We start from the raw sequence: 57,671 nt of genomic DNA, 5'->3' as shown, positions 1-57,671 counted from the left end.
GCGCGAACGGGGTGGCGGGCAGGATGCCCCCCGCGCGGGTGAGCGCGTCGATCGCCTGGGCCGGGAGGATGCCCTCCCCCATCGAATTCGCGCCCGCCTGCATCGTCCGCTCCCGTCGCGCGGCGGCCGACCGCGCCCCTCATTGTCCGCCAACGGCCCTAAGGCGGATTTAATGCGTGCAGTGCAGAACGTGGGCGGAACCCAGGCTCGCGCTGCGACGTAATCCGCCGCAATTGACGCCGATTCACGCGCCAACTACCACCAAGAGCGTGATGCGGCGAAAGCCGTCATCGTCGAGTCGCCAGTCTCGAGGGACCATGTAAGGCAATGTACACGGCCGAGACCCGGGGAATTAGCGTGACGGTGCAGCCGCGTTTCGTGGAGGAGGAATCCTCTCCGAACGAGAGCCGCTACTTCTTTGCCTACACGGTCGAGATCGTGAATAACGGCGAAGAACAGGTGCAGCTCCGCTCGCGCCATTGGCGTATCATCGACGGGCGCGGCGCCTGCCAGGAAGTGCGCGGCGTCGGCGTGGTCGGCAAGCAGCCTGTTCTGGAGCCCGGCGAGTCCTTCTGCTACACGAGCGGGTGCCCGCTCACGACTCCCGACGGGCTGATGGCCGGCAGCTACACCATGGCGACCGTGGCCGGCGAGAGCTTCGAGGCCGAGATTCCCGCCTTCTCGCTCGATAGCCCGCACGTCCGCCGCAGCCTCCACTGAAGCCAGCCTCGCCAACCGTCGGGGAGCGCGTGAGACGGGCGGCCCCGGAGGGATCATGGCTTCGAACGGCGAGCGGCTGACACCGCTCGAGATGCTGGCACGGCTCGTCGCCTTCGACACCGAAAGCGACAAATCCAACCTCGCGCTGATCGATGCGGTCTGCGCCTATCTGGACGGATGGGGCGTGCCCGTCCGTCGGTTCCCCGATGCGAGCGGCACCAAGGCCGCGATCCTGGCCACCATCGGCCCCGAGCGCGAGGGCGGCATCGTCCTCTCGGGCCATACCGACGTGGTGCCGGTGGCGGGACAGCCCTGGACGTCCGACCCCTTCACCTTACGCGTCGCGGGCGGCCGGGCCTACGGGCGCGGCGCGGTCGACATGAAGGGCTTCTGCGCGACCGCGCTGGCCCTGGTGCCGGACATGCTCGCCGCCGATCTCGCACGGCCGATCCATCTGCTCCTCTCCTACGACGAAGAGACCACCTGCCTCGGGCCGATGGATGCCATCGCCCGGTTCGGCGAGGACGTGCCCCGCCCCGGCGCCTGCATCGTCGGCGAGCCGACGGGCCTCGACGTGGCGGACGCGCACAAGAGCATCGTCACCTGCCTCACCACGGTCCATGGCCGCGAGGCGCATTCCTCCCGGCCGGAACTCGGCGCCAACGCGGTCTCGGCTGCCTGTGATCTCGTCGCGGCCCTCAACCGCATCGCCGACCGGATGATCGAGCGGGGCGATCCCTCCGGCCGGTTCGACCCGCCCGCCACGACGATCCATGTCGGGACAATTCAGGGCGGCACCGCCCGCAACATCCTGGCGCGGGAATGCCGGTTCCATTGGGAGTATCGCGGCCTTCCGGATCTCGATCCGCGCGAGATACCGGCCCTGTTCGCCAAGGCCGTGGACGAGGTCACCACGCGCCGCCTCAACCGCTACGGCGAATACGGCCGCATCGACACGCTGGAGGAGGTGGATATTCCCGGTCTCGCGCCGGATCCGGGTTCGGAGGCCGAACGCCTCGCCCTGCGGATCGCCGGGCGCAACCGGACGGTGGCCATGCCCTACGCCACGGAAGCGGGACGTTTCCAGGCTGCGGGGATTCCGACCGTCGTGTGCGGTCCCGGCGATATCGCCCAGGCGCACCAACCCGACGAATTCATCACCCTCGACGCCCTGGCAGCGGGCGAAGCCTTCCTGCGAAGGCTGATCGCGGAGTGCGCGGCATGACCATCCGGGCCAACGAGCATGTGAAGCTGAGGCCACTAGAGCGCGAGGATCTGCGCTTCGTGCACCAGCTCAACAACAACGACAGCATCATGCGCTACTGGTTCGAGGAGGCCTATGAATCCTTCGCCGAACTGCAGCAACTCTACGAGCGCAACATCCACAACCAGACCGAGCGTCGCTTCATCGTCGCCGCACCGGATGGCGAGCCGGCGGGGTTGATCGAGCTGGTCGAGATCAACCATCTCCATCGCCGCTGTGAATTCCAGATCGCGATTCACCCGTCCTTCCAGGGACATGGCTATGCGTGGCGCGCGACGCGGATCGTGATGGATTACGCCTTCAGCGTCCTGAACATCCACAAGCTCTACCTCCACGTCGATCGTGAGAACCAACGGGCGGTGCGCATCTACGAGCGCTGCGGCTTCCGCCCCGAGGGCGTGCTGAAGGACGAATTCTTCGTGAACGGGCGCTACCGGGACGCCATAAGGATGTGTCTGTTCCAGCCGGACTACCTGTCGTCGCGCGGCGGCGGCGATCCAAACGAGCCCGTGCTGAAGACGTAAAAAAGGGGCCGGGCTTTCGCCCGACCCCCAGCCTTATTCGTGAATGGCTGGGCTTAGCGGGCCTGACCGCCCGCCGCGCCGCCGGCCTTCATGCCGCCCGCGTTGGCGCCGCCGCCGGCGTTCATGCCAGCGCCCTCGGCGCCGCCACGACCGCCGCGCTGCATCTCGCCACCATTGCCGCGATTGCCGCGCTCCATGCCACCCTGCTGACCGCCGTTGTCGCGGTCGGAGACGTTGCGCATGTTGTTCTGGCGATCACCCTCGCCGCGCATCCCGGCATTGCGGGCGCCGTCGTTCTTCATATCGCTCTTGGCGTCGCGCTTCATGTCACCCCGGTTCTCGCCGCGGTTCTCACCACGAGCCTGGACGTCGCCGCGACGGTTCTGCTCGCTGCGGAAGCTGCTGCGCTCGCGATCGCTGCGGATTCCGGCGCGGGTTTCGGTGCCGAAGCTCGCTCCGACCACACCGCCGGAGAGACGACGGTACTCGGCCGAGCCGTAACGCACGCGCTGGCCGCGGATCACCACCCAACGCTCGCTCGGGCCGGTCTCGCGGATGCTGACGAGGCGACGGTACTCGGGCGACCCGTACAGAACGCGCTGACCGCGGATGGTCACGTAGCGCGTGCGGGTGCCGCCCTCACGGACACTGACGAGACGGCGATATTCCGGCGAGCCGTACACGACCCGCTGGCCACGGATCACCACGTAACGCTCGCGCGGACCGCGATGCTCGACGATCAGGCGACGGTATTCCGGCGAGCCGTAGACGACCCGCTGGCCGCCGATGAACACGAAGCGGCCCTCGCGCCGGAAGCCACCCTCGAAGCGCGCGCTGCGGCTGTCGATCTGGGTGCGGCTGCCACGAAACTCGCTGCGCCCTTCGGCCCGGTCGCCGTCGCGGCGGTCGCGGCCCATGCGCTCGCCACGGTCGTTGCCGTTGCGAGCCGTCCGGTCGTTGTCGCGCTCGCCGTTGCGACCGTTGGCAGCGGAGCGGTCACGGTCGGCGCCCTGGGCATTGCGGTCGGCCGAGCGATCCGCCTTCGCACCCTCGCGGCCCTGACCCATCTGGCCGCCCGACTGACGATCGGCCTGACGGTCGGCGCCGCCCATACCCTGCTGCGACGAGGTGCCGGACATCGCGCCCGTATTGCCGCCCGTCTTGGCACCGCCCTCGGCCTTCATACCGGCCTCGGGGCGGCCACCCTGTCCGCCGGCGGCGCCACCGCGCTCGCCGCCCATGCCTTGCTGGGCATAGACCGACGTGCTGAGCAGAAGCGCGGCAAGGCTCACGGACAGTCGCGTGGTGAATTGAGTCATGGGGTTCCCTCACGTCGAAAATTATGCTTCGCAACGCTGAGGGCGCACAAACGGTTCAAGCTCTCGCATGCAGAAAATGATGCAACACTTGCGAGAACTTGAGCGTTACGCGAGGTAAGCTTGGCCATAACGGCCAGTTCTGCGTAGTCTAGCTCTCTGTTGTCTTCGCGGAGCAAGCAAAGATGCTGAGGTCGAGGGAAGGAGCAAGGCTCCTCCCCGATACGGCTCAGCCTGCGTTGCTCGCGATCTCCGCCTCGACTTCTGTCGGATCGAGGTCGTAGCGGCGCGAGCAGAACTCGCAGGTGATGACGATGCGTCCGTCATCGGCCACCATGTCCCGCCGTTCTTCCGGGCTGAAGGAGCGGATCATGCCCATCACCCGCTCTCGGGAACAGCGGCAGGTCTCGTGCACCGGCTGGCGATCGAAGACGCGCACGCCGCGCTCGTGGAACAGACGGTAGAGCAGCCGCTCGCTCGTCACGTTGGGGTCGACGAGTTCGTGGTCCTCGATGGTCGCGGCCAGCGAGCGTGCCTCCACCCAGGCATCGTCCTCCGGCGCACCCTCGCCGAGATGGACATGGCCCTCCGGGATATCGCCAGGCGGCAGGTCGGCGAGGCGCGCCCGGTCGGTGGACTGGGGCAGAAACTGCACGATCAGGCCGCCCGCCCGCCACGCCCCGCTTGCCTCACCCAGGGATTCGGCGACGGCGAGGCGCACGACGGTGGGGATCTGCTCCGATTGCCGGAAATACTGGTGCGCCGCCTCCTCGAGGCTCTGGCCCTCCATCGGCACCACGCCCTGGTAGCGGCTCGCCGCCGTACCCTGGTCGATGGTCATGGCGAGATGGCCGTTGCCGATCAGGTCCGCATCGCGCACCGGGCCGGTCCCGAGGGCCGAGACCCGCGCCGCGTCGAACCGCGCCGTGGCGCGTAGCCGGTCGGGCGCCTCGAAGTCGACCACGATCATCTCGACCGGGCCATCGGTCTTGGTCTGGAGCTGGAACCGCCCCTCGAACTTCAGGGACGCCCCGAGCAGCACGGTGAGCGCCGCAGCCTCGCCGAGCAGCCGGGCCACCGCATCGGGATAGCCGTGACGGCGCAGGATCGTGTCGATGGACGGCCCCAGCCGCACCACCCGTCCGCGCACATCGAGGGCTTCGACGGCGAAGGGCAGCACCGCGTCATCGACGCTGGGGGTCTCGTTTCCTGCGGTCATGGTCTCTCCGTGGATACCCCCGTCATATGGTGACTCGGCATGGGGTTCCCAAAGGGCTGCGCCCCTCAGGCGGGGTCCAGAGGCGGGGCCCCCGGGATCGCGTCACGCTTCGTGCGCCTGAAGGCACCAGGCCAGGATACCCTTCTGCGCATGCAGCCGGTTCTCGGCCTCGTCGAACACCACCGATTGCGGCCCGTCCATCACCTCGGCGGTCACCTCCTCGCCCCGGTGGGCAGGTAGGCAATGCATGAAGATCGCGTCGGGCTTGGCCGCCGCCATGAGCTTGGAATCGACCCGGTAGGGCGAGAGCAGGTTGTGCCGGTGGCTCTCGTCGTCGTCGCCCATCGAGACCCAGCAATCGGTGACCACCGCATCCGCGCCATCCACCGCTGCGCGGGCATCGGTGGTGACGTTGAGGCGGGCGCCCTCGCGCTTCGCCCAGGCGATGAGAGAGGCGGGCGGCGCCAGTTCCGGGGGGCAGGCGACATTCATGGTGAAGTCGAGCCGGGCGGCAGCGTGGACCCAACTCGCCAGCACGTTGTTGGCGTCTCCGGACCACGCGACGGTGCGGCCCTTGATCGGCCCGCGATGCTCCTCGAAGGTCAACACGTCGGCCATGATCTGGCAGGGATGCGAGTGCTTGGTGAGGGCGTTGATCACCGGCACGGTGGCATGCTCGGCCAGTTCCAGCATCTGCCCGTGGTCGAGGATACGGATCATGATCGCGTCCACGAAGCGGGACAGCACCTGCGCCGTGTCGCCGATGGTCTCACCGCGACCGAGCTGCATCTCGGAGCCCGTGAGCATCAGCGTCTCGCCGCCGAGCTCGCGCATCGCCACGTCGAAGGAGACGCGGGTGCGGGTCGAGGGCCGGTCGAACACCATGGCCAGGGTCTTGCCCACGAGTGGCCGGTCAGCCGAGCGCTCGCCCTTCCGGCGCGCGGCCTTCATGGCGGCGCTGGAATCGAGCATGCGGCGGATCTCGGGCCCGGAGAAATCCGAGAGGTCGAGGAAGTGGCGGGTCTGGGCGGAAACGCCGCCGGGACTGGCCGGGGCCTTGGCCCGGCCGTTGGTCTTCGAGGTCATGGGGTAGGGACTTTCCGGCGGCGCCTTATTCGGCCGCCCCGCGCAGCGCTTCGAAACCGGTCGCGGCGGCATCGAGCCGCCGGACCGCCTCGTCGACATCCGACTCGGTGACGATCAGCGGCGGAATCAGCCGCACGACGTTGTCGCCGGCCGGGATCACGAGGAGGTGAGCCTCCCGTGCCGCCGCGGCGAATTCGGTGTTGGGCACGCCGAGCTTGAGGCCGATCATCAGCCCCTCTCCGCGCACGTCCTCAATGACCTGCGGGTGCTTGTCCCGCAGGGCGGCGAGCTTCTGCTTCAACACGAGCCCGGTATGGGCGACGCGATCGAGGAACCCCTCCGACAGGACCACGTCGAGCACGGCGTTGCCAACCGCCATCGCCAGCGGGTTGCCGCCGAAGGTCGAGCCGTGGCTGCCCGCGACCATGCCGCGCGCCGCCTCCTTGGTGGTGAGGCAGGCGCCGAGCGGGAAGCCGCCGCCGATGCCCTTGGCCGCGCTCAAGATGTCCGGCGTGATGCCCGACCATTCATAGGCGAACAGTTTGCCGGTGCGGCCCATGCCGGTCTGCACCTCGTCCATGATCAAGAGGAGGCCATGCCGGTCGCAGATTTCACGCAGGCGGCGCAGATCGGCGGGGGGATGACGCGCACGCCGCCCTCGCCCTGCACGGGCTCGATCATCAGGGCCGCCGTCTCGGGGCCGATCACAGCCTCGAGCGCCGCGAAATCGCCGGTCGGCACCTGATCGAAGCCATCGACCTTGGGGCCGAAGCCGTCGATGTACTTCTGCTGCCCGCCCGCCGCGAGGGTGGCGAGGGTGCGCCCGTGGAACGCGCCCTCGAAGGTCACGATCCGGTAGCGCTCCGGGTGACCGCCCGCCGCGTGATACTTCCGCGCGATCTTGATCGCTGCCTCGTTGGCCTCGGCCCCCGAGTTGCAGAAGAAGGCGACCTCCGCGAAGGTCGCCTCCACGAGGCGGCGGCCGAGCCGCTCGCCCTCGGGGATCTGGAACAGGTTCGAGACGTGCCAGACCTTGGCCGCCTGCTCGGCGAGGGCCGCCACGAGGTGCGGATGGGCATGGCCGAGGGCGTTGACGGCGACGCCCGCCCCGAAATCGAGGTAGCGCTGCCCGTCCTGCGTGACGAGCCATGGGCCTTCGCCTCGCTCGAACGCGAGCGGAGCCCGGGCGTAGTTCGGCAGAAGGGCGGATGTCACGTTCCGGTCTCCGTCGCGCGAGGGGTCGGCGGCACCAAATGAAAAGGCCGCCTCGGTCACCGGGCGGCACGCGCGCGATTACTATGAATCGGACCGGTGCTGTCAATCGCACAAGGGTCTTGCGGGACCTGTGCCACGTGCGACCCAGCCCTGTTTAACGCCGGAAGGCGCTTGGCCGCGCAGGCCCCCGCCCCTTGCGCGCGCCACCCTCCCCGTGTTCCAGAGCGCGCGGATTCGGTTGGGAGAACATCCGCATGAGCACGGTCAAGGAACGTCTGGCTTCCCTCGGTCTGAGCCTGCCCAAGGCGGCGGCGCCGGTGGCGAATTACGTCCCCTTCGTGCGGACTGGCAGCCTCGTGGTGATCTCCGGTCAGGTCTGCTTCGGCGCCGACGGCAAGATTGCGCCCGAGCATACCGGCAAGGTCGGCAGCAACGTCTCGGCCGAAGCCGGCAAGGAGGCCGCCCGGCTTTGCGCCCTCAACCTGCTCTCGCAGCTCGAGGCGGCGGTGGGCGACCTCGACCGGGCGGTGGTCCAGTGCGTGCGCCTCGGCGGCTTCATCAACAGCGCGCCGGGCTTCTCGGCGGTAGCCGGCGTCATGAACGGCGCCTCGGACTTGATGGTCGAGGTGCTGGGCGATCGCGGACGGCATGCCCGCTCCACCGTCGGCGTGGCCGAGCTGCCCCTCGACGCCGCCGTCGAGGTCGAGGCGATCTTCGAGGTCAAGGGATGACCGGCTTCGGCTGGCTCACCGCCCGGCCGATCGCCCATCGCGGGCTGCACGACCGCGCGTCGGGCCGCCCGGAGAACACCCTCGCCGCCGCCCACGCGGCCGTGGCGGGGGCTTCGCGATCGAGTGCGACGTGCAGATCAGCGCCGATGGCGAGGCGATGGTGTTCCACGACGCCGCCCTCGGACGACTGACCGGGGCGACCGAGCGGGTCAGCGACACCCCGGCGGCGGATCTCGGACGGCTCGCCGTGGCCGGCTCGTCCGAACGCATCCCGACCTTGCAGGAGTTCCTCGCGGCCGTCGCGGGCGCCGTGCCAGTGATCGTGGAGATCAAGTCGGCCTATGACGGCGACCTGCGTCTCGCCCGGCGTACCGCCGAGATCGCCGCCGCCTCTCAGGGACCCGTCGCGCTGAAATCCTTCGATCCCGAGATCGTCGCCGCCCTGCGCGAGGGCCTGCCACCGCGCATCCCGAGGGGGATCGTCGCGGAGACGAACCAGGACGACCCGGTCTACGCCACGATGACCGACAGCAAGCGCCGCAGCCTGCGCGACCTCCTCCATTTCGACGAGACGCGGCCGGATTTTCTCTCCTGGCGGGTGAACGATCTACCCTGCGCCCCGACCCATCTCTGCCGCCTCCTCGCGGGGCTCCCGGTGATGGCCTGGACGGTGCGCACGCCCGAACAGCGGGCGCACGCGCAGGCGCATGCGGATCAGATGGTGTTCGAGGGATTCGTGCCCTGAGGGGCATTCATCGGTGCGGGGACCTCTCATCTAACAGTGGACAGTGATTTTCACTGTGTGGCATTGAATGCCGAGGAGGCGTTCATGCCCACTCCACGCGGACAGATGACCGTCACGCTCACAGAAGAGCTGGAGCAGTTCGTCAGGGACAAGGTGCGCGACGGGGCGTTTGCGACGCCGAGTGAGTACATCCGCGATCTGGTCCGCGCGCGGTATCTGGCAGAGCACGACCGCTCCGCGCGGCTGAAAGCTCTCGATGCCGCCTTGGCCGAAGGCTTGGCGGATGCCGAAGCGGGCAGGCTCGTCCCGGTCGGCGAAGCCTTCGCTCGCGTCCGAGCCGCCCTTGGCATCGTTGACGAGGATAAGACTGCGTGAAGGTCGTCCTCTCCAAGCGGGCGATCGAAGACCTTATCGACATCGGCAGATACATCGGACGGAACAACCCCACCCGTGCCGCAAGTTTCGTGGCCGAGTTGGAGGCCCGTTGCGTGACGCTGGGCGATATGCCCAAGGGCTACCCACCCCTGCCCGGCCATGAAGCCAGCGGTATCCGGCGGCGTCCGTTCGGCGATTACCTGATCTTCTACCGGGTGGAGGAAGCTACCCCTCGAATCGACGTCCTGCGTGTGCTTCGCGGCGCGCGGGACATCGAAGCCATCTTGTTTGCGCCCGACTGAACCCCTGCAACGATCCGCCGCTTGCCCCGTCCCCGGCGGCCGTTAGACTGGCGGGCATGAAGCAAGCCTCCGCGCCGCCGCCGGACGCCGCCCCCCTCACGGTGAGAGCCCTTCCGGGGCTCAAGGAGATCGGTGCGCAAGCCTGGGACGCCTGCGCCCTCTCCCCCGAGACCCTGGCGGCGGGGGACGAGACCCACAATCCCTTCGTCACCCACGCCTTCCTTTCGGCGCTGGAGGAATCGGGCTGCGTCTCGCGCCGCACTGGCTGGCTGCCCGTGCATGTGGTGGTGGAGCGCGAGGGCACGCTCCTGGCCGCCGCGCCCTGCTACCTGAAATCCCACAGCCAGGGCGAATACGTGTTCGACCACGGCTGGGCCGACGCGTTTGAGCGGGCGGGGGGCAGCTACTATCCGAAGCTGCAGGTGAGCGTGCCCTTTACGCCCGTGACGGGGCCGCGCTTCCTCATCGCCCCCGGCGCCGATCCGGACGAGGCGACCGCCGGCCTCGTCGCGGGCCTGCGCGCCCTGCGCGGCGAGGTCGAGGCCTCCTCGATCCACGTCACCTTCATGCGCGAGGCCGAATGGGAGCGCGCCGGGGCGGCGGGCTTCCTCAAGCGCACCGATCAGCAATTCCACTGGGAGAATGACGGCTACGCGAGCTTCGAGGATTTTCTCGCTGCCCTCTCCTCCCGCAAGCGCAAGACGATCAAGCGGGAGCGACGCGACGCTCTGCTCCCCGGCATCACCATCGAGCATCTGACCGGAACCGACCTCACCGAGGCGGTCTGGGATGCCTTCTACGGGTTCTACATGGATACGGGGGCCCGCAAATGGGGCCGCCCCTACTTGAACCGGAAGTTCTTCTCGCTGCTCACCGAGCGGATGGCGGACCGCGTGCTGCTCATCATGGCCAAGCGCGAGGGCCGCTACATCGCGGGCGCCATCAACCTGATCGGCGACACGGCGCTCTACGGACGCAACTGGGGTTGCGTCGAGGACCACCCGTTCCTGCATTTCGAAGTCTGCTACTACCAAGCGATCGATTTCGCGATCGCGCATGGGCTCAAGCGGGTCGAGGCCGGGGCGCAGGGGGAGCACAAGCTCGCCCGCGGCTACCGCCCGGTTCTGATGCACTCAGCCCACGACATCGCCGATCCGTCCCTGCGGAAGGCGGTGGCCGACTACTTGCAGCGCGAGCGCGCCCACGTGGCCGAGGCGGTCGATGTCCTCGACACTCTCACGCCCTTCCGGCGCGGCACATCCGACGAGCAGGCATGATGAATCCGATCGAGCGCATTCAGGGCTATTCCGCGGAGCTCGACGGCCCTGCGCCGGGATCTGCATGCCCATCCCGAGATCGGCTTCGAGGAGGTGCGCACCTCCGGCATCGTGGCGAACCTGCTCGAGACGTTCGGCTGCGAGGTCCATCGCGGAATCGGCGGCACGGGGGTGGTCGGTCTCCTGAAGGGGCGCAGCGACAACGGTCGCCGGATCGGCCTGCGCGCCGACATGGATGCCCTGCCCATCGAGGAGGAGACCAACCTCCCCTACCGCTCGACCGTGCCCGGAAAGATGCACGCCTGCGGCCATGACGGGCACACGACCATGCTGATCGGCGCCGCGCGCTACCTCGCCGAGACTCGCGATTTCGACGGCACGGCGGTGTTCGTCTTCCAGCCCGCCGAGGAGGGGCTGGGCGGCGCCCGCGCCATGCTGAAGGACGGGCTGTTCGAGCGCTTCCCCTGCGACGAGATCTACGGGCTGCACAACCAGCCGGGCGGTCGCCTCGGGCAGATCAAGCTCTGCCCCGGCCCGATCATGGCCGCGGCGGACTTCTTCGACATCCGCATCCGGGGCCGGGGCATCCACGCGGCGCAGCCTCATCGGGGCAACGATCCGATCATCGTCGCCACCGGCCTCGCCCAGGCGTTGCAATCCATCGTTTCGCGCAACGCGGATCCGCTGAAGTCGATCGTGCTGTCGATCACCAAGATCACGGCGGGCTCAGCCTACAACGTCATTCCCGAGACGGCGCAGATGGCGGGCACAGTCCGCACCTTCGATGCGGAGGTGCGCAAGCTCGCGGGCACGCGCATCCGCGAATTGGCGGCGGGCTTCGCGGCCGCCTACGGGGCCGAGATCGAGGTGGATCTGCGGGACGTGTTCTCGGTGCTGGAGAACGCGCCGGAGCAGGCCGCCGCCGCCGCCGAGGTCGCCGCCGAACTGCTCGGGTCCGAGAATGTCGATGCCAACGCCACTCCGCGCATGGGTAGCGAGGACTTCGCCGACATGACCATGCGCGTGCCCGGCGCCTATGTCTGGCTCGGAGCGGGACCGGGCGCGGGCCTGCACAACGCCGCCTATAATTTCGAGGATTCGATCATCCCGATCGGCAGTGCCTTCCTGGCGCGGATGGTGGAGCGCCGTACCGCTGCGTGAGCGGGACGGACTCGACAGGACGCGGGGCGGGTGGGACACTTCCCGGCGGAGAAGAATAAGGGGGAGACGCCATGTCGGCCGACATGCGGGAATCGCGGGCGAGCCTCATCCTGCTCGGAATCTCGGTGGCCGCCGTGCTGATCTTCGGCGCGCTCACCCTCCTGACGCAGATCGGCTGAGCCTCGGTTCACTGTACCAGCACGGCCTGCCCGCAGAGGGTGCCGTCGATGCCGTAATCGGCATAGCCGAGGCGCAGGCCGAGCACTTTCATCACCGAGCCGAGGACGAGATCGAGGGCCGGAGCCGCCGCGAAGAGGGTTGCCGACAGGGCGGGCTGTAACAGGGGGTGACCCCGAGCCCGTTGAGCGACAGGACGAGGCTCCCGAGCAGGCTGCTCGTCAGCGACTGCGCGATGGCGCCGGAGGCGATGCTGCGCACCCGAAAGGCGGCGATGTCGGCCTCGTTGAAGGTCAGGGACTGCGTGTTCGTGCCGAGAACGAGCTGGCTGCGTCCCGTCACCCGAATGAGCGGCAGGGCCAGAAGCGTCGCAGGCTGCGACAGGTCGGGCCCCAGATCCCCCGTGTTGATCGCGCTGCGCGGGATCTCGGCGATGGCCAGCGTTGCGAGACCGGTCTGGCCGTCAATCACCACCTGACGGCCGGATGAGCCGCAGGTGAGGCTGCGCAGGGTGCCTTTGGCCGGAGCGGCCGACACGAAGAGCGGCAGGTTCAATTGGCCGAGCCCAAGGGGCGCGGCGAGCGTCGTCTCGAGCAGGAGACGCGTCTGCGCCGTGCGCACCGTGGCGTTGGCGGTGCCGGGTCGGACCCAGCCGGAACTGCGTTTCCGCTCGCCGATGGCGAGGGTCAGCTTCGTCGAGAGCAGGCCGGGTACCGCAACGCCGAGATCGAGGGCGATCTGGTTCTGGCCGTTGGCGATGGAGGCTGCGGCGCTGAGGAGGCTCATCAATGGCTCCGAGGGCCCGGGCAGGCCCGGCCCCGGTGCCACCGATACCGCGTCGGCCAGGGCGTCGAGTTGGGTGAGGGGCACGAGGTTGCCCGGGTTGGGCATGGCATTGAGGATGGAGGTGAGCGCCGCGACGGCAGTGCTGTTGCCCTGTGCGCCGACCCGCAAAGCCATGATGATCTGGCCGAGGCTGGCGTTGCTCGAAAGGATCCGCGTGTAGCCCGCGGCCTGAAGGCCGAGGCTGGCCCCCAGCGCGTCGAGGACGCGCAAGCCGTCGACCCGGACGCCGGCCAGCGCGTCGTAATCCACGGCCCGCAGGGACAGCTTCACCCCGAGCAGGGAACCGAGAACGGCATTAGCGATGCCGCCATCGATGGCGGCGATGCCCGACCCCACGGTGAAGGCGGCGAACTGCGCCGTCGCGGCCGTAGCCGTGACGGCGACCGGGACGGTTCCCGGCAAACCGATGACGCGGGCGAAGGTCGCGGGCGCGGCGGCGGTGAGCTTCACGCGCACGGCGTTGCCGGACCCGCCGCCATCCGTGTAGCGCGCGCCGATGGCGGCGGTGGAATCGTAGGTGCCGAGGCTCACCGTCGCCGCCGCGCTGCCGAAGCCGTTATCGGCCAGTGAGCGGCGTGCCAGGGGGTCGGCGTGAGCGAGATCGACGGCCGCCAGCATGGCCGCCACATCGGCCGCCCCTTGCGCCTTGCGCTTCATGTGAACCGCGACGCCGAGATCGATGCCTACGGCGGCAGCGCCCATGATCATGGTGGAGCTCAGCGCCACAAGGATGGCGACGTTGCCACCCTTCGCCCGCGCGAAGCCCCATCGCTCCGCGATCCGGCCGAGAAGTCGCGCGCTTTTCACAGGCCGCCCCGTCGGACGGTGACCGTGCTCGACATCACATTCGGCAGGTACGGGAGCAGGCGCGAGAACAGGCCGAGGCCGAGGGTGGTGGCATCGAGGGTCACCGTCACGACCGTGACGTTCGGGTCGGTCGCATCCGTGCCGACCTGCACGGAGACGCTGCCGGGCCGGAACATCGCTCCGTTGGCGAGGCTGCGCGTGACCGTATCCCGCACGATCGTAGCGCGCTCGGCATCGGTGACTCCGGCGATCGACGCGCGGGCAGCTTCCGCCGTTACCAACCGCAGGTTGTGCGCCGCACCGAGCAGGATGCCGAAGGTGAGAATGCCCGCAACCATGGCAAGCAGCATGGGAGCGATCAGCGCGAACTCGACCGCCGATCCGCCTCGCCGGCAACGGCTCCACCCGCGCAAGCGGTTTTGAGCAGATTTCAGGCTTCCGAAAGGTCGGCCGGATACTCGCATCGGTCGGCTCCAGCCGCCGCCACCTGGGCGTTATACAACCCAGAGTGGAATCCGAATCCTAATTTATGGTTGTATCCTCGCCTAAAGGTTGTAGCGGCGGAACCCGAAAACCGCGTCAAATCGCGACGGTCGGGCGGGTCGTGCCGAAACCGGCCGGGTCGAAGGCCGCGCTCTTGACGATGGCCAGGACCTCCCGTCCCGGTGCGAGGGCGAGATCGCGTACAGCGGCCTCCGTGAGTTGGGCGAGTAGGATCGCCCCCCGCAGTCGATCTCGACCAGGACGCCCGCCCCGGCTGGGACGAGTGCGGCAATCCGTCCCGGAAGGGCGTTGCGAGCCGAGAGCCCCCGTGGGACCTGGGTCGCGACGAGCACGTCGCGGGCGGGGATCCGCACGCGGACCGCCGTGCCGACGGAGCGGGCGAGGTCTGGCACAAGCAGGGGCCCCGCCCGGCCCACGAGGCGGGTGAGGCCGCTGGCCTCGTCCGTGCCCTCCACCACCATGTCGAGCAGCGCACCGGGCTCGCCGTGGAGCGGGATCAGGTCCGCCCGGCGCAGGATCGCTTCGGCGGGGCCGGAGGCCGCGACCCGGCCCCCGTCGAGCACGACCAGGGTGGCGGCAAGCCGTGCCACCTCCGCGACGGAATGGCTGACATAGACGATCGGCACCCCCGCCTCGTCGCGCAACCGCTCGATATAGGGAAGGATCTCGGCCTTGCGGGCGTCGTCGAGGGCGGCCAGCGGTTCGTCCATGAGCAGGAGCCGGGGCCGCGCCAGCAGGGCACGGCCGATGGCGACCCGCTGACGCTCGCCTCCCGAGAGTCCGGTGGGCTGGCGGGTGAGGAGCTTTTCGATGCCGAGCATGCCCGTGACGGCCGCGAATTCCGCGCGGTCATGGGGCAGGCGTGCGAAGACCCGGCCATAGGCGAGGTTCTGCGCGACGGTGAGATGCGGGAATAGCCGGGCATCCTGAAACACCACCCCGACCCGGCGGCGATGGGGTGGCAGGAACAGCTGCCTCTGCGTCTCGACGAGGACGTGATCCGCCACCACGATCCGGCCCCTTTCGGGCCGCGCGAGGCCGGCGATCAGATCGATCAGCGTGGTCTTGCCCGAGCCGGAGCGCCCGAACAGGGCCGTGAGCCCGGGCCCGGCGGAAAACGCCGCCTCCAGGCTGAAATCTCCCCGGTGGAAGCGGACATCCACGGTGATGGCGGGCTCAGAGCTCATCCGGCCCCCAGCCGCCGCCCGGCCCTGGCCGCCAGGGCCTCCGAGGCGAGAAGCGCCGCGATCGACAGGGCGACCGAGACGAGGGTGAGGCGGAGCGCCGCCCCCTCCCCGCCCGGCACCTGGGTGAGGGTGTAGATCGCGGACGGAAGGGTCTGCGTCTCGCCGGGGATGTTCGAGACGAAGGTGATCGTCGCCCCGAACTCGCCCATCGCCTTGGCGAAGGCGAGCACGGCCCCCGCGAGGCAGCCCGGCAGGCTGAGCGGCAAGGTCACCGTGAGAAACACCATGAGCGGCGAAGCTCCGAGGGTCCCGGCCGCATGCTCAAGGCGGGCATCTACCGCCTCGATGGAGAGGCGCATCGCCCGCACCATCAGCGGAAAGCCCATCACCGCACAGGCCAAGGCCGCGCCAGTCCAGCGGAAGGCGAAAACGATTCCGAGTTCAGCCAGCGCTGCGCCGAACACGCCGCGACGGCCGAAGGCCAGGAGCAAGAGGTAGCCCGTGACGACGGGGGGCAGGATCAGCGGCAGATGGACGAGCCCGTCGAGCAGCGCCCGGCCGGGAAAGCGGCGACGGGCGAGCAACCACGCGACCCCGAGCCCCAGAGGTAGGGAGACGATCGTGGCGCAGGCCGCCACCTTCAGGCTGAGAAGGACGGCCTGCCACTCCTCCGGGCCGAGGCCGAGCATCATGGGGTCTGTTTCACTGCCACCGCCAACAGGATCCCCTCACCTACCGCATCCTGAGGCGCGGCGAAGCAGCCTCGAAGGATCCGGGCGAGGATGGGATTGAAGGGCCGCCTCTCTCGGCCTCACAGTCCGCCGCCGGGGGCGCCGATCACTGTGAAGCCCTGGCGCTCGAAGGAGGTGCGGGCAGGAGCGCTCTTCAGGAAGGCGAGGAAGGCCCCGGCATCCGGGTTCGCGGAGGTCTTGATGAGGGCCGCCGGGTAGACGATGGGCGGGTGACTGTCGGCAGGGAAGGTGGCGACCACCCTCACCTTCGGATCGGCAGCGGCGTCGGTGGCGTAGACGATGCCCAAGGGTGCCTCGCCTCGCGCGACGAGAAGCAGGGCGGCGCGCACGTTCTCGGCCTGCGCCACCTGCACCTTTACGGCGTCCCAGCCGCCAAGCTTTTCGAGCGCGGCCTTGCCGTACTTCCCCGCCGGAACCGCCTCGGTATTCGCCATGGCGAGCTTGCCCCCCGCCAGCGCCTTGGCGAGGTTCGGGCCGAGACCGGGAACGAGGCTCACCCCGGACGCGGCCGAACCGTCGGCGGGGGCGATCAGCACCAATGTGTTGCGCAGGAAATTGAAGCGGCTGTCCGGCCGGATGGCCCCGGCCTTGTCCGCGTAATCCATCCACGCCTCGTCGGCGGAGACGAAGAGATCGGCCGGTGCGCCCGCCTCGATCTGCTTCGCGAGTGCGTTCGAGCCCGCATAGGAAATCCGTGGCGCCGCCTTGCCCGCATCCTTCGTCCAGAGGGCGGAGGCCTCGTCGAGGGCGTTCTTGAGGCTCGCGGCGGCGAACACCACCACAGGCTCTGCCGCCCGTGCGGGGAGGCTCGATGCCAGCGGCAACGCCGAGAGCGCCGCCGCGAGCCAGATGCGCCGTGTGATCGCCATGGCCGGACCCTTCCGTGCCGACCGTTATATCCAGTCGGCTATGGCGGTCATCTTAAGACCGGTTGGGATTCCGGCAAGGGGTCAAGTCGGCTCAGGCCTCATCCCGCGAGGAACCATTCGCGTGAGGCGGGGCGGTTTCGGCCCGGTGGAGGCGACTGAGGGCGACCAGAAGGCGGCCCGGTAATGGCGAATCGGGCAGCGGCGCCCCAAAGCGCGCATCGCGGCGGCGATTCGGGTTCCGCGCGAGAACGATCGGCCCATGCGGGCCGGTCTGGCCAGGGAGGGGACGACTCGAACGCTTCACTTTTACTCTTCCCTTGAACGATTTCGTGCCGAAGCCCCCGAAAACGTCGACCTCGGGCGGCAGTTCCCGGCTCATTTGATCAACGGGCGACCACGATGCCGCAATCCTGGGCAGCGTTGCGAAAGAATCGCAGCCCTGTCCGTCACATGCCCCACTCTTGGCCCGATTTTGCGCAGGCCCCTGTGACAGATCGAGCAGGCGCGCTAACAGGACGACCATGCTCGAAGGTCTGCCTCCCCACCGACCGACTCACATCCTGCGCCTCGACACCGACGAGAAGTCGGCGCGGGCCATGACCGACCTGCTCGGCGAGATGTTCGATCCGACCGAGACGGCGGTCGCGGCCTTCGAGGACGCAGACGGCAAGACGTGGCGGCTCGAAGCCTATTTCGCCGACGAGCCGGACGAGGCCTTCATCCGCGAACTGATCCGGCCGGTGATCGGCCCGCAGGCCGACGAGGCCGAGTTCCGCACCATCGCCGAGCAGGATTGGGTGCGCGCGTCCCTGGAAGGGCTGAAGCCCGTGCGCGCGGGCCGCTTCCTGATCCATGGCGCCCACGACCGGGAGGTACGGCGGACGAACGATCTCGCCATCGAGATCGAAGCCGCGCTCGCCTTCGGCACCGGCCATCACGGCACCACCCTCGGCTGCCTGCGCGCCCTGGTGGCCGAGCGCAAGCGCCGCCGCCCGCGCCATGTGCTCGATGTCGGCACCGGCACGGGCATCCTCGCCTTCGCCGCCGCCAAGGACCTGCGCCAGCCGGTGGTGGCGGGCGATCTCGATGTCGAGGCGGTGATCACCGCGCGGGAGAATGCCCGGCTGAACGGGCTGGGACCATGGCTGAAGCTCTACCATGCAGCCGGAACCCGGCACCGGATGGCCGACCGCAGCCGCCATTTCGATCTCGTCTTCGCCAACATCCTCGCCAAGCCCCTGCGAATGCTCGCCCCGAGCCTGTCCCGGGTCGTGGCCGAGGGCGGTACGCTCGTCCTGTCGGGCCTGATCGAGCGGGACGTGCCGGGCGTGCTCTCGGCCTATCGCCATCAGGGCTTCGCGCTCTCGAAGCGCGGAGTGATCGAGGGGTGGGTGCATCTCGTCCTGCGCCGGGGCGGCGCGGCGCCGCGGAGACGTTGAACCCCCGGCGAGGCCCCTCATCTCAAGGGACATGACCGACTCTCCCGCCGCCGAGACCCCCGATCCGATCGCCGAGGGCGCCCGTGCCCGCACCCATGGCCGCCCGAAGGATGCCTGCCCCTATCCGGCGGAATCGCGCGAGCGGGTCGAATGGCTCGAAGGCTATGACGGGATACCCGCCGCTCGGGTGCCCGACGCGTCCTGACCTCCGTTGCCCGAGGGTGGCCCCGGGCGATAGGTTCGCGCCATGACCGAGCCCCGCCGCCGCTTCCAGACCTTCGACGATCCTGGCCACCGCAAGGGGCCCGAGCGGATCGCCGCCCTCCGCGCTGCCCTGCGCGAGGCGGGGGTGGACGGCTTCGTCGTCCCCCGCGCCGACGAGCATCAATCGGAATACGTCCCCGACAATGCCGAGCGGCTCGCGTGGCTCACCGGCTTCACGGGCTCGGCCGGCACGGCGGTGATCCTCGCCGACAGCGCCGCGCTGGTCGTCGATGGGCGCTACACCCTCCAGGCGCCCGCGCAGGTCGATACCGGCCTGATCACCGTCGTGCCTCTCGCGGAGAGCAATGCCGAGGCGTGGATCGCCGAGCATCTCGGCCGGGACCGGGTGCTCGGTTACGATCCGTGGCTGCACACGCCGGACGGTGTCGCCCGCCTGGAACGGGCCGCGTCCAAGGCTGGGGGCACCCTGCGCGCCTTGGCCGAGAACCCGGTCGATTCCTGCTGGGCGGGCCGCCCGAAGCCCCCCGCCGGACGAGTCGTGATCCAGCCCGAGGCCCTGGCCGGGGAATCGGCGGCGGACAAGCTCGCGCGGGTGCGAGCGGCGCTCGTCGCCGATTCCTGCGACGCCCTGGTGATCTCGGACCCGCACAACCTCGCTTGGGCCTTCAACCTGCGCGGCGGCGATATCGGCCACACCCCCCTGGCGCTGGGCTACGCGATCCTGCCCCGAGAGGGCCGGGCGCGGCTCTATCTCGTCTCGGGCGAGATCGACCCGGCCTTGCGCGCGGCGCTCGAACCCGTCGCCGAGATCGGCCCCCGCCTCGACCTCGATGAGGGGATCGCCGCCCTTTCAGGGGCTCGCGTGCGCCTCGACGGGGCGACGGGGGCGGTCGCCCTGAAGGAGCGCGTGGAGTCCTCGGGCGGCACGGTCGATGTCGGCAAGGACCCGATCACCGCCATGAAGGCGGTCAAGAACGGGGCCGAGATCGCGGGCACCCGCGCCGCCCACCTGCGCGACGGGGCGAGCGTCGTGCGCTTCCTGGCCTGGCTCGACGGCGCGGCGGCCTCGGGCGACCTCACCGAGATCGCCGCCGTGGAGGCGCTGGAGGATTTCCGCGCGGCGGGCGGCGACCTGCGCGACGTGTCTTTCCCGACCATTTCCGGCTCGGGCCCGAACGGCGCCATCGTCCATTACCGGGTGACGCGGGACACCGACCGCGCGGTGGGCGCAGGCGAGTTGTTCCTCGTCGATTCCGGCGCGCAATATCCCGATGGCACCACCGACATCACCCGGACGCTTGCCATCGGCGAACCGACCCCCGAGATGCGGGACCGCTATACTCGCGTGCTGCAGGGCCATGTCGCCATCTCCCGCGCGATGTTCCCCAAGGGCACGACCGGCGCGCAGATCGATGCGCTGGCCCGTCTCCCCCTGTGGCGGGCCGGGCTCGATTTCGACCACGGCACCGGCCACGGCGTCGGCGCCTTCCTTTCCGTGCACGAGGGGCCGCAGCGCATCGCCAAGACCGGCACCGTGGCGTTGGAGCCGGGCATGATCCTCTCGAACGAGCCCGGCTATTACGCAGCCGGACGCTACGGCATCCGCATCGAGAACCTCGTCCTCGTGGAGCCGCGCGCGGTGGAGGGCGGGGAGCGGCCGGTCTTCGGCTTCGAGACCCTGACCCTCGTTCCCTACGATCGCCGTCTCATCGAACCGGCCCTGCTCGATGCGAGCGAGCGCGCCTGGATCGACGCCTACCACGCGCGGGTGCGCGAGGCGCTGGCGCCGCTCCTCAACGCGCCGACGCGGGACTGGCTGGAGACGGCGACGGCCCCGCTCGACGCATGATGCGGCCCCAATCCGGCGTGAAGAGTCTCGCATGATCGCCCGCCTTCTCCTGCTCCTCGCCTGCCTGGGCTTCGCTCCGGGTCTCGGTCCGTCCCAGGCTCAGGGCCTGCGTCCGCCCGCCGATCTCGTGCGGGCGAGCCTCGCGGCGGAGCCGCAGGCGGTGGCGGGTGGCACGCCCTTCACCCTTGCCGTCACGATGAAGCTGAAGCCCGGCTGGCACGTCTATTGGCGCAATCCGGGTGATTCCGGCCTGCCGCCGGAGATCACGTGGACCTTGCCCGCCGGGTTCGGCACCGGGGGCATCCGCTGGCCCGCGCCGCACCGCATTCCGATCGCGACGCTGATGAACTACGGCTACGAGGGCGAGGTGACGCTCCTCGTGCCGGTCTCGCCGCCGCCGAGCCTCGATCCGGCCGAACCGGTGCGGCTCGCGGGCAAGCTGACCTATCTCGTCTGCGAGACCGAGTGCATTCCGGGCTCGGCCGACCTCAGCCTGACCCTGCCGGTGGGCAAGGCGACGCCCGATCCGGCCAACGCCGCCCTGTTCGCCCGCGCGCGGGCCGCCCTGCCGGTCGCACCGGTCTGGCCACAGCGTCTCTCCCGCGAAGGCGACAGGATCCGCCTGGACTTCGCCGCGAGCGGGCTGAAGCCGGATTCGATCAAATCCGCCGCCTACTTCCCCTATGCCGAGACGGCGATCGACAACGCCGCCGAGCAGACGCTGAGCGTCGATGACCAGGGGCTGCACCTCACCCTGACGCGGGGGGACGACAAGACCTTCCCCGGCTCCCTGCCCGGCGTGCTGACGGTGGGTGAAGAGACCGGCAACGGCGTCGTGCGCCTCGCCTTCGCCTATGGCGACGAGCCTGCGACCACGCTGTCCGCGAACGCTCCCGCATCCTCCGGCGCCCCGTCCTACCCGGCGGACCAGCCGACGCTCTTGGCTTCGATCGGCCTCGCGCTGCTCGGCGGGCTGATCCTTAACCTGATGCCCTGCGTCTTCCCGGTCCTGTCGATCAAGGTGCTCGGCCTCGTCCGCCAGTCGGGCGAGAGCCTCGGGCGCGTGAGGCTCCACGGCCTCGCCTACACGGCGGGCGTGCTCGCGAGCTTCCTCGGCCTCGCCGGGCTGCTGATCGGCCTGAAGGGCGGCGGGGCGAGCCTCGGTTGGGGCTTCCAGTTGCAATCGGCGCCGGTCGTGGCCGGTCTCGCCTACCTCCTTGTCGCGGTGGGTTTGAGCCTGTCGGGGGTGTTCTCCCTCGGCGGCCGATTCGCCGGGATCGGCGACGGCCTGACCCGCCGGGCCGGACTCTCGGGCTCGTTCTTCACCGGGGTGCTCGCGACGCTCGTCGCCACCCCGTGTACTGCGCCCTTCATGGGCGCGGCGGTGGGCTTCGCGCTGACGCAGGGGCCCGCCGTGGCGCTGGCGGTGTTCGCCGCCCTGGGTCTCGGCCTCTCGCTGCCCTTCCTGGCCCTGACCCTGTGGCCCGGCGCCGTGCGGATCCTTCCCCGCCCCGGCGCGTGGATGGAGACGCTGAAGCAGGCGCTCGCCTTCCCGGTCTATGCCACGGCGGCGTGGCTGATCTGGGTGCTGGCGCAGCAGGTCGATGCGCGCGGCCTGTTCGCAGCGCTCATCGGCGTCGTGCTCGTGGGCTTCGCGGCCTGGGCCTGGGAGCGCAGCCGCAACGCGACGCCCGTCGGGGAGCGCATCTTCCAGGGTTTGGCAGGCCTCGCGGTCATCGCCGTGGTGACTTTGGGCTTCGGCCTGTCGCAGCAGCCTGCACTGTCAACGGCGCAAGCCGCGTCCGAGGGCACCGAACCTTTCAGCCGGACGCGGCTCGATGCCTTGCGCGACGCGCGGCACCCGGTCTTCGTGAACCTGACGGCGGCGTGGTGCATCACCTGCGCCGTCAACGAAACCACCTCGCTGTCGCGGCCGTCCGTGCAGGCGGCGATGCGGGCCAAGGGCGTCACCTACCTGAAGGGCGATTGGACCAACCAGAACCCGGAGATCACCCGTTTGCTCGAGGATTACGGCCGCAGCGGCGTGCCGCTCTACCTGCTCTACACGCAGGGCGAGCCGCAGGTGCTGCCGCAGATCCTGACGGAGGGCACGGTGCTGGAAGCCCTGTCCGCCATTCCCGACCGCACGGCCGCGGTCCGGTAGATCACGCTTCGAGGGAGAAGGTCTCGTCGAAGGCGTAGCCCGAGCCGCGCACGGTGCGGATTGGGTCGGTCTGGCGCGGCCCGTTGAGCGCCTTGCGCAGGCGGCCGACATGCACGTCCACGGTGCGCTCGTCGATATAGACGTCGTGGCCCCAGACGCCGTCGAGCAATTGCTCGCGGGAGAAGACCCGGCCGGGGCTGAGCATCAGGAATTCGAGTAGCCGGAACTCGGTCGGCCCGAGATGGAGTTCGGTGCCGCCGCGCCGGACGCGATGACCGCTGCGGTCGAGCTCGATATCGCCCGCCGCCAGCCGGTCTGCGACATGGGCGGGCTTGGCACGGCGAAGAAGGGCGCGCACCCGCGCCAGCAATTCCGGCACCGAGAACGGCTTGACGATGTAATCGTCCGCGCCGGTGCCGAGGCCACGCACCCGGTCGCCCTCCTCGCCCCTGGCGGTGAGCATGATGACCGGCAGCCGCTCGGTCTCGCGCCGCGCCCGGATGCGGCGGCAGAGTTCGATGCCCGACAGGCCCGGCAGCATCCAGTCGAGCAGCACGAGATCGGGGGTGCGCTCGGCGAGCAGCAACTCGGCGTCGTCGCCCCGCGCGGCGGAATCGACGCTGAAGCCCTCCGCCTCCAGGTTGTACCGCAGGAGGGTGGTGAGCGCCTCTTCGTCCTCGACGATCAGGACACGCATGGCCGGTGGTCCATTCCACGCCGGATGCCCCCGGCCGAAGGCGACCGAGGGGTCCAGGCAACGCTGTTACGCCGCGCGGCCTTCCTGAGCGGGGACCGCGCCGTCGATGGGTCGGGTCTCGCCGGGCCTGAGAGCCTCTCACGAAACTCCCGCTAAGCCGTCGAGGCCAGGGGGAGAACTCCCGGTGAACGGGAGTTTTGTGAGGAGCTCTTAGGCGCCCGGCACGACCGTCGTGTAGTTCGAGGCGTCGTTCTTCGGGCGCTCGCCCATGAAGATCTCGCCGGTCTGGAGATAATGGATGGTCTCGGCGATGTTGGTGGTGTGATCGCCGATGCGCTCCACGTTCTTGGCGCAGAACAGAAGATGCGTGCAGAACGAGATGTTGCGCGGATCCTCCATCATGTAGGTCAGGAGCTCGCGAAACAGGGAATTGTACAGGGCGTCGATCTCGCCGTCCCGTTCCCATACGTCGTGGGCGGCCTTGATGTCACGGCTCGCATAGGCGTCCAGCACGTCCTTGAGCTGCCCCTCGGCGAGGTCGCTCATGTGGCGCACGCCGAGCACGATCTTCTGCGCGGGCGACTGGTCGGCGATGGCGGTGACGCGCTTGGCGACGTTCTTGGCGAGGTCGCCGATGCGCTCGAGATCGCCCGAGACGCGGATGGCCGAGATGGTCTCGCGCAGGTCCACCGCCATGGGCTGGCGGCGGGCGATGAGCAGGACCGCCTTTTCCTCGATCTCGCGCTGAAGCGTGTCGAGGCGCTTGTCGGCCAGGATTACCGCCTGGGCGAGGTTCTCGTCCTTGCGGGCGAGGGCGAGGGTCGCCTCGCCGGTCATCTTCTCGGCGACGCCGCCCATCTCCGAGATCGACCGGCGCAGGTCCTCTAGGTCCGTGTCGTAGGACGTGACGATATGGCCGGGCATGGCGAGACCTCCGCGAATCCTGATCTGTGGCTCAGCCGAAGCGGCCGGTGATGTAGTCCTGCGTGCGGCGCTCGGTGGGGTTCATGAAGATCTTGTTGGTCTGGTCGAACTCGACCAGTTCGCCGAGATACATGAAGGCCGTGTACTGCGAGATGCGGGCCGCCTGCTGCATGTTGTGCGTGACGATCACGATGGTGAACTCATCGCGCAGCTGCTCCATCAGCTCCTCGATGCGGCCGGTCGAGATCGGGTCGAGGGCCGAGGTCGGCTCGTCGAACAGGATCACCTCCGGACGCTGCGCCACGGTGCGGGCGATGCAGAGGCGCTGCTGCTGGCCGCCGGAGAGGCCGGTGCCGGGCTGCTTGAGCTTGTCCTTCACCTCGTCCCAGAGGGCGGACTTGCGCAGGGATTCCTCGACGCGGACGTCGAGCTCCGCCTTGGGCAGCTTCTCGTAGAGGCGCAGGCCGAAGGCGACATTGTCGTAGATCGACATCGGGAACGGCGTCGGCTTCTGGAACACCATGCCGATGCGCGAGCGCAGCTCGTTCAGGTCGACGTTCGAATCGAGCACGTTGCGCCCGTCGAGCAGGATCTGCCCCTCGGCGCGCTGCTCTGGATAGAGGCTGTAGATGCGGTTGAAGCACCGCAGCAGGGTCGACTTTCCGCAGCCCGAGGGGCCGATCAGCGCCGTCACCTGCCGGTCGTAGAAGTCGAGATTGACGTTCTTCAGGCCGTGGAACGACCCGTAGTAGAAGTTCAGGTCCTTCACGGCGATGCGGACGGCCCGGCCGGCGGCAGGGGCGTTGTGGCCCATGGCACCTGTCGGCCTTGCGGAGGCGGCGTTCATCGTCATGTCCTCGTGGTGGGGTCGTACGTCACGCGGGGTCAGCGGGAACGCTGGGGCTTGATCACGATGCGGGCGACGATCGACAGGGCCAGGATGGTCCCGGTGATCAGGAGGGCGCCGGCCCAGGCGAGGCCCTGCCAGTTCGGATAGGGCGACAGCGCGAACTGGTAGATCATCACCGGAAGGTTCGCGACGCCGCCCATGAGGTTGGCCGAGAACCAGGAGTTGTTGTTGAGCGCCGTGAACAGGAGCGGCGCGGTCTCGCCCGCGATGCGGGCCAGCGCCAGGATGATGCCCGTCACGATGCCGGCCGAGGCGGCCTTCCACGTCACGCTGGTGATGACGACGGAGGGGGCGCGCCGAGCGCCGCGCCGGCCTCGCGCAGGGTGCCCGGCACGAGCCGCAGCATGTCCTCGGTGGTGCGGACGATCACCGGCACCGCGATGATCGCCAGCGCCACGCCGCCGGCCCAGCCGGAATAGGTCCCCATCGGCCGCACCATCAGGGTGTAGACGAACAGACCGATCAGGATGGACGGCGCCGAGAGCAGGATGTCGTTGAGAAAGCGGATCAGGTCCGCGAGCTTCGAGTTCCGCCCGTATTCCGCAAGATAAGTGCCCGCCATCACGCCGATCGGCGTCGCGACCACGATGCCGATCGTGGTGAGCACGAGGCTGCCCAGGATCGCGTTGGCGATGCCGCCTCCCTCCGAGCCGGGCCCGGGGGTCGGCTGCGTGAACAGGGACGGGCTGAAGCCCTGGACGCCCTGGACGATCAGCATCAGCAGGATCGAGCCGAGGACGATCGCCCCGACCACCGTGGCCACGAGGCAGGAGACCCGCAGGATCCGGTCCGCTACCCGGCGGCCGGGCCGGACGCGGCTGGCGCGCTGTGGCGCCGGAGCCGTCACGAGGGGATTGGTCGCGTCCATGGCGATGGTCTCCTCAGGCGGCCCGAACGCGGCGGGTCAGCAGCCGCGCAATGATCAGCACGATGAAGGTGATGATGAAGAGGATGCAGCCGAGCGCCATCAGCGCGTTGAGCTGAAGCCCGTCCGCCTCGTTGAACTCGTTGGCGATCCGCGAGGCGATGGTGGACGAGGGATCGAAGATCGAGGCCGAGAGCCGGTTGGCGTTGCCGACCACGAAGGTCACCGCCATGGTCTCGCCGAGCGCGCGGCCGAGGCCGAGCATGATGGCTCCGATGATCGAGACCGCGGCCTGCGGCACGAGCACGTGGCGCACGACCTCCCAGGTGGTGCAGCCGATGCCGTAGGCGCTCTCGCGCAGGACCGTGGGGATCTGCTCGAGCATGTCGCGGGCGATCGAGGCGATGAACGGCACGATCATGATCGCCAGGATGATGCCGGCGGTGAAGATGCCGACGCCCGAGGGAACGCGGGCGTAGAGCAGCGTGCCGATGATCGGCATGCCCTCGACGAGGTTCGAGACCGGGATCTGCACGAAGCGCGCGAAGAGCGGCGCGAACACGAACAGGCCCCACATGCCGTAGATGATGCTGGGGACGGCCGCGAGCAGCTCGATCGTCATCGCGACGGGCTTGCGCGCCCAGCCGGGGCAGAGCTGCGTGAGAAAGATCGCGATGCCCAGCGAGACCGGAACGCCGATCAGCAGGGCGAGGATCGCCGAGGCGACCGTGCCGATGACGGCGACGAGGGCGCCGTATTGCTCGGTGCCGATATTCCAGGCGCTCGAGGTGAGGAAGCCGAAGCCGAATTCGCGGAAGGCGGGCCAGCCGCCGTAGATGATCGAGCCAAGGATCCCGGCGAGAACCAGCAGCACCAGCATGGCGGCGCCGTAGGAGGAAGCACGGAACAGCGCGTCGAGCCCCCGGCTCGGCCCCTTGCGCGGGGCGGCGCGCGTCTCGGCGCTGGCAAGGGACTGCGTCAAGGCGGACATCCGCGATTCTCTGAAGGTGATGGACTGTTATCGCGGCGGTGCCCGCGATGCGAGGGAGGAGGCGTGTCGCCCCCTCCCGGCCCGGATCACGTATCCCGGATCACATTCCGAAGACGGGCTTGCCGTCCTTGCCCTTGATGGTCTTCCACTCGTCGTGGATCAGGCCGACGACGTTGTCCGGCAGCGGGACGTAGTCGAGGTCCGAGGCGAGCTTGTCGCCGTTCTTGTAGGCCCAGTCGAAGAACTTCAGCACCTCGGTGGCCTTCGCCGAGTCGGCCGGCTCCTTGTAGACGAGGATAAAGGTCGCGGCCGTGATCGGCCAGGACCCGGCGCCCGCCTGATTGGTGAGCGAGATGCCGAAGCCCGGAGCGGCTTTCCAGTCGGCGCTGGCGGCAGCGGCCTGGAACGCCTTGTCGGTCGGCTCGGGGAACTGGCCGTCCTTGTTCTGGATCAGCGTGTAGGCGAGCTTGTTCTGCTTGGCGTAGGCGGACTCGACGTAGCCGATCGAGTTCGGGACCTGCTTCACGGTGGCGGTGACGCCCTCGTTGCCCTTGCCGCCCTGGCCGACGGGCCAGGAGATGGTGGTGGCGGCGCCGAATTCCTTCTTCCAGGTCTCGGAGGCCTGGGAGAGGTAGGTCGTGAAGATGTTGGTCGTGCCCGAGGCGTCCGAGCGGTAGACCGGGGTCACGTTCGCGTCGGGAAGCTTCACGCCCTCGTTCAGCTTGGCGATGCGCGGGTCGGACCACTTGGCGATCTTGCCGGCGTAGATGTCGGCAATGAGTTCGCCGGTCAGCTTCAGCTTGCCGGGCTCGATGCCGGGGATGTTCACCACGGTGACCACGCCACCCATCACGGTCGGGAACTGGACGAGGCCGTCCTTGGCGAGCTGCTCACCCTTCAGGGGGGCGTCGGTGGCGCCGAAATCGACGGTCTTGGCCTGGATCTGCTTGATGCCGCCGCCGGAGCCGATCGACTGGTAGTTCAGGCCGGTGCCGGTCTCCTTGCGGTAGGCTTCCGCCCACTTCGAATAGACCGGGAAGGGGAAGGTGGCGCCAGCGCCGGTGATGTCGGCCGCCAGGGCCGCGGAGGCGAGCTGGGCCGTCGCGAGGCCGAGGGCGAGCGCGTAAGCGAAGGGTCTCAAGGGTGTCTCCGTCTCGGTCAGTCGCGCCGCTGCCCTGGGGCGATACGGCGCACATCCAAGGGGCGCGGAAAGCTCCGGCCGGGCTCGGGGGCGATACGAAGGTCGTATGACAGGCCTATGACAAGCTGGCCGCGAACATCCTTCCGCGCTGCGGTAAGAATCTGATTTTTCGATTCGATCTGGCCTGGAAACCGCCCGGAAATGCAGTGTCCTCAACGCCCGTCACAGGTCATGGCACGCTATGGCGGACCTCTGCGTTGATGTCGCATCGACTCGTGGATCCGAAGCCGCGGGAGATGGGGCCGAGAAGGACACGGAGCGTGGTGACAGGGACGGCGCAGGAGGGACAGGATCCGGACGCCGCCTGGCGCGAGCTTCACGAGGAGCGCGAGTCGCTGGAACGGGCGTTGGCCCTGGTCCAGACCCGGCAGCGGATCGCGAAGGACGATGCCGAGGCCGACGAGGCGGCGCGCGAAGAGGCCGGGCTTCTCCTGAATCTCGACCGGGTGCTCACGCGGATCCGGGCGGCGGAATACGGCCGCCAGCCCGGCGCGAGGCGCTGGTAGCGCGATCAGACCGCCTGACGGCGATCACGCTCCTTGTGGCGCAGGCGCAGCAGCAGATCGACCTGGGAGTCGGGAATCGGCTGCGTATCGATGCTGCCCTCGTAGACGCGGCGAAGGCTCTGCCCGAGATGGCCGGTATCTACGCCCGTTCCCGACTTGGCGGAGGGGGCTTGCGTCCGTGACTCGGCGACAATCCGGCTCATGGTCTTAATCCCGCACCGAAAACCGTCTCGCTCTCCTTCCGGAATGAGCGACGGACACCGTCGATCAGGTTGGTTAATTCCTCGTTACCGTCAACCTGTCGTTAAGCTTAACGACCTGACTGCGACACTAAGACCTCTTCACGCTCCCTGAAGAAGACGGGCGGCGGCGGCACGGGCCTCGTCGGTGACCGTCGCGCCCGCGAGCATGCGGGCGATCTCCTCGCGGCGATCCTCCACCGGCAGCGTCGAGACGCGGGTAGCCACCCTCCCCGCTCCCTTGACCGGCGCCTTGGCGATCAGCAGATGCGTCGCCGCCCGTGCTGCGACCTGAGGCGCATGGGTGACGGCGATGACCTGCACCGTGTCCGCCAAGCGAGCGAGGCGCAGGCCGATCGCATCCGCGACCGCACCGCCGACGCCGGTATCGATCTCGTCGAAGATCAGGGTCGGGGCCGAGCCCTTGTCGGCCAGCACCACCTTCAGGGCGAGCATGAACCGGGACAGCTCGCCGCCCGAAGCGACGCGCATCATCGGTCCGGGCTTGGTGCCGGGGTTGGTCTGCGCCCAGAACTCCACGCGATCGATTCCCGCCGCATCGCGAGAGGCCGGATCGGTGGCGATCTCGGTGATGAAGCGAGCGCGTTCCAGCTTCAGGGGCGGCAACTCGGCCTGCACCGCCGCGTCGAGCTTGCGTGCGGCCTTCTTGCGCCCCGCGCTCAGGGCCTCGGCAGCGGCGGCATAGGCGGCCTCCGCCTTGTCCTGGGCCGCCGCGAGGACGGCGAGCTCCGCCTCGCCCGCGTCGATCGCCGCCACGTCGGAGGCGAAGCGCCCGGCGAGGTCCGCGAGATCGTCGGCGGCGACGTTGTATTTGCGGGCCGCCGCGCGGAGGGCGAAGAGCCGTTCCTCCACGCGCTCCAGTTCGCGCGGGTCGAACTCGGCCTCCGCGACGGCGGCCTCCAGGGTGGCGCGGGCCTCGTCCAGGGCGACGAGGGCCGCATCCAGCGCACCGACGCAAGGATCGACCAGGGCGGGCAATTGCGCCGCCCGGCGCTCGAGCTTGCGCAGGGCCGCCGAGAGATGCGGCACGGCCGAATGCGGCCCCCGGCAGCGTCCAGCGCCTCGTTGAGTTCGCGGGCGACCTTCTCCGATTGCTGCATCACCGTGCGCCGCTCGGCGAGGCTCGCCTCCTCCCCCGGCAGCGGGTTCAGCTCGCTGAGTTCCTCCACCGCATGGCGCAGGAAGTCGGCCTCCCGCCGGGCAGTCTCCACCTTCTCCTTGTGCTCGGTGAAGGCGGTGCGGGCTGCGCGCAGGGCACGGGCGGCGGTCCCGACCTTGGCCGAATGCGATTGAAGCCCTCCGAACGCATCGAGGATCGCCCGGTGCGAGGCGGGATCCGCGAGTGCCCGGTCGTCGTGCTGGCCGTGGATTTCCACCAGGGCCGCGCCGATCGCCCGGAGCACCTGCACGCCCACCGCCTGATCGTTGACGAAGGCGCGGGTCCGCCCGTCGGCCATCTGCGTGCGGCGGAGGATGAGGTCGCCCTCGGTGTCGATCTCGGCCTCGGCGGCGATCCGGCGGGCCGGATGGTCGAGGGCGACGTCGAACACCGCCGTGACGCCGCCCTGCGATTCGCCCGAGCGGACGAGGCGGCCATCGCCGCGCCCGCCGAGCGCCAGGGCGAAGGCATCGAGCAGGATCGACTTACCCGCGCCGGTCTCTCCCGTGAGGACACTGAGGCCCTCGCGGAAATTCAACTCGAGCTTGTCGATCAGAACGATGTCGCGGATCGCGAGCTGCGCGAGCATGCTGCGGCGGGCATCCCAGAGTCGAGAGGAACCGGAAACGCTTCCGGGAACGGAGTGCGTACATAAGCCGGGCCGAGACGGGTTTCACCCGAAAACTTCGCGGCGTCCGAACGCGGCACCCCGAACGCAAAAGGCCCGGAACCTTCGCTCCGGGCCTTCGCGCACAAGCTGGACGGGCCGTTACTCGGCCGAGGCGGTGCGCCCGGTGATGGAACGGAACGCCTTCGACAGGAAGGAGGACTTCTCCTCGCGCGGCTCGAGGCCGTTATTGGCCAGGAGCGCGTGAGCGTCCTTGTACCAGGGCGAGTCGGGGAAGTTGTGCCCCAGCACGGCGGCGGCGTTCTGCGCCTCCTGCGGGATGCCGAGCGCCCAGTACGCCTCGGTCAGACGCTCCAGCGCCTCCTCGGCGTGACGGGTGGTCTGATACTTGGACACCACGTCGCGGAAGCGGTTGATCGCCGCCGGGAAGTTGCGCCGCTCCAGATAATAGCGGCCGATATCCATCTCCTTGCCGGCGAGCCTGGTCGCGGGTGATCTGGATCTTCGACTTGGCGTCGGATGCGTATTCCGAGGTCGGATACCGCTGGATCAACTCCTGAAGGGCGGCGAGCGCCTTCTCGGACCGGTCCTGATCGCGGGTCACGTCCGGGATCTGCTTATAGTTCGACATGGCGATCAGGTACTGCGCGTAGGCCGCATCCTTGCTGGACGGGTGCCGCTGCAAGTACAGCTTCGAGGCGTTGATCGCGTCGTCGTACTTCTGGCCTTCGTAATTCGCGTAAGCCGTCATCAACAGCGCCTTACGCGACCAGTCGGAATACTGGTACGTCTTATCGAGGCTGTCGAACTTCTTGACGGCGCCTTCGTAGTCGCTGTCCTCCATCTTCGCCAAGCCCTCACTATAGAGCTTGTCGGCGGGGACATCCGGAATGACTTCCGGCTTGTACTTCTCGGCGAAGATCCCGGTGGGATCGAAGTCGCAGCCGCCGAGGCCGAGGCCCAGCACGGCCACGAGCGGAGCCGCCAGGGCCGCGAGGCCGCGATGACGAATGGTGACAGGCATTCTCGCGCTCTTTCCCCCACCCGGAGCGGTTTTCGCCGCCGGGATGCCAACCCGTGGTGGTCTCCGGCTCCAGGGAGCCGAGCCCGCCGTTTACGGGCGGTTAAACCGTGACGCTCGATTTGGGCGTGAAAGGGGCGATGGTGAGGCGGCCCGCATCGGTTGTGCAGTGTGGTCCGCCGGACACAGCCCCGGGCGACCCCGGACGCCGCCTCAGACGTCGGCGGCGAAGGCGGCGAGACCGAGGCTCGCGCCGAGATCGACGAGGGTGCCCTGGCGGGTGCCGGCGGCGGCCTCGACGATGGCGTAGTTGGCGCGGTCCGAGAACAGCGCGGACAGGACGCCGACATTCATGCGATGGCCGCCGCAATAGGAGCGGTACGCCCCCTGGATCGGCAGCCCGGCGAGGGCGAGGTCGCCCACCGCGTCGAGGATCTTGTGGCGAACGAACTCGTCGGGGAACCGCAGCCCCTCGGGGTTCACGACACCGTTTTCGCCGACGGCGACGGTGTTCTCCAGGGAGGCGCCGAGCGCGAAGCCCGCCTTCCAGTACTTCTCCACGTCCTTCATCATGCCGAAGGTGCGGGCATCCGCGACCTCACGACGATAGGTCGCCGGCGACAGGTCCATAGCCTTGCGCGAGCGGCCGATCACCGGGTTGTCGAAATCGATCTCGACATCGAGGCGGAAGCCCCGGTCGATCGGACGGAGTTCGGCGAAGGCGCGGCCGACCTCGATACGGACCGGACGGAGAACCTTGAGCCAGCGCCTGGGGGCGCCACAGGACGCGAGACCGACGCGGTCGATCGCCTCCACGAAGAGCTTGGCCGAACCGTCGAGGATGGGAAGCTCGGGCCCGTCGATCTCGATCAGGGCATTGTCGACGCCCAGACCGAACAGGGCGGACATCAGGTGCTCGATGGTGGCAACGGCCCCGGTCTCGACGTCACCGATGACGGTGCAGAGTTCGGTGGCGGAAACGAGGGCGTGATGAGCCTTGATGAGGCGGTCGTTGCCGAGGGGGGTACCGGTTCGGAGGAAGGCGATGCCGTGGTTGGCGGGAGCGGGACGAATCGTGATCGCGGCGGGGTTTCCGGAGTGGACGCCTACACCTGTGAGGGTGGCCGCCGCCTTAAGGGTGGTCTGATTGTTCGTTCGCATTCCTGAGCCCTCGGCCGCAATCCGGCGTCGCCAACCCGGTGGCGGGTGATGGCGTGCGCTCGATCCGTCCGCTGCTTGATGCCCCTATACCGCTGACAGGTTGTATCCCCGCGGTACGTTCGTTCTTACCGGATTAGCTATAGCCGCGCTCCGCAACCCAGCCAAATCACGGATTCTTACCGCTTGTTACAAGCCTGGCCGGATCGGAATCGGCATAAATCGCAAGCCGTGCAAGGGTTTAAAAAATGGTTAACACGCGGCGGATCCGCGGTCGTTCTGTGGCACGCATGCATCATACACACAGGCCATAGAGCTGACGAAACGACCTCACGCCGTGCACTCCGGGAGGAGCACACAACGTGAGGTTGAATCGACCCGGCCGTGAGACCGGGACGGTATCTGATGGTCGGCTTGCCGTCAGTTGGCTTGGCGGCGGAGGAAGGCCGGGATCTCGAGCTGATCGTCGTCCATCATCCGCGGCTGCTGCGGCATGGCGCGGCCCTGACCGTCGAGGTTGCCCTGGGCCGGGCGGTATTGCGGAGCCGGGGGCACCGGGGCGCGAGGCGCCTGGGGCATCGGCGGCTGGTAGGCGGCCGGAGCCTGATACGGCGCCGGAGCCTGCGGAGCCGTGGGCATCGCGGCGTTGCGCGGGGCCGGGGCGGCCTCGTCGTCACGCCGTCCACCGAAGCCGACGGTGGCGAGACGGCGCAGCAGCGAGGTCCGCTTGGATTCCGGAGCGGCCTCCTCGGCGGCCCGATTCGCCATCGAGCTGGGTCTGGGCGATCGGGGGAAGCTCGTGGATCTGCGGCATGCGCGGGGCGCGGGCCACGGCGGGAGCCGCGACGGGAGCCTCGGCACGCGGCGGCACGAACGGACCGCTATGGATCTGCGGGGCGGCCTCGATGCGCGGCGCGGCCGGGGCCGGCACGAACGGGGTCGCGGCGCGCGGCGGGACCGGGGCGAGAAGCACGTCGTCGCGGGTCGTGACCGGGGCCGGCTCGGGACGCAGCTCGTGGCGCGGCTCCATGACCGGCGCGGCCGGGACGGCGGCGACCGGGGCGGCAGGAGCGTGGACCGGAGCCGGAGCGGGCGCCTGAGTGAAGCTCGATTCCGTGCGGATGCTCGGGACCGGCGAAGACGCACGGGCACGGGCCTCGGCGCGCAGGCGCTCGGCCACCTCGGCGATGCGCTGCTCGGTCTCGGCGACGGCCGGGTTGTTCGGCGAGTTCGCGGAGATCAGGGCCGGCTCGATGCCGGTGGCGACCACCGACACGCGGATGATGCCGTCCAGGCTCTCGTCGAAGGTGGCGCCGAGGATGATGTTGGCGTCCTGATCGACCTCTTCGCGGATGCGGGTGGCGGCCTCGTCGAGTTCGTAGAGGGTGAGGTCCGAGCCGCCGGTGATCGAGATCAGCAGGCCGCGGGCGCCCTTCATCGACACGTCGTCGAGGAGCGGGTTGGCGATGGCTGCCTCGGCGGCACGGTTGGCGCGCTTCTCGCCAGAGGCCTCGCCGGTGCCCATCATCGCCTTGCCCATGCCGCGCATGATCGCGCGCACGTCGGCGAAGTCGAGGTTGATGAGGCCTTCCTTGACCATCAGGTCGGTGATGCAGGCGACGCCGGAATAGAGCACCTGGTCGGCCATCGCGAAGGCGTCGGCGAAGGTGGTCTTCTCGTTGGCGACGCGGAACAGGTTCTGGTTCGGGATGACGATCAGGGTATCGACCGCCGCCTGAAGCTCCTGGATGCCGGCTTCGGCCGTGCGCATCCGGCGGACACCCTCGAACTGGAACGGCTTCGTCACGACGCCGACGGTGAGGATGCCCATGTCGCGGGCCGCGCGGGCGATGACCGGAGCGGCGCCGGTGCCGGTGCCGCCGCCCATGCCGGCGGTGATGAAGCACATGTGGGCGCCCGAGGACGATCGCGGATCTCATCGATCACCTCGTCGGCGGCGGCCGAGCCGACCTCCGGGTGTGAACCGGCGCCGAGGCCCTGTGTGGCGTTCAGGCCCATCTGGATGACCCGCTCGGCCTTCGAGGAGGTGAGCGCCTGGGCATCGGTGTTGGCCACCACGAACTCGCAGCCGAGCAGGCCCGCCTCGATCATGTTGTTGACCGCGTTGCCGCCGGCGCCGCCGACGCCGAACACGGTGATGCGGGGCTTGAGTTCCCGGATGTCCGGCGCCTGGAGGGAGATGGCCATGGTGTCGAGCCTCTGCTGAACTTCGGTGTGTCGCGTGGCGCCTTGCGGCGCCGGTTATTTCGTCTGAGCCCCCGCCCCTCGCGGGGCGCGGAACCCTAGAAGCTGTCCCTGATCCAGCGGACGACCCGCGGCAGGTACCGGTCCGTGCCGGTCGCGGCGAAGACGCCGTGGCCGCGCGGTTCGAAGTATTCGGCGTGGGCGACCTGCGGGTAGACGAGCAGGCCGACCGACGCCGAGAAGGCCGGACCCTTGGCCGCCTCGGGCAGGCCCCGGATCCCGAGGGGGCGACCGATACGCACCTGCCCCTGCATCACCCGCCGGGCTACCTCCGGCAGGCCGACGAGCTGGCTCGCCCCGCCCGTCAGCACCACGCGGCGCCCGGCCTGGGCGGCGAAGCCCGCGTTGCGGAGCCGGTCGCGGACCAGGCTCCACCACTTCTTCGACGCGCGGCTTGATGATCCGCACGAGTTGCGAGCGCGGGATATGCGCCGGGGCGTCGCCCTCCTCCTCGCCGACTCCATGAACCGCGATCATGTCGCGCTCGTCGGAGGGAGACGAGATCGCCGAGCCGTAGAGGGTCTTCAGCCGCTCGGCCGCCGCGACGCGGGTGGAAAGGCCCCGTGCGATGTCCATGGTCACGTGGTGCCCGCCCACGGCGACCGCGTCGCAATGAACCAGATGGCCGCCCGAGAACACGCCGACGCTCGTCGTGCCGCCACCCATGTCGACGACGCAGACGCCCATCTCGGCCTCGTCGTCCACCAGAGCCGAGAGGCCGGCGGCGTAGGGGGTGGCGATCACCGCCTCGACGCCCAGATGGCAATGCTCGATCGCCAGCATGACGTTGCGCGCAGCGGCGAGTTCGGTGGTGACGACGTGCAGGTCGACGCCGAGCGCCTCGCCGATCATCCCCGAGGGGTCGATCACCGCACCCTGTCCGTCTAGGGCGTAGCCGGTGGGCAGGGCGTGCAGCACGGCCCGGCCGGGGCTGACGCCATGGGCGCTCGCCGTCTCCAGCACGCGCTCCACGTCCGAGCCCGTGACGCTGCCGGAGCGGACATTCACCCGCGCCTGGAAATGCTGCGAGGCGAGGCGCCCGCCGGACATGTTCACGATGACCGACTGAACCTCGACCTTGGCCATCCGCTCGGCGGCATGTACCGCCTGACGGATCGAGTTCTCGGCCGCTTCGAGATCGACGATCGCCCCGCCCTTGAGGCCGACCGACCGCTGGTGACCGATGCCGATGATCCGCGCGAGGTGCGTGCGCCCCTTGAGCGTCGAGAGCGCCTCGGCGGGCTGAAGCTCCGCGATCAGACAGACCACCTTGCTCGTACCGATGTCGAGGACCGAGAGGATCGTCGAACGGCGGGCCGAGAGCGGCTTCAGACGCGGCGTGAGGCCGTGTTGGCTGTGCATGAAACGCTACCGGACGCGAAAGGCGGGACGGACGGAAAGTCGGAGGGCGTCACGGGGCGTCATGTCGGCGCCCCCGGCTTCTTCTTGTTCTGCTGCTGTGTCTCGGCGCGGGCGGCAGCGGCCTCCTCGGTCAGGCGCACCACCACCCGGTCGGCCATGCGCAGGTCGACGGCGATGATGTCCTTCTCCAGGACGCGCTCGTTGCGCTCCAGTCTCACCAGCCGGGCCAGTGCCCCGGCCGGATCGTCCTCCGGAAGGCGCACGTCGATGCCGTCGAGCTTGAGGGTCCAGCGTCGGCCGGACACGTAGGTGCCCGCCTTGATCCGCTCCGCGAGGGGACCGGCGGCAGCCACCAGGGCCAGATATTCCGGCAGCTTGGCGTTGGCGTTCTCGCCGACCACCAGGGGCAGGGTCGCGTAGCGGTCGTCGCGCATGGCGTCGATCACCGTGCCGTCGGCGGCGATCACGTTGATCACGCCGTCCTTCTGCCAAAGGGCGGCGGGCTCGCGCTCGATCTGCGTGATCGCAATGTCGTTGGGGTAAATCTTGCGTACCGAGGCCTGGGCGATCAGCGGCACCCGCATGAGCCGTTCGCGCGCCTCGTTCACGTCGAGGAAGGGCACGGAGGAGCGCCAATCGATCCCGGCGGCGGCCAGAACCTCGCGCTCGTACATCCGGGAAATGCCGGTGATCGTGACCCGCTTCACGCCGAACCCGGCGATCCGCGCGGCGACATCCAGGGGGCGCCCCTGCTCCGCGACGAAGGCGTCGTAGCGCCCACTGGCAACGAAACCCGCCACCGACAGGGCCGCGCAGGAGACCGAGACGATGACGAGACCCGTCCCGCGCGGCAGGCGGTCGGCCATCGACTGGCCGCCGCGGACCCGCCGCACCGAGAGGGCGCGAGAGGGGAAACGCGAGGCGAATCGCAGGAGCGGGTTGCCAGCGAGCCGCGCGGATACCCCCGCGGCCCGGGCGGGACCCGGGTTCAGCGATTCAGGGAAGCGTCCTCCACCATCCATCGGACGAGCTCACCGAAACTCAGGCCCGCATGGGCCGCCATATCCGGCACAAGGCTCGTCTGGGTCATGCCGGGTTGCGTGTTGACCTCGAGAACGACGAGCGCCCCGGTTCCACCCGGCGTGTCGTCGTAGCGAAGGTCGGCACGGCTGACGCCCCGACAGCCCAGCGCGCGATGCGCCGTTAACGCCAACTCTTGGACCCGGTGGTAAACATTTGGTTTAAGTTCTGCCGGGAGGACATGGATGGACCCCCCGGTGCGTACTTGGCGTCGTAATCGTACCACTCGGTGGCGGCCTTCACCTCGATGACGCCGAGTGGCTTGTCGCCCATCACGCCGCAGGTCAGTTCGCGGCCCGCAATGTAAGGTTCTGCAAGGACTTGCTCGCCGAACCGCCATTCGTCGGAGGCGAGGATCTGGGGCGGATGCGAGCGCCCGTCGCGCACGATGATCACACCCATCGACGAACCTTCCGCGATGGGCTTCACCACGTAAGGCGGCGGCAGGACGTGGCGGCTGGCGGCCTCCATTCGGTTAACGACACGACCGCCAGGCACGTCGACGCCCGCCGCCCGCATCACGATCTTGGCGCGCTCCTTATCCATGGCCAGCGCCGAGGCCAGCACGCCGGAATGGGTGTAGGGAATCTTCAGGATTTCGAGCAGGCCCTGGATCGTACCATCCTCGCCGTCCGGCCCGTGCAGGGCGTTGAACGCCGCGTCCGGCCGGAGCGCGCTGAGCACGGAGGCGACATCGGCCCCGACATCGATGCGCGTGACCTTGAATCCCTCGCCCTCAAGGGCATCGGCGCAGGCCTTGCCGGAATTCAGCGAGACCTCTCGCTCGGAGGAGGTTCCGCCCATCAGGACGGCGACGTGACGGGTCATGGGGCGGGCTCCGGTCGTCTTCGTTCGAATCGGTCTCAGGATGCGGACGGCAGGGGGATGCCGATCCGCTTGATCTCCCAGCGCAACTCCACGCCGCTGGTTTCGCGGACCCGGCGACGGACCTCCTCGCCCAGCCCTTCGATATCGGCCGCCGTGGCGCCGCCGCGGTTGATGAGGAAGTTGCAATGCATCTCGCTGACCTGCGCGCCGCCGCGGGTCAGGCCCCGGCATCCGGCGGCGTCGACGAGTTGCCACGCCTTGCCACCTTCGGGGTTGGCGAAGGTCGAGCCGCCGGTCCGCTCGCGGATCGGCTGGGCGGCCTCCCGCGCGGCGGTGACCCGCTCCATCTCCGCCTCGATCGCCTTGCGATCTCCCGGACGGCCCCGGAACACGGCCTGCGTGAAGATGACGTCCTCCGGCGCGGAGGAGTGGCGGTACGCGAAGCCCATCTCTGCATGATCGAACACACGCAAGGCGCCGCGCCGGTCGATGCCCCTCGCCTCCACGAACACGTCCGTGGTTTCGCCGCCATGGGCGCCCGCATTCATGCGCAGTGCCCCGCCGACCGAGCCGGGAATGCCACGGAAGAAGGCGAGCCCGTCGAGGGACTCTTCGGCAGCAGCCTTGGCGAGGCGCATGTCCGGCACCGCCGTGCCCGCGCGGATCGTCTCGCCATCCACGACGATGGCCCCGAACGCCTTGCCGCCGAGCCGCACGGTCACGCCGGGAATCCCGCCGTCGCGCACGATCAGGTTCGAGCCGAGTCCGATCACCGTCACTGGTACGGAGGGATCGAGCACCGCGAGCAGGGCGGCGAGATCGTCCTCGTCGGCGGGGGTGAACAACACCTCCGCCGGGCCGCCGACGCGGAACCATGTCAGGTCGGCCAAGCTCGCGCCCGCCACCAGCCGCCCCCGAAGACCGGGGGCAGCGGCGCGGATCGTATCGTGAAGGTCGTTTGATCTCATGATGGGAATCGGTTCATGTAGCCTGACGGAAACGGGGCCGTGTCAGGGGAATGTCGCGTGAGGTCGTCTACACCCGTACAGCCGCGAGGGCGTTGCGACGCATGCCCGAAGAAACGGAACGGTTGATCCGGGACAAGCTTCGCCTCTATGCGGCCGATCCCGCTGCGCTTTCCAACAACGTCAAAGCGTTGAGGGGAGAAGGGCAGCGCTACCGTCTGCGTGTGGGCGATTGGCGTGCGGTCTTCACCATCGAGGCGGATCGGATCATCATCCACGATGTCGGTCCCCGCGGGTCGATCTACGGTTAGGAGCGCCATCGTGACCATCGTGACCATCGTGCGAACCGTGACGCCCGCTGGCGAAGCAATCGTCATCCTGCCCGAAGCCGAATTCGACCGGCTGCGAGACCTCGCTGAGGAGGCTGCCGACGCGCGGATCGCCGAGGTGTCCGAGGAACGGCTCCGAGTCGGCGAAGAGGAGCTTCTGTCCGAGGCAGACCTCGATGCCCTTCGCAGGGCCCCGACTCCCCTCGCCTTCTGGCGAGCCCGGCGAGGGCTGTCCCTCGAAGCCCTTTCGCGCGAAAGCGGCGTACCCACCGATATCCTTCAGGCACTGGAGAGCGGCGTGCATCCTGCCGAGGCGCGCTTTTGCGAAGCACTCGCGCGCATCCTCGGCGTGGAAGCCGAGGACATAGCCCCTTAGGTGCCTATCCACCCTCACCCCCGCGCCGCCAGTTCACCCGGCAGCGCGTAGGCCCATTGCGTGATCGTGCCCGCGCCGAGACACACGACGTAGTCGCCGGGCTTGGCGAGGTCGGCGACGATGCCAGCCAGATCCTCCGGCTTGTCGAGGGCGCGAGCGTCGCGGTGGCCGCGCGAGCGCAGGCCGGCGACGAGGCCATCCCGGTCGGCGCCCTCGATCGGCGTTTCGCCCGCCGCGTAGACCGGGGCCACGATCACCGTGTCCGCGTCGTTGAAGCAGGTGCAGAAATCGTCGAACAGCGAATGCAGGCGGCTGTAGCGGTGGGGCTGCACCACCGCGATCACCCCGTGCTCCGTCGAGGCGCGGGCGGCCTTGAGCACCGCCTTGATCTCCACCGGATGGTGCCCGTAATCGTCGAAGATCGTTGCGCCATTCCACTCGCCCGTGCGGGTGAAGCGCCGCTTCACGCCGCCGAACCCGGCGAGCGCGTTGCGGAGCGCCTCTGCCGGCACGCCGAGTTCGTGGGCGACGGCGAGCGCGGCGGTGGCATTCAGGGCATTGTGCTTGCCCGGCATGGGCAGCACCAGATCCTCCAGCTCCATCCGGTAGCCGGGGCGCCGGTCGCGGATCATCACCCGGAACTTGCTCTGGCCGCCGCGGAGATCGACGTCGATCAGGCGCACATCGGCCTGCGGGTTCTCACCGTAGGTGATGATCCGCCGGTCCTCGATATGGCCGACGAGATCCTGCACCACGGGATGGTCGATGCACATCACCGCGAAGCCGTAGAACGGGATGTTGTCGATGAAGCGCCGGAACGCGTCCTTCACCGCATCGAACGAGCCGAAATGGTCGAGATGCTCGGGGTCGATGTTCGTGACGATGGCGACATCGGCCGGCAATTTCAGGAAGGTGCCGTCGGATTCGTCGGCCTCCACCACCATCCACTCGCCCTCGCCCATGCGGGCGTTGGTGCCGTAGGCGTTGATGATGCCGCCGTTGATGACGGTCGGGTCCATGTTGCCCGCATCGAGGAGCGTCGCGACCAGCGAGGTCGTCGTCGTCTTGCCGTGAGTGCCCGCCACCGCGACGCAGGACTTGAACCGCATCAGCTCGGCCAGCATCTCCGCACGGCGCACCACCGGCAGGCGGCGCTCGCGGGCGGCCTGAAGCTCGGGATTGTCCCGGCGGATCGCCGTCGAGACCACCACCAGGGCGGCATCCTCGACATTGGCGGCCTCATGGCCGACGAAGGTGCGGATGCCCTTGTCGGCGAGACGACGGACATTGGCGTTGTCCGAGGCATCGGAGCCCTGCACCGTATAGCCGAGGTTGCGCATCACCTCGGCGATGCCGGACATGCCGATGCCGCCGATGCCGATGAAGTGGATGGGTCCGAGTTGTTCGGGCAGCTTCATGGGGTTCAGACCTGTGCGGGACCGGCCGCTGATAAGCGGCGATCAGGGATGGGCCGCCGTCTCGATGACGACTTCGGCCAGCCGCTCGGCGGCGTCGTGTATGCCTGCGCTTCTCGCCGCATCGGCGGCGCGGGTCAATTTTGCCGGGTTCTCGATCATCTCCACGAGGTCCGCAGCGAGGCGATCCGGGGTGAAGGCGGTCTGTTTCAGGACCAGAGCCGCGCCGATCGCCTCCAGGGTGGCGGCGTTGGCCGCTTGGTCCTGATCGAGCGATCCCGGCAGGGGCACCAGCACAGACGGGCGGCCGATCGCCGCGAGTTCCGAAACGGTCGAGGCGCCGGAGCGCGAGACGACGAGGTGGCTCGCCGCCATCCGCGCGGGTAGGTCCTTGAAGAACGGCGCCGCCTCCAGCCCGGCGAGGCCCATGGCGAGGTACTGGTTCTGCACGGCCGTCAGGTCCTCGGCCCGCACCTGTTGCGTCACATGGATCCGCGCCCGCAGGTCGGCGGGCAAGCGCTCCAGCGCCGGCGGGACGACCTCACCCATGACCCGCGCTCCCTGGCTGCCGCCGAACACGAGGATCCGGAGCACGGCCCCTTCCGCGAAGGCGGGATAGGGGACGCGCGTCGCCTCGATCACCGCCGGACGCAGGGGGTTGCCGGTGTGGACGCGCCGTGCGGTCGCCTTGTCGGGAATGCCCCGGACCTCACGGAAACCGGTGGCGATGGTGCGCGCGCCCCGGGCCAGGAAGGTATTGGCCCGGCCCATCACGGCGTTCTGCTCGTGGAGCAGGGTCGGCACGCGCAGGAGTTGCGCCGCTAGGACCGGCGGCACGGTGGGATAGCCTCCGAAGCCGACCACAGCCGCCGGGTTGATCCGCCGGATCGCCTTGGCCGCATCGCCGAAGCCACGGCCGAGGGTAACCACCGCCGTGGCCCGCTTGATCACACTGCGGCCGGACGGCGTCGCGGAGCGGATGGTGACGACTTCCGCGGCCGGGAAGCCCGTAGCGATGGAATCGACCCGCGCGTCCGTGGCGAGGGCGACGCGCACGCCCCTCGCCCGGAGGGCATGGGCGAGACTCTCGGCCGGGAAGAGATGGCCGCCGGTCCCGCCCGCGCAGAGCAGGATAGTGGGCGTCAGGACGGTCACTGGATTACCCCGGCGACGTTGGACGGCGCGGTCCCCGGGGAATTCTGGCTGAGCAGCACCGTACGCGGCCGCTTACGGGTGAGGGCCACGAGGAAGCCGGTGCCGAGCGCCAGCGAGAACATCGACGAGCCGCCAAAGGAGACGAAGGGGAGAGTCATGCCCTTGGCCGGCATGAGCGGGTGTTCACCGCCATGTTGATGCACGCCTGAAGGCCGAACAGGGTCGTCAGCCCCGTGATCGCCAGCCGCGAGAACGTGTCGTCGGTGCGCCGGGCGAGCTTGAGGCCGCGCAGCACGATGTAGGCGAACAGGGCCACGAGGCACAGGCAGACGATGACGCCGAACTCCTCGCCGATCACCGAGAACAGGAAGTCGGTATGCGCGTCCGGCAGGTGGCGCTTGGCGACGCCCTCCCCCGGGCCGGTGCCGAACCAGCTGCCGGAGCGGAACGATTCGCGTGACCAGAACTCCTGGAAGCCGCCGCCGGAACCGTCGTCGCCCCGGTCGAGGAACTTGTTGAAGCGCTCGCGCACGTGGTGGAAGAACGTGTAGGCGGCGAAGACGCCCGCGAGACCGAAGACACCGAGCGCGCCGACCCAGATCAGGTGCAGGCCTGCCACGAAGAGCAGGGCCGACCAGGTCATGGTGATGAGCATGGTCTGGCCGAAATCCGGCTGAAGCAGCAGCGGAACGATGGTCACCGGCAGGATCAACAGCCCGAGGATGCCCCCCGGCATGTCGCGGCGCTGGGCGCCCTCGGAGAAGGCCCAGGCGGCCACCACCACGAAGGCCGGCTTCACGAACTCGGAGGGTTGAAGGCCGAAGGAGCCGATCTGGATCCAGCGATGGGCGCCCTTGATCTCCGGCCCGATCTTCACGGCGAGAAGGCAGAAGACCACGCCCGTCAGCCACGTGAACAGGGCGAGGCGACGGATGCCGCGCAGGCTCAGGAACGAGACTGCGCAGATGATGACCACCGTCGGCGCGAGATACATCGCCTGCCGGTTGAGGAAGTGGAAGGTCGGCAAGCCGATTCGCTCGGCCACCGGCGGGCCGCCGCCCATCAGGAAGACCAGCCCGGCCACCATCAGCGCGACGAGCGCCGCGAGGAGGCCGCGATCGACCGTCCACCACCAATCCGTGAGCGGGGTGCGTTCGGCGCGAGACATCATGGGCGTGCGAGTGCCTCCCGGCGCCGTCCTGCGGCGCGAGCCGGGAGAGTGTCCCCGAATGGTAAATGCTTCCCTACGGCGGAGGCCTCAGCCGGCGATCCGATGACCGTAACTCGGTCTTAACGTAAGGCATTCAATTTGTAGTTGTAAGACCTAAGAGACCGGCCGACCATGCTTTTCGCTCACCGGACCCATGACGCAGCCAAGCTCGCTGCTGTCGACCGCGTTCAGGCGATCATCGAGTTCGATCTCACCGGGCGCATCCTAGCAGCGAACGCCAATTTTCTCGCCGTGGTCGGTTACAACCAGGACGAGATTGTCGGACAGCACCACGCGATGTTCGTCCCACCGGACTACGCCGCTTCGCCGGAATACCGGGCCTTCTGGGACCGGCTTCGCTCCGGGGAGTTCCAGGCGGCACAGTACCGCCGGATCGCCAAGGGTGGACGGGAGGTGTGGATCCAGGCCTCCTACAACCCGGTTTTCGACCGGCAGGGCCGTCCGGTGAAGGTGATCAAGTTCGCCACCGATATCACCGACCAGATCCTCCGTCAGACCGACGACGCGGCCAAGCTCGCGGCCCTCGACCGCGTCCAGGCGATCATCGAGTTCGATCTGACCGGACACATCCTATCCGCGAACGCCAACTTTTTGGCCGTGGTCGGATACGAGCGCGAAGAGATCGTCGGTCGGCATCACGCGATGTTCGTCCCGGCCGGGTATGCCGAGACCCCGGAATACCAAGCCTTCTGGGATCGTCTGCGCTCCGGTGAATTTCAGGCTGCCCAATATCGGCGGATCGCCAAGGGTGGCCGTGAGGTCTGGATCCAGGCTTCCTACAACCCGATCTTCGACCCGAGCGGGCGACCGGTGAGGGTCGTCAAGTTCGCCACCGACATCACGACTCAGATGCGCCTCCTCGAGGATCTGCGCTGCCTGATCGACCGGAACTTCGCGGAGATCGACGCGGCCGTGTCCCATGCGGGCAGCGCTTCGCATTCGGCCGGGGCGGCGGCGGGCATGGCGTCGATGAGCGTGCAGACCATGGCGGCGGCCTCCGAGGAACTGGCGGCGGCGGTCGGCGAGATCTCGCAGAGCATGGTCCGCTCGCGGGAGGCGACCGACGCGGCCGTGGGTCAGGTCGAGGCGGTCGAGGGGCATACGCGCCGCCTCACCGACGCGACCGACGCGATGGGCGGCATCGTTTCCCTGATCCAGACCGTCGCCGGTCAGATCAATCTGCTCGCCCTCAACGCGACCATCGAGGCGGCCCGGGCGGGCGATGCGGGACGCGGCTTCGCGGTGGTGGCGAGCGAGGTCAAGGCGCTGGCGAGCCAAGCCGCCCGCGCGACCGACCAGATCAACGCAGAGATCGCCAACGTCCAGGGCGTGTCGCAGGAGGTCGTCTCGGCCCTCGATTCGATCCGCTCCTCGGTCGGAATCATGCGCGAGCACGTCATGACCACGGCGGGCGCGGTGGAGGAGCAGGATGCGGTGACCCGCGACCTGTCCCGCAACATGCATGAGGCCGCTCAATCGGTCGCGGGCATCACGGACGATATCGGCGCGATCGGCGCCGCCGTCTCGCAGGTCAATCAGGCGGTCGGCACCACGCGGCAGGCGGCGCAGGTGCTGGCGCGCTGAACCCGTTCTTACGGGAGCGCCTGCACGAGCCCCGGAACCGGTCGCCGCGCACTTCGAAGTTGCGGAACTGGTCGTAGGACGCACAGGCCGGGGAGAGCAGCACCACCGGCTCCGGGGCACCGGAGGCGGCGGCGTTCTGCGCGGCCTTCTCCACGGCAACGTCGAGGGTGCCGCAGCGGGTATAGGGCACGGCGCCTTCGAGCGTCGCCGCGAAGGCATCCGAGGCGGCGCCGATCAAGTAGGCATGCGCCACCCGCTCGAAATACGGGACCAGGGGGAAGATGCCCCCATCCTTGGCCTTGCCGCCGAGGATCCAGTGGATGTCCCGGAAGGCGGTGAGCGCCTTCTCGGTGGAATCGGCGTTGGTCGCCTTGGAATCGTTGACGAACAGGACCCGGTCCCGGCGGCCGACCTCTTCCATCCGGTGAGGCAGGCCGGGGAATGAGGCCAGACCGGCGCGGATCTCGTCCGCGCTCAAGCCCAGGGCCTGGGCGACGGCCACGGCGACGGCGGCGTTCTGCCAATTATGGGCGCCGCGAAGGGAGCCGATGCCGTTCACGTCGGCGAGGTCTGCCCCAGCGGCATCGCGAATGATTCCAGCCTCGGCGCGAAGACCCTCGCCCTGCGTGGGACCGGCCCCGACATGCACCCGCACCAGCCGCTCGGCGCGACGGTCGGCGATGGCGCGGCTTGGCGCATCGTCGATGCCGACCACCGCGAGGTCCGCACCCCGGATCAGCCGCTCTTTGATGCCTGCATATTGCTCCATCGTGCCGTGGCGGTCGAGATGGTCGGGCGTCACGTTCATCAGCACGCCCACGCTCGGGTCGAGGGAGGGCGTCAGGTCGATCTGGAACGAGGACATCTCGATCACGTGGACGCGGGCGGCGTCCGGCGGCTCCAGCGACAGGATCGCGGTGCCGATATTGCCGCCCATCTGAACGTCACGCCCGGCCTGACGCAGGACATAGGCGATGAGCGCCGTGGTGGTCGACTTGCCGTTGGTGCCGGTGATGGCGACGAAGGGCGCGCCTGGCGCGACGGCCCGGCGTTCGCGGCAGAACAATTCGATGTCGCCGACGATCTCGACGCCCGCCCCTTGCGCCTGCCGCACGCTCCAATGGGGCTCGGGATGGGTCAGCGGCACGCCCGGCGCGAGCACGAGGGCCGCGAAGCCGGACCAATCCTGCTCGCGCAGGTCTGCGGTGGGGATCCCCTCCCCCTGCGCCTTGGCCACCCCCTCTGCGCCGTCGTCCCAGGCGACCACCTCGGCCCCGCCGGCGATCAGCGCCCTGGCCGTGGCTAGCCCCGATCCGCCGAGGCCGAACAGGGCCACTCTTTGGCCCGCGAAAGTGGTGACGGGGGTCATGCGAAACTCAAACTAGAGACGGCAGCCTGATTACGCCGCTTTTCGAACGACTTATACCACGCCTGGGCGGAAATGCCCTCAGCGAAGCTTGAGGGTGGCGAGACCCGCCATCGCCAGGATCACGGCGATGATCCAGAAGCGGATCACGACCTGCGGTTCCTTCCAGCCCTTCTGCTCGAAATGGTGGTGGATCGGCGCCATGCGGAAGACGCGCTTGCCCGTGAGCTTGAACGAGGCGACCTGGATGATGACCGACATCATCTCCAGCACGAACAGGCCGCCGACGATCGCCAGCACGATCTCGTGCTTGGCCGCGACGGCGATGGTGCCGAGCAGGCCACCGAGCGCCAGCGAGCCGGTATCGCCCATGAAGATCTGGGCGGGGGGCGCGTTGAACCATAGGAAGCCGAGGCCCGCCCCGACCACCGCGCCGCAGACCACGGCGAGTTCGCCGGTGTCGCGGACGTAGTTCACCTGCAGGTAGCTCGCGGTGAAGGAGTTGCCGACGAGATAGGCGATGACGCCGAAAGTGGCGCAGGCGATCATCACCGGCACGATGGCGAGGCCGTCGAGCCCGTCCGTCATGTTCACGGCGTTACCCGAGCCGACGATCACGAAGGCGCCGAATAGCGGATAGAGCAGGCCGAGATTGAGGAGCACGTCCTTCAGGACAGGGAAGGCGAGCTGGTTCTGCAGCGAGAGCGGCGAATAGGCCGAGATCGTCACGCAGGCGGCGAGCGCGATCAGCCCTTCGAGGCCGAGGCGGAACTTGCCCGAGAAGCCCTTGTGCGACTGCTTCGTCACCTTGAGGTAGTCGTCGTAGAAGCCGATCGCCCCGAAGCCGAGGGTCACCGCGAGGGTGATCCAGACATAGTGGTTGCGCGGGTTCGCCCAGAGCAGCACCGCCACCACGAAGCCCGCCAGGATCATCAGCCCGCCCATGGTCGGCGTGCCGCGCTTGGTCAGCAGATGGGTCTGCGGGCCGTCCTCGCGGATCGGCTGGCCCTTGCCCTGGCGCAGGCGCAGCAGGGAGATGATCCACGGCCCGAACCAGAATACGAACAGGCCCGCCGTGAACATCGCGCCGCCGGTGCGGAAGGTGATGTAGCGGAAGACGTTGAGCGGCGTGAATGTGCTGCTCAGTTCCGAGAGAAGGTAAAGCATCCGGGCGCTCGGCCCCTCTGTTCAGGCAGGGTGGCGGCGGAACCGCTCAGGGAATGGCGACGATGGACTCGCGGCGCGTGTGCGCTGCGGCGTAACGGCCTTTGAGCGCCTCGACAATCCGGCCCATGCGGCTGCCGTTGGAGCCCTTCACCATCACGGCGTCGCCGGGCCGGAGGATCCGCGTCAGGGGCTCGACGAGGTCCGCCGACGTCTCGGCCACCGCCCCGCGGCGACTGACGGGCAGGGCCTCGTAGAGGTTGCGGGTGAGCGGCCCAGCCGCGAAGACGAGGTCGATCCGTGCCGCCTCGACCGCCTCGGCGAGACCGCGATGCAGGTCGGGGCTGGTCGGTCCAAGTTCCAACATGTCACCGAGCACGGCGATGCGGCGCCCACGCGGTCCGGTCTCGATGCCGGCGAGCGTCGCCAGGGCGGCGCGGACCGAGGCCGGGTTGGCGTTGTAGCTCTCATCGACCAGCCACGCGGTGCCGCCGGGCAAGTCCAGGGCAGTGCGCTCGCCCCGGCCCACGGGGGGCGAGAGGGCGGCGAGCGAGAGGGCGGCGGCGGCGAGGTCCGCGCCCAGTGAATGGATCACCGCCATCACCCCCAGCGAATTGAGGGCGCTGTGCCGCCCGGCCGTGCCGAGCTTGTAGGTGACGGGCTCGCCCATCACGACCGCATCGACCACGGAGAGGTCTGGGCGGAGCACGATTCTCTTGGCGCGGACATCGGCCTCGGGATGCTCGCCGAAGCTCACGATCCGCCCGGCGCCGGAGGCCATGGCATGGGCGGCGAGGCGGGCGTAATGCGGGTTGTCGCGATTGATCACCGCTACCCCGCCGGCTTCGAGCCCGGCAAAGATCTCGCCCTTGGCGTCGGCGATGGCCGAGACCGACGCGAAATGCTCGATGTGGACCGGCTCGACCGTGACGACGAGGGCCACCTGCGGCCGGACCATGCGCGTCAGCGGCAGGATCTCGTAGGGGTGGTTCATGCCGATCTCGAACACGCCGTAGCGCGTGTCCTGCGGCATCCGGGACAGCGTCAGCGGCACGCCCCAGTGGTTGTTGTAGCTGGCCGCCGAGGCGTGCGTCGCGCCCTGTCCCGACAGGACGTGGCGAAGGGCCTCTTTGGTGCCGGTTTTGCCGACCGAACCGGTGACGGCGACGATCTGCGCGTCGCTCCGGGCGCGGGCCGCGCGGCCGATCCGCTCCATCGCGGTGAGAACCGGGTCGGCCCCCTCCCCCGGCACGGCCAGGACGGGGCCCGCCGCCGAGAGGGCGTCCGCCTTCTCCTCGTTCACCACGGCCGCAGCGGCGCCCTTGTGTAGCGCCTGCGCGACGAAATCGTGCCCATCGCGGGCCTCGCCGCGGATCGCGAAGAACAGGTCGCCGTCACCTAAGGTGCGGGTGTCGATGGAGGCGCCCGAGACTGGACGGCGCGCGCCGGTCCAGCGTCCGCCCGTGGCCGCTTCGAGGGCGTCCGGGGTCCAGAGTGCGGTCAAGGTCAGCCCCCAGCAAGCTCGGCGATCGCCGTGCGAAGGACCTCATGGTCCGAGAACGGGAGCACCCGATCTCCCACGATCTGGCCGGTTTCGTGACCCTTGCCGGCCACGACCAGAACGTCGCCCTCGCCCAGGCCGCCGACGGCCCGGCGGATCGCCTCCTCGCGGTCGCCGATCTCCACGGCGCCCGGTACCGCATCGAGGATCGCCTGGCGGATGGAGGCGGGCTCCTCCGTGCGCGGATTGTCGTCGGTGACGATCACGTGGTCCGCCAAACGGGCCGCGATGGCACCCATCAGCGGGCGCTTGCCCCGGTCGCGGTCGCCGCCGCAGCCGAAGACGACGATGAGACGGCCCGTCGCGAAGGGGCGAAGGGCGGTCAGCACCTGCTCCAACGCCTCGGGCTTGTGGGCGTAATCGACGAGACAGAGGCCGCCGCGCGCGAGGCCGATCCGCTCCATGCGGCCGGGGACGCCGGTGAGATGGTCGAGGGCGGCGAACACGCCGTCCGGGTCGGCGGCACCGGCTGGCGCCGCCAGGGCGAGGCCCGCCGCGACCAGGGCGTTCTCCACCTGGAACCCGCCGACGAGGGGCAGGCGCAGCTCGTGGGTAGAGCCCCCGGCTTCGACGGTCAGCGCCTGCGCGAAGCCCTCCGTGCGGGCGGAGACGAGGCGGAGGTCGCGCCCGGCCCGGCCCGTCGTGATAATCGTCCGCCCCGCACCCGTGGCGGCGGCGATCACCCGGTCGGAGAAGGCGCCGTCCGCGTTGACGACGGCCGGGCAGCCCTCGGGCAGCAGATCCGTGAACAGCCGGAGCTTGGCCGCGAGGTATTCCTCGATGCTCGCGTGATAATCGAGGTGATCGCGGCCGAGATTGGTGAAGCCCGCCGCGCTCAGGCGCACGCCGTCGAGGCGCCGCTGCTCGATCCCGTGGGACGAAGCTTCCATGGCGAGTTCGGTGATGCCCTCATCGGCGAGGCGGGCCAGGGTCTCGTGCAGAGTGACGGGATCCGGCGTCGTGAGCGAGCCGTAATGGGCGCCCCGGTTGGTGACGATGCCGACCGTTCCGAGGCTCGCGGAGTCACGGCCCATCGCCGAGAAGATCTGGCGGACGAAATCGGCCACCGAGCTTTTGCCCGCGGTGCCGGTGACGGCGAGCACCGTCTCCGGCTGGCGGCCTGAAAGGCGCGCGGCGGCGAGCGCCAGGGCGCGCCGGGCATCGGGAACGGCGATCCAGGCCGTCGTTCCGGGAAGGTCGGCGGGCCGCTCACCCTCGCCCGCCACGGCGACGGCACCGGCCTGCGCCGCCTTCGCCGCGAAGAGACGCCCATCCGCCTTCGTGCCGGGCACGGCGACGAAGACGCCGCCTGCGCTTACGCGGCGGCTGTCGGCGGTGAGGCCGGAAACGGGCGCATCGGCAGCCAGGCCGGTGGCCTCCGGGAAGAGGTCGCCGAGCCGGGTCACGGGCCGCCCAGGCTGGTTCACGTGGTAGGCGTTGAGCCGCACCATCTGCGGGAAGGGCTTGACCGGCGCCTCGAATTGCGGCGGCAGGCCGAGGATCGGGGCGACGCGCTCGATCACCTTGCCGGTGACGACGCCGGAGTTCCACGCGGCGGTGGCGTAGCCGCCGGATTCCGGCAGGCCCTGCGGCTCGTCCATGATGGTGACGAACAGGTATTTCGGGTCGTTCATCGGCGCCGCCGCCATGAAGGTCGTGAACAGCCGGTTCTTGTTGTAGCGCCCGCCGATCACCTTCTCGGCCGTGCCGGTCTTACCGCCCACGTAGTAGAGCGGGACCGAGGCCTTCTTGGCCGAACCCTCGAAGGCGTTCAGCCGCATGATGTAGCGCATCGCCTCGGAGGTCTGGGCCGAGAGCACGTGGGTCGAGCGATCCTTGATCGAGGCGGCGTCGGTCTTCAGGAAGGTCGGCGTGATGAGGTCGCCGCCGTTGACGATGGCGGCCACCGCCATGGCCGCTTGAAGCGGCGCCACCGCGATGCCGTGGCCGAAGGCGATGGTGATGGTGTTGATCTCGCTCCAGCGAGACGGGACGATCGGCGCCGCGCTCTCGGGCAGTTCCGTCCGCAGGCGGTCGGTCAGGCCCATCTTCTTCAGGAAGGCCTTGTGGCCGGGCACGCCGACGCCGAGCGCCATCTTGGCCGAGCCGATGTTGGACGAGTGCGTGAACACCTCCGGCATGGTGATGACGCGGTTGGTGCCGTGATACTCGTGGATCTTCTGGCGGCCCCAGTTGAGCACGCCGCCCCGGGTATCGAACGTCGAGTTGACGTTGTACTTGCCCGAGTCGAGAGCCATGGCCAGCGTCATCGCCTTGAAGGTCGAGCCCATCTCGTAGACGCCGACATTCATCCGGTTGATCCGATCCGGCGCCAGGGCATCCTTCGGGTCGTTAGGGTCGAAGTCGGGCATGGAGACCAGGGCGATGACCTCGCCGGTCTTCACGTCGAGGATCATCGAGGCGCCCGCCTTCGCCTTGAAGTGCTCGATGCCCTTGGCAAGCTCGTCGCGCACGGCGAATTGCGCGCGCAGGTCGAGGGAGAGCTGGATCGGCTTGAGATCCGCCTGCTTGTTGACGAGGCCGAAGCTGTTGAGCGCCTGAAGGCCGGTGGAGTCGATGTACTTCTCCATGCCCGCGATGCCGACGCCGTCGAGGTTCGTCGCGCCCAGGATGTGGGCGGCGGCCGTGCCGTTCGGGTAGACGCGCTTGTGGTCGGGCAGGAAGCCGATGCCGGGAATGCCGAGGCGGTGCACCTCGGCCTGCTGCTTCGGGGTCAGTTCGCGCTTCACCCACACGAAGCCCGCGCCCTTGCGGTCCTTGCGGGAGGCGAGCTTGGCGCGCAGTTCCGAGGCGTTGAGCGAGGGCAGGACGGCGGTGAGGAGTTCGACCGCCTCGTCCTTGTCGTAGATGTTGCCGGGCTCGGCGAAGACCGAGACCGTGCGGATGTCAGTGGCCAGGATCTCGCCGTTGCGGTCCACGATATCGGGGCGGAAGGCGGTCGAGGACGAGGCCGCGGCCCGGTGCTCCTGGCTCGGCGGCTCGCCGAAGATCGCCATGGTGAGCAGGCGCACGGAGATCGCCCCGAACACGCCGAGGAAGACCAGCCCGACCAGCGCGACGCGCACATGCGAGCGCTCGATGGCGAGGCGGAACATGTCGGCCAGGAGGCGGCGCATGCGGATCCGGCGCGGATCGCGCGGGGCCATGACCTCCTCGACGGCCTGCATCAGCCGCGCGGCGTCCTGCTCCGGCACGGGCGGGGACGCCTCCGGCGCGGCTGCCGAAACCTGTTCGCCCTCAGTGCCGAAAACCGGCTCCCGGCGCTCCGAATGATCCTGCGCGTCGGACAAGGAATTACCTCGTGGCGGTCGGGGTACGGGTCGTCGTCACGGTGCGGCTGATCGCGCCCGTGGTGCGCGGCTCGGGCGTGCCCTTTTCCTTGGGCGTGGCCGTCGCCGCGAGGAGGCGGCCGATCTCATCGCCGCGCTCCTGCCGGGCGGGAAGGTCCGCGATCCGGCCGAGATGGCTGATGCCGATGGGCTCCAGCGCGAGGTGCTTCTCCACCGCCGCCTGGAGGCGGTCCGGCCGGGTGAGCAGCTGCCACTCCGCGCGCAGCACCGCGATGGCCTGCCGCTCCTTGTGCAGGGCGGTCTGGACCTTGGACACCTGACCCATCTGGTACAGCGTGTCGTACTTGATCGAGTAGGCGTAGATCGCCGAGGCGACGAGCCCGGCAATCGCCAGCAGGTTGAGCAGGCGGATCATCGGCGCGCGCCTCCGCGGCGTTGGTCGGGCAGGCTCGCCAGGGTTTCGATGGCGCTGAGCGGCGGCGGGACGGGTGCGTCGGTGCGCGCCACGGCGCGCAGCTTCGCGGAGCGCGCGCGCGGGTTGCGCGCCAGTTCCGCTTCGCCCGGCAGGACGGGCCCCTTGGTCACCGGCTGCAGGCTGCGCGGCTCCGGGGCGCCTTGCGACGGCAGATGCCGCGAGCCGTGCGACGAGCGCCCGCTCCGCGCCGCGAAGAACTGCTTCACGATGCGGTCTTCGAGGGAGTGGAAGGTCACGACGGCGAGGCGTCCGCCCGGCGCCAGCACCCGCTCGGCGGCGTGCAGCGCCCGGACGAGTTCGCCCAGTTCGTCGTTCACCGCGATGCGCAGGCCCTGGAAGGTCCGCGTGGCCGGGTGGATGTGGCTGCCGGGCTCGACCCGGACCACGCCCGCCACGATCTCGGCAAGCTGCGCCGTGGTCTCGATGCGGCCCCGGCGGCGCGCCTCGTGGATCGCACGCGCGACGGCCCGCGACCGGCGCTCCTCGCCGTAATGGTAGATGATGTCGGCGAGTTCGGTCTCGTCCGTCTCGTTGACGATGTCGGCTGCGCTGGGGCCCTCAGCGCCCATGCGCATGTCGAGGGGACCGTCGTGGCGGAAGGAGAAGCCGCGTTCGGGCGTGTCGAGCTGCATCGAGGACACGCCGATATCGAGGACCACGCCGGAGACCGGTCCTTTCCCCGCCTGTTCGGCGAGGGCGTCGAGGTCGCCGAACCGGCCCGGCACCAGGGTCAGACGGCCTTCCGCTTCCGCGACGAGGGGCTGCCCCCCGGCAATCGCGTTGGGATCGCGGTCGATGGCGAGGATCTGCAGGGCCGGATCGGCGGCGAGCAGGGCGCGGGTGTAGCCGCCCGCGCCGAAGGTGCCGTCGATGATCACGCCCTCGCCGGCCGGGCTCAAGGCGTCGATCACCTCGCCGAGCAGAACGGGAATGTGCGGCGCGTCGGACGCCGGAACGGGCGCGCGGCCGGGCCGGGCCTTCATGCCCGTGAACCGGGCTGGCGAACGGACGGCCTGGGCCACCCGACGACGGTCGTGAAAGCGGGGGGAAGTGCGGTCACTCTCATGTCGCCCTGGTCCGGACCGCGCAGGGGCGGCTCGCGTGACGGGAGCGGCGACGGAGGCGCTGGGCGCAGTCACCCGCGAACGGACGACCCCTGCGGGTCCGCAGGTGACGCCCGGCGATCCGATAGTCGCCGCTGACGGGAGGGAGCCGGGTATCATGGGCCTCGGAAGGTCGTCAACGCGCGCCGGACGCGCCCGCCGTCCGTCGATCTAGAACCCGGCAAGGTTAACCGATGGTGTGTTTTTCCCGAGAATCCACCCAGGGCCCCGAAGTGCCTTCTCGGCCCAACCTGCTGAGGATGCGGGGGTTTCGGGAAATATGCGGATCAGCCGGCCTGTAAGCCGGGTTCTGTAGGGCCGGAAGGCCGAGGGCCTTCCGACGTGGCAGCCATTCCTCTGGGACGGTCGTTGCCGACCGCCTCGAGCAACCAACCCGGGCGACTGGCCTGGAGAGCGGGCCTGCCCCCCTCGCGGGGGACGCGCCGCCCCTATTCGGTTTTGCTCCCGGTGGGGTTTGCCGTGCCGTCCGCGTTGCCGCGTCCGCGGTGCGCTCTTACCGCACCCTTTCACCCTGACCCCGGACGGATCCGGGGCGGTCTGCTCTCTGTGGCACTGTCCCTGGGGTCGCCCCCGCCGGACGTTATCCGGCACCGTCTCTCCATGGAGCCCGGACTTTCCTCCCCGGGCGAACCCGGAGCGGCCGCCCGGCCGACTGATCCGCGGGCGACATGGGCCCTTGCCGCCCCGGCGGTCAAGAGCCAGGCCGCCTCACCACGTGCCGGTATTCTCCATGGACGCCCACGGCTCCTGCGGCGGCTTGGCCTCGCCCTTCTGCAGGATCTCGATGGAGATGCCGTCGGGGGACTTCACGAAGGCCATGTAACCGTCTCGCGGTGGGCGGTTGATCGTGATCCCCGCCTTCTGGAGCTTTTCGCAGAGGGCGTAAATGTCATCGACCCGGTAGGCGAGATGCCCGAAGTTCCGGCCGCCCATATAGGTCTCGGGGTCCCAGTTGTAGGTCAGCTCCACAAGGGGAGACTTGCTCTCCTGAGCACGGGCGACATCCCCCGGCGCCGCCAGGAAGACCAGCGTGAAGCGGCCCTTCTCGTTCTCGACGCGGCGGACCTCCTGCAATCCGAACGCATCGACGTAGAAGGCCAGCGCGCGGTCGAGGTCGGCGACGCGCACCATCGTGTGCAGATATTCCATCGCGAGGCTATCCTATTGCTAGCTTGAGAGGATTTGTGCTTCCCGGCACGATGCTGACCCGCCCGCCTCGGCGGGGGCCATCGCTTCGGATAAGACGGCGACCCTCACGTTAGCTAGCGCCCGTCCCGAGGGAAGGTAGACTCATTCCCCCTGCACCGGTGCAAGCGAACCATGCGCCGACAGCTATGGCCGTCGCCCGATCCGGCGCTTGGCTCATGCTCACCGCCCGTTATAGCGAAGCCTCGGATCCGAAGCCGGTCACCGTTGGCCACACAGCTTGGGAACAGCCTTGACCGTCATCTGGGTAGCCGCCCTCGTCCGGGCGTTGATTTCTGGGACCGTGGTCGTGCTCGCCTCGGTGCTGGCAGAGATCCTCGGACCGGTCTGGGGGGCTCTCATCGTCAGCCTGCCGGTCTCGGCGGGACCGGCTTACGTGTTCATGGCGCTGGAGCACGAGACTGACTTCGTCGCCGGGGCAGCCCTCAACGGATTCGCAGCGAACGCGGCGACGGGCCTGTTCCTCACCGTCTACACTCTGCGGGCGGCGGGCCGTGGTCTCGTCGCGGTCCTCGGTCCAGCGACACTGGCATGGCTGGTCGCGGCTTTGGCCATATCCACCCTGTCGTGGACGCCTCTGACGGCGCTTCTTCTCAACGTGCTCGTCTATGGGGCGGGTATCATCTCGACCCGGATAGCGGTGCGAACCACTCTGGTAAGAAGCCCCCTCGTCGCCAGACCAAGACCGCTCGACCTTCTTGTCCGGGCAGCGGCCGTGGCGCTTTTCGTCACTCTCTTGCTGGCTGTCAGTTCGGCTCTGGGTCCCGCGCGGACCGGAATCATCGCCGCCTTTCCGGTGACCCTCACGAGCACCTTCGTGATTCTGCATCGTCGCCTCGGCGGAGCGGCGATGGCGCGATTGGCCAGCATTGCGATCCGCGGCGTGTTCGGCTTTGGCCTGACATTGCTCACGCTTCACCTCACTGTCCGGTCCTTAGGTGCCGCGTATGCCCTGAGCACAGCCCTGCTTGTCTCGTTGATCTACTCGGCCGGGTTTCTCGCCCTGCAGCCTCGACCCAATGCGAAGGAGACGAGCGTCGTCACTCGGTGAACAACCGTGCCGGAAGCGGACGGCCCCCCCACCTTCCGCCATTCAGGACGCCACCGGGAGCGATTCGGGTACTACCTCGCAGGAGTGCCATTGGATGCGTCCATCCCGAATACACCCGGTCAGATGCTGGCGCTGCACGTCACGCCCGCCAAGGCAGCTGATCGCGCCGCTGTCGCCACGTTGGCTGACGCCGTGCAGGCGGCGACAGCATGGACCTCGCTTCCGTCGGTGAGGCTTGAAGCAACCCCAGGCCAAGCGCGGCCCTCATCTCAGCTTGCCGAGGGACATGCTGCTGCCGCGCAGATGGGTTGTCGAGCCTGCCTCCGCGGAGCCGCCGATTTCGCTGCTTTCCGCACCCGCCTCTAGGGTGCGAGTTGCCCTCCATGAGCGTCAAAGTCCTGTATCATCTTGTCGAAGGCCGATATTTCACGAGGAGCGATCCTCGTCTCGAGCTGGAATGGCCAGCGCGATCTCTCACGGGCCGGCCGAGTTCGTACTGGGGAAGTGGAACCAACGGAATCGTGCACGCTGCACCGCCCACAGCGAGACTCGATCCGCCACCCGGATGAATTCGGAGCCATCATACCGGGCGACTAAGCTGACTTCTTTACCGTCTCTCGGTCCAAGCCTGGAAATTGATCCAAGTTTAAATGCGCTTAGCGAATCGGCATCTGTGAACTCGCGCCAGGTTCCATGGTGCCAATGCTTAAGTGTTGAAACTGCGCCGAAGTACGCACGCCATTCCGTCA

General features: G+C 69.0%; 43 protein-coding genes, 1 other RNA gene and 11 pseudogenes (1 of these 55 only partly in view). 18 read left to right on the top strand and 37 right to left on the bottom strand.

Translation table 11 applies throughout. From position 1 onward, the window contains the following. Positions 1–103: the beginning of a 2'-deoxycytidine 5'-triphosphate deaminase gene (locus ACFQE0_RS22130; RefSeq protein WP_378973479.1), read on the bottom strand. 995 nt of this gene lie to the left of the window's left edge; only the first 103 of its 1,098 coding nucleotides appear in the window; it begins with the start codon at positions 101–103; its stop codon lies beyond the left edge, outside the window. Between the two features lie 224 nt (positions 104–327). On the opposite strand from ACFQE0_RS22130, the gene apaG reads away from it, so the two are divergent. From apaG to speG, 3 genes are read left to right on the top strand one after another with little or no spacing between them, the layout of a single operon-like run. Then, the gene (gene apaG / locus ACFQE0_RS22125) at positions 328–720 is read left to right on the top strand and encodes a Co2+/Mg2+ efflux protein ApaG (RefSeq protein ID WP_378973477.1); all 393 of its coding nucleotides are present in this window, start codon (positions 328–330) and stop codon (positions 718–720) included. A gap of 55 nt (positions 721–775) precedes the next feature. Further along, positions 776–1,945 carry an acetylornithine deacetylase gene (argE, locus tag ACFQE0_RS22120; protein WP_378973475.1) on the top strand — a complete coding sequence of 390 codons (1,170 nt, stop codon included), beginning with the start codon at positions 776–778 and terminating at the stop codon, positions 1,943–1,945. Continuing rightward, the gene (gene speG, locus ACFQE0_RS22115; protein ID WP_378973473.1) at positions 1,942–2,508 is read left to right on the top strand and encodes a spermidine N1-acetyltransferase; all 567 of its coding nucleotides are present in this window, start codon (positions 1,942–1,944) and stop codon (positions 2,506–2,508) included. Before argE ends, speG begins: the two co-directional genes overlap by 4 nt. A 53-nt stretch (positions 2,509–2,561) precedes the next feature. Here speG and ACFQE0_RS22110 read toward each other — a convergent pair whose 3' ends face one another. From ACFQE0_RS22110 to ACFQE0_RS22095, 4 genes and pseudogenes are all read right to left on the bottom strand, one after another. After that, entirely contained in the window at positions 2,562–3,827 is a 1,266-nt protein-coding gene (locus tag ACFQE0_RS22110) for a hypothetical protein (RefSeq protein ID WP_378973471.1), read from the bottom strand. Positions 3,828–4,053: 226 nt separating this feature from the next. Then, positions 4,054–5,043 carry an Hsp33 family molecular chaperone gene (locus ACFQE0_RS22105; protein WP_378973469.1) on the bottom strand — a complete coding sequence of 330 codons (990 nt, stop codon included), beginning with the start codon at positions 5,041–5,043 and terminating at the stop codon, positions 4,054–4,056. Between the two features lie 102 nt (positions 5,044–5,145). Beyond that, positions 5,146–6,129, bottom strand: a complete 984-nt coding sequence (argF, locus tag ACFQE0_RS22100) for an ornithine carbamoyltransferase (protein WP_378973467.1) — start codon at positions 6,127–6,129, stop codon at positions 5,146–5,148. Positions 6,130–6,154: 25 nt separating this feature from the next. Beyond that, positions 6,155–7,344: pseudogene (locus tag ACFQE0_RS22095) on the bottom strand (acetylornithine transaminase). 254 nt (positions 7,345–7,598) lie between these two features. Here ACFQE0_RS22095 and ACFQE0_RS22090 point away from each other — a divergent pair. The 6 genes and pseudogenes from ACFQE0_RS22090 (at position 7,599) to ACFQE0_RS22065 (ending at position 11,935) form a co-directional block, all read left to right on the top strand. Then, on the top strand, positions 7,599–8,075 hold the full coding sequence (locus tag ACFQE0_RS22090; protein ID WP_378973465.1) for a RidA family protein: 477 nt from the start codon (positions 7,599–7,601) through the stop codon (positions 8,073–8,075). After that, positions 8,072–8,820: pseudogene (locus ACFQE0_RS22085) on the top strand (glycerophosphodiester phosphodiesterase family protein). The gene ACFQE0_RS22090 and the pseudogene ACFQE0_RS22085 overlap by 4 nt, the downstream one beginning before the upstream one ends. A gap of 57 nt (positions 8,821–8,877) precedes the next feature. Beyond that, positions 8,878–9,195, top strand: a complete 318-nt coding sequence (locus tag ACFQE0_RS22080; protein WP_378973463.1) for a type II toxin-antitoxin system ParD family antitoxin — start codon at positions 8,878–8,880, stop codon at positions 9,193–9,195. After that, on the top strand, positions 9,192–9,497 hold the full coding sequence (locus tag ACFQE0_RS22075; protein ID WP_378973461.1) for a type II toxin-antitoxin system RelE/ParE family toxin: 306 nt from the start codon (positions 9,192–9,194) through the stop codon (positions 9,495–9,497). The genes ACFQE0_RS22080 and ACFQE0_RS22075 overlap by 4 nt, the downstream gene beginning before the upstream one ends. 56 nt (positions 9,498–9,553) lie before the next feature. Next, on the top strand, positions 9,554–10,774 hold the full coding sequence (locus ACFQE0_RS22070) for a GNAT family N-acetyltransferase (protein WP_378973457.1): 1,221 nt from the start codon (positions 9,554–9,556) through the stop codon (positions 10,772–10,774). Further along, positions 10,774–11,935, top strand: a pseudogene (locus ACFQE0_RS22065) (M20 aminoacylase family protein). The gene ACFQE0_RS22070 and the pseudogene ACFQE0_RS22065 overlap by 1 nt, the downstream one beginning before the upstream one ends. A gap of 270 nt (positions 11,936–12,205) precedes the next feature. Here ACFQE0_RS22065 and ACFQE0_RS22060 read toward each other — a convergent pair. From ACFQE0_RS22060 to modA, 5 genes and pseudogenes are all read right to left on the bottom strand, one after another. Beyond that, positions 12,206–13,765 carry a TadG family pilus assembly protein gene (locus ACFQE0_RS22060; RefSeq protein ID WP_378973455.1) on the bottom strand — a complete coding sequence of 520 codons (1,560 nt, stop codon included), beginning with the start codon at positions 13,763–13,765 and terminating at the stop codon, positions 12,206–12,208. Next, positions 13,762–14,229, bottom strand: a complete 468-nt coding sequence (locus ACFQE0_RS22055; RefSeq protein ID WP_378973453.1) for a TadE/TadG family type IV pilus assembly protein — start codon at positions 14,227–14,229, stop codon at positions 13,762–13,764. The genes ACFQE0_RS22060 and ACFQE0_RS22055 overlap by 4 nt, the downstream gene beginning before the upstream one ends. 115 nt (positions 14,230–14,344) lie before the next feature. Beyond that, a pseudogene (modC, locus tag ACFQE0_RS22050) lies at positions 14,345–15,456 on the bottom strand (molybdenum ABC transporter ATP-binding protein). After that, the gene (modB, locus tag ACFQE0_RS22045; RefSeq protein ID WP_378975628.1) at positions 15,453–16,145 is read right to left on the bottom strand and encodes a molybdate ABC transporter permease subunit; all 693 of its coding nucleotides are present in this window, start codon (positions 16,143–16,145) and stop codon (positions 15,453–15,455) included. The pseudogene modC and the gene modB overlap by 4 nt, the downstream one beginning before the upstream one ends. 122 nt (positions 16,146–16,267) lie before the next feature. Next, positions 16,268–17,077, bottom strand: coding sequence for a molybdate ABC transporter substrate-binding protein (gene modA, locus ACFQE0_RS22040; RefSeq protein ID WP_378973450.1), 810 nt, complete (start codon positions 17,075–17,077; stop codon positions 16,268–16,270). 521 nt (positions 17,078–17,598) lie between these two features. Between modA and ACFQE0_RS22035 the strand changes: the two genes are divergently transcribed. From ACFQE0_RS22035 to ACFQE0_RS22020, 4 genes are read left to right on the top strand one after another with little or no spacing between them, the layout of a single operon-like run. Next, positions 17,599–18,516: a 50S ribosomal protein L11 methyltransferase gene (locus ACFQE0_RS22035; protein ID WP_378973447.1), complete on the top strand. Its 918-nt coding sequence runs from the start codon at positions 17,599–17,601 to the stop codon at positions 18,514–18,516. Between the two features lie 31 nt (positions 18,517–18,547). Next, a complete protein-coding gene (locus tag ACFQE0_RS22030) occupies positions 18,548–18,721 on the top strand; it encodes a ribosome modulation factor (RefSeq protein WP_378973444.1) in 174 nt (57 codons plus the stop codon). Positions 18,722–18,763: 42 nt separating this feature from the next. Continuing rightward, positions 18,764–20,590 (top strand): M24 family metallopeptidase, encoded by a 1,827-nt coding sequence (locus tag ACFQE0_RS22025; protein WP_378973442.1) that lies wholly within the window; start codon positions 18,764–18,766, stop codon positions 20,588–20,590. A 31-nt stretch (positions 20,591–20,621) separates the two neighbouring features. After that, positions 20,622–22,754, top strand: a complete 2,133-nt coding sequence (locus tag ACFQE0_RS22020; protein WP_378973440.1) for a protein-disulfide reductase DsbD family protein — start codon at positions 20,622–20,624, stop codon at positions 22,752–22,754. A 1-nt stretch (position 22,755) separates the two neighbouring features. Here the strand turns inward: ACFQE0_RS22020 and phoB are convergent, their stop codons facing one another. The 6 genes and pseudogenes from phoB to pstS form a co-directional block, all read right to left on the bottom strand. Next, positions 22,756–23,451 (bottom strand): phosphate regulon transcriptional regulator PhoB, encoded by a 696-nt coding sequence (gene phoB / locus ACFQE0_RS22015; protein ID WP_378973437.1) that lies wholly within the window; start codon positions 23,449–23,451, stop codon positions 22,756–22,758. Between the two features lie 210 nt (positions 23,452–23,661). Further along, a complete protein-coding gene (phoU, locus tag ACFQE0_RS22010; RefSeq protein ID WP_378973435.1) occupies positions 23,662–24,375 on the bottom strand; it encodes a phosphate signaling complex protein PhoU in 714 nt (237 codons plus the stop codon). Between the two features lie 31 nt (positions 24,376–24,406). Continuing rightward, complete coding sequence (gene pstB, locus ACFQE0_RS22005; protein WP_378975626.1) at positions 24,407–25,189, bottom strand: phosphate ABC transporter ATP-binding protein PstB; 783 nt, start codon at positions 25,187–25,189, stop codon at positions 24,407–24,409. A gap of 71 nt (positions 25,190–25,260) precedes the next feature. Then, positions 25,261–26,153: pseudogene (gene pstA / locus ACFQE0_RS22000) on the bottom strand (phosphate ABC transporter permease PstA). 13 nt (positions 26,154–26,166) lie between these two features. After that, positions 26,167–27,141 (bottom strand): phosphate ABC transporter permease subunit PstC, encoded by a 975-nt coding sequence (gene pstC / locus ACFQE0_RS21995; protein WP_378973432.1) that lies wholly within the window; start codon positions 27,139–27,141, stop codon positions 26,167–26,169. 100 nt (positions 27,142–27,241) lie between these two features. Continuing rightward, positions 27,242–28,282, bottom strand: coding sequence for a phosphate ABC transporter substrate-binding protein PstS (gene pstS / locus ACFQE0_RS21990; protein ID WP_378973430.1), 1,041 nt, complete (start codon positions 28,280–28,282; stop codon positions 27,242–27,244). A gap of 320 nt (positions 28,283–28,602) precedes the next feature. Between pstS and ACFQE0_RS21985 the strand changes: the two genes are divergently transcribed. Beyond that, a complete protein-coding gene (locus tag ACFQE0_RS21985; protein WP_378973428.1) occupies positions 28,603–28,848 on the top strand; it encodes a hypothetical protein in 246 nt (81 codons plus the stop codon). Positions 28,849–28,853: 5 nt separating this feature from the next. On the opposite strand, the gene ACFQE0_RS21980 is transcribed toward ACFQE0_RS21985, so the two are convergent. The 9 genes and pseudogenes from ACFQE0_RS21980 to murB form a co-directional block, all read right to left on the bottom strand. Continuing rightward, positions 28,854–29,051, bottom strand: a complete 198-nt coding sequence (locus ACFQE0_RS21980; RefSeq protein ID WP_378973425.1) for a hypothetical protein — start codon at positions 29,049–29,051, stop codon at positions 28,854–28,856. Between the two features lie 138 nt (positions 29,052–29,189). Then, a pseudogene (gene recN / locus ACFQE0_RS21975) lies at positions 29,190–30,856 on the bottom strand (DNA repair protein RecN). Positions 30,857–31,036: 180 nt separating this feature from the next. Continuing rightward, a pseudogene (locus ACFQE0_RS21970) lies at positions 31,037–31,919 on the bottom strand (outer membrane protein assembly factor BamD). 210 nt (positions 31,920–32,129) lie between these two features. After that, positions 32,130–33,077 (bottom strand): UDP-3-O-acyl-N-acetylglucosamine deacetylase, encoded by a 948-nt coding sequence (gene lpxC, locus ACFQE0_RS21965; protein ID WP_378973422.1) that lies wholly within the window; start codon positions 33,075–33,077, stop codon positions 32,130–32,132. Positions 33,078–33,494: 417 nt separating this feature from the next. Beyond that, a pseudogene (gene ftsZ / locus ACFQE0_RS21960) lies at positions 33,495–35,282 on the bottom strand (cell division protein FtsZ). 54 nt (positions 35,283–35,336) lie between these two features. Continuing rightward, on the bottom strand, positions 35,337–36,701 hold the full coding sequence (ftsA, locus tag ACFQE0_RS21955) for a cell division protein FtsA (protein WP_378973420.1): 1,365 nt from the start codon (positions 36,699–36,701) through the stop codon (positions 35,337–35,339). Between the two features lie 59 nt (positions 36,702–36,760). Further along, a complete protein-coding gene (locus ACFQE0_RS21950; protein WP_378973417.1) occupies positions 36,761–37,723 on the bottom strand; it encodes a cell division protein FtsQ/DivIB in 963 nt (320 codons plus the stop codon). Next, positions 37,690–38,609 (bottom strand): annotated as a pseudogene (locus ACFQE0_RS21945) (D-alanine--D-alanine ligase). The gene ACFQE0_RS21950 and the pseudogene ACFQE0_RS21945 overlap by 34 nt, the downstream one beginning before the upstream one ends. Before the next feature lie 35 nt (positions 38,610–38,644). Then, complete coding sequence (gene murB / locus ACFQE0_RS21940; RefSeq protein ID WP_378973415.1) at positions 38,645–39,577, bottom strand: UDP-N-acetylmuramate dehydrogenase; 933 nt, start codon at positions 39,575–39,577, stop codon at positions 38,645–38,647. 50 nt (positions 39,578–39,627) lie between these two features. Here murB and ACFQE0_RS21935 point away from each other — a divergent pair, with 50 nt between their 5' ends. Continuing rightward, complete coding sequence (locus ACFQE0_RS21935; RefSeq protein ID WP_378973412.1) at positions 39,628–39,885, top strand: type II toxin-antitoxin system RelE family toxin; 258 nt, start codon at positions 39,628–39,630, stop codon at positions 39,883–39,885. A 10-nt stretch (positions 39,886–39,895) separates the two neighbouring features. Further along, positions 39,896–40,279: a helix-turn-helix domain-containing protein gene (locus tag ACFQE0_RS21930; protein ID WP_378973410.1), complete on the top strand. Its 384-nt coding sequence runs from the start codon at positions 39,896–39,898 to the stop codon at positions 40,277–40,279. Between the two features lie 14 nt (positions 40,280–40,293). Here the strand turns inward: ACFQE0_RS21930 and murC are convergent, their stop codons facing one another. The 3 genes and pseudogenes from murC to ACFQE0_RS21915 all read right to left on the bottom strand — a co-directional run bounded on the left by murC (position 40,294) and on the right by ACFQE0_RS21915 (position 44,020). Next, entirely contained in the window at positions 40,294–41,697 is a 1,404-nt protein-coding gene (gene murC / locus ACFQE0_RS21925) for a UDP-N-acetylmuramate--L-alanine ligase (RefSeq protein WP_378973408.1), read from the bottom strand. Positions 41,698–41,739: 42 nt separating this feature from the next. Next, positions 41,740–42,849, bottom strand: a complete 1,110-nt coding sequence (gene murG, locus ACFQE0_RS21920) for an undecaprenyldiphospho-muramoylpentapeptide beta-N-acetylglucosaminyltransferase (protein WP_378973405.1) — start codon at positions 42,847–42,849, stop codon at positions 41,740–41,742. Then, positions 42,846–44,020: pseudogene (locus tag ACFQE0_RS21915) on the bottom strand (FtsW/RodA/SpoVE family cell cycle protein). The gene murG and the pseudogene ACFQE0_RS21915 overlap by 4 nt, the downstream one beginning before the upstream one ends. A gap of 171 nt (positions 44,021–44,191) precedes the next feature. Between ACFQE0_RS21915 and ACFQE0_RS21910 the strand changes: the two are divergent. Next, on the top strand, positions 44,192–45,664 hold the full coding sequence (locus ACFQE0_RS21910) for a methyl-accepting chemotaxis protein (RefSeq protein ID WP_378973403.1): 1,473 nt from the start codon (positions 44,192–44,194) through the stop codon (positions 45,662–45,664). Here ACFQE0_RS21910 and murD read toward each other — a convergent pair. The 9 genes and pseudogenes from murD to ACFQE0_RS21865 form a co-directional block, all read right to left on the bottom strand. Next, on the bottom strand, positions 45,612–47,033 hold the full coding sequence (murD, locus tag ACFQE0_RS21905) for a UDP-N-acetylmuramoyl-L-alanine--D-glutamate ligase (protein WP_378973400.1): 1,422 nt from the start codon (positions 47,031–47,033) through the stop codon (positions 45,612–45,614). The genes ACFQE0_RS21910 and murD overlap by 53 nt on opposite strands. 78 nt (positions 47,034–47,111) lie before the next feature. After that, entirely contained in the window at positions 47,112–48,197 is a 1,086-nt protein-coding gene (gene mraY, locus ACFQE0_RS21900) for a phospho-N-acetylmuramoyl-pentapeptide-transferase (protein ID WP_378973398.1), read from the bottom strand. A 46-nt stretch (positions 48,198–48,243) separates the two neighbouring features. Then, entirely contained in the window at positions 48,244–49,704 is a 1,461-nt protein-coding gene (locus tag ACFQE0_RS21895) for a UDP-N-acetylmuramoylalanyl-D-glutamyl-2,6-diaminopimelate--D-alanyl-D-alanine ligase (RefSeq protein ID WP_378975624.1), read from the bottom strand. Further along, positions 49,701–51,206: a UDP-N-acetylmuramoyl-L-alanyl-D-glutamate--2,6-diaminopimelate ligase gene (locus ACFQE0_RS21890; RefSeq protein WP_378975622.1), complete on the bottom strand. Its 1,506-nt coding sequence runs from the start codon at positions 51,204–51,206 to the stop codon at positions 49,701–49,703. The genes ACFQE0_RS21895 and ACFQE0_RS21890 overlap by 4 nt, the downstream gene beginning before the upstream one ends. Next, positions 51,183–52,943 (bottom strand): annotated as a pseudogene (locus tag ACFQE0_RS21885) (peptidoglycan D,D-transpeptidase FtsI family protein); the annotation flags it as partial. The pseudogene ACFQE0_RS21885 and the gene ACFQE0_RS21890, both read right to left, overlap by 24 nt. Before the next feature lie 127 nt (positions 52,944–53,070). After that, on the bottom strand, positions 53,071–53,481 hold the full coding sequence (gene ftsL / locus ACFQE0_RS21880) for a cell division protein FtsL (RefSeq protein WP_378973395.1): 411 nt from the start codon (positions 53,479–53,481) through the stop codon (positions 53,071–53,073). Further along, on the bottom strand, positions 53,478–54,524 hold the full coding sequence (gene rsmH, locus ACFQE0_RS21875; protein WP_378973393.1) for a 16S rRNA (cytosine(1402)-N(4))-methyltransferase RsmH: 1,047 nt from the start codon (positions 54,522–54,524) through the stop codon (positions 53,478–53,480). The genes ftsL and rsmH overlap by 4 nt, the downstream gene beginning before the upstream one ends. A 403-nt stretch (positions 54,525–54,927) precedes the next feature. After that, an RNA gene (rnpB, locus tag ACFQE0_RS21870) (RNase P RNA component class A) lies at positions 54,928–55,321 on the bottom strand. A 52-nt stretch (positions 55,322–55,373) separates the two neighbouring features. Next, positions 55,374–55,814: a VOC family protein gene (locus tag ACFQE0_RS21865; protein ID WP_378973390.1), complete on the bottom strand. Its 441-nt coding sequence runs from the start codon at positions 55,812–55,814 to the stop codon at positions 55,374–55,376. Positions 55,815–56,103: 289 nt separating this feature from the next. Here ACFQE0_RS21865 and ACFQE0_RS21860 point away from each other — a divergent pair, with 289 nt between their 5' ends. Then, positions 56,104–56,922 (top strand): hypothetical protein, encoded by an 819-nt coding sequence (locus tag ACFQE0_RS21860; protein WP_378973388.1) that lies wholly within the window; start codon positions 56,104–56,106, stop codon positions 56,920–56,922. Positions 56,923–57,671: the final 749 nt, after the last annotated feature.

Source organism: Methylobacterium komagatae (assembly GCF_042661665.1).
GTDB classification, from domain to species: domain Bacteria; phylum Pseudomonadota; class Alphaproteobacteria; order Rhizobiales; family Beijerinckiaceae; genus Methylobacterium; species Methylobacterium komagatae.
This window is presented reverse-complemented; position numbering and strand designations above follow the sequence as displayed.

Bases quoted from the DNA above. Each gene is read 5' to 3' on its own strand.
- apaG (WP_378973477.1), top strand. From the start codon at position 328: ATGTACACGGCCGAGACCCGGGGAATTAGCGTGACGGTGCAGCCGCGT.
- argE (WP_378973475.1), top strand. From the start codon at position 776: ATGGCTTCGAACGGCGAGCGGCTGACACCGCTCGAGATGCTGGCACGG.
- speG (WP_378973473.1), top strand. From the start codon at position 1,942: ATGACCATCCGGGCCAACGAGCATGTGAAGCTGAGGCCACTAGAGCGC.
- ACFQE0_RS22110 (WP_378973471.1), bottom strand. From the start codon at position 3,827: ATGACTCAATTCACCACGCGACTGTCCGTGAGCCTTGCCGCGCTTCTG.
- ACFQE0_RS22105 (WP_378973469.1), bottom strand. From the start codon at position 5,043: ATGACCGCAGGAAACGAGACCCCCAGCGTCGATGACGCGGTGCTGCCC.
- argF (WP_378973467.1), bottom strand. From the start codon at position 6,129: ATGACCTCGAAGACCAACGGCCGGGCCAAGGCCCCGGCCAGTCCCGGC.
- ACFQE0_RS22090 (WP_378973465.1), top strand. From the start codon at position 7,599: ATGAGCACGGTCAAGGAACGTCTGGCTTCCCTCGGTCTGAGCCTGCCC.
- ACFQE0_RS22070 (WP_378973457.1), top strand. From the start codon at position 9,554: ATGAAGCAAGCCTCCGCGCCGCCGCCGGACGCCGCCCCCCTCACGGTG.
- ACFQE0_RS22055 (WP_378973453.1), bottom strand. From the start codon at position 14,229: ATGCGAGTATCCGGCCGACCTTTCGGAAGCCTGAAATCTGCTCAAAAC.
- modB (WP_378975628.1), bottom strand. From the start codon at position 16,145: ATGCTCGGCCTCGGCCCGGAGGAGTGGCAGGCCGTCCTTCTCAGCCTG.
- modA (WP_378973450.1), bottom strand. From the start codon at position 17,077: ATGGCGATCACACGGCGCATCTGGCTCGCGGCGGCGCTCTCGGCGTTG.
- ACFQE0_RS22035 (WP_378973447.1), top strand. From the start codon at position 17,599: ATGCTCGAAGGTCTGCCTCCCCACCGACCGACTCACATCCTGCGCCTC.
- ACFQE0_RS22030 (WP_378973444.1), top strand. From the start codon at position 18,548: ATGACCGACTCTCCCGCCGCCGAGACCCCCGATCCGATCGCCGAGGGC.
- ACFQE0_RS22025 (WP_378973442.1), top strand. From the start codon at position 18,764: ATGACCGAGCCCCGCCGCCGCTTCCAGACCTTCGACGATCCTGGCCAC.
- ACFQE0_RS22020 (WP_378973440.1), top strand. From the start codon at position 20,622: ATGATCGCCCGCCTTCTCCTGCTCCTCGCCTGCCTGGGCTTCGCTCCG.
- phoB (WP_378973437.1), bottom strand. From the start codon at position 23,451: ATGCGTGTCCTGATCGTCGAGGACGAAGAGGCGCTCACCACCCTCCTG.
- phoU (WP_378973435.1), bottom strand. From the start codon at position 24,375: ATGCCCGGCCATATCGTCACGTCCTACGACACGGACCTAGAGGACCTG.
- pstB (WP_378975626.1), bottom strand. From the start codon at position 25,189: ATGGGCCACAACGCCCCTGCCGCCGGCCGGGCCGTCCGCATCGCCGTG.
- pstC (WP_378973432.1), bottom strand. From the start codon at position 27,141: ATGTCCGCCTTGACGCAGTCCCTTGCCAGCGCCGAGACGCGCGCCGCC.
- ACFQE0_RS21980 (WP_378973425.1), bottom strand. From the start codon at position 29,051: ATGAGCCGGATTGTCGCCGAGTCACGGACGCAAGCCCCCTCCGCCAAG.
- lpxC (WP_378973422.1), bottom strand. From the start codon at position 33,077: ATGCGAACGAACAATCAGACCACCCTTAAGGCGGCGGCCACCCTCACA.
- ftsA (WP_378973420.1), bottom strand. From the start codon at position 36,701: ATGCACAGCCAACACGGCCTCACGCCGCGTCTGAAGCCGCTCTCGGCC.
- ACFQE0_RS21950 (WP_378973417.1), bottom strand. From the start codon at position 37,723: ATGGATGGTGGAGGACGCTTCCCTGAATCGCTGAACCCGGGTCCCGCC.
- murB (WP_378973415.1), bottom strand. From the start codon at position 39,577: ATGAGATCAAACGACCTTCACGATACGATCCGCGCCGCTGCCCCCGGT.
- ACFQE0_RS21935 (WP_378973412.1), top strand. From the start codon at position 39,628: ATGTCGCGTGAGGTCGTCTACACCCGTACAGCCGCGAGGGCGTTGCGA.
- murC (WP_378973408.1), bottom strand. From the start codon at position 41,697: ATGAAGCTGCCCGAACAACTCGGACCCATCCACTTCATCGGCATCGGC.
- ACFQE0_RS21910 (WP_378973403.1), top strand. From the start codon at position 44,192: ATGCTTTTCGCTCACCGGACCCATGACGCAGCCAAGCTCGCTGCTGTC.
- murD (WP_378973400.1), bottom strand. From the start codon at position 47,033: ATGACCCCCGTCACCACTTTCGCGGGCCAAAGAGTGGCCCTGTTCGGC.
- mraY (WP_378973398.1), bottom strand. From the start codon at position 48,197: ATGCTTTACCTTCTCTCGGAACTGAGCAGCACATTCACGCCGCTCAAC.
- ACFQE0_RS21890 (WP_378975622.1), bottom strand. From the start codon at position 51,206: ATGGTGCGGCTCAACGCCTACCACGTGAACCAGCCTGGGCGGCCCGTG.
- ftsL (WP_378973395.1), bottom strand. From the start codon at position 53,481: ATGATCCGCCTGCTCAACCTGCTGGCGATTGCCGGGCTCGTCGCCTCG.
- rsmH (WP_378973393.1), bottom strand. From the start codon at position 54,524: ATGAAGGCCCGGCCCGGCCGCGCGCCCGTTCCGGCGTCCGACGCGCCG.
- ACFQE0_RS21865 (WP_378973390.1), bottom strand. From the start codon at position 55,814: ATGGAATATCTGCACACGATGGTGCGCGTCGCCGACCTCGACCGCGCG.